The following is a 57,671-nucleotide window of genomic DNA, read 5'->3' on the forward strand; positions in this document are numbered from 1 at the left end:
CGTAGCATCGGTAAATTGGCGATTTAAATGGTTATGGTTGTATGGCTTCGTTCACCCACAATCTGGAGAAACATATTGGTGGATTCTACCTTTTGTGAATACCGAAATTTTTAATCAAGTTTTAGCCGATTTCGCGCAACATTTTGAAGTCGGGGAAAATAAACAAGTCGTATTGACTTTGGATCAAGCTGGATGGCATACCGCTAAAAAACTTGATGTACCGCAGGGCATTCATATTATAGAAATGCCCTCTCACTCTCCAGAACTTCAACCTGCAGAAAGACTTTGGCCGCTTACAAATGAGCCTCTTGCTAATCGAACATTTAAAAATCTTGATGAATTAGAGGAAATTTTATTTAATCGCTGCCAACAATTACTCCAACAGCAAGACTTAGTTCGAGGTTTGACAAATTTCCATTGGTGGCCCCAAGTTGCGCCTTAATTATGGTTATACTACCGGACATGATATCAGAAGGTATTTGATGCGAAGGGAGAGCGCCCTGTGATTGTTCTCCCTTAATACGATTACTTGCGATCGCACAAACGCGGGTTTGTCAGTTTGCCGTTGTCTGTTTCCGTCGGCTCATCGTGGAGTGCGATCGCAAAACGCAGATGATTTGGAATCATCTGCGTTCATCTGCGGTTTGATTAAACCCTATTAAACTGAAGCCGCAACCTTATCTAAAGGCCGCACTTGACCGAGGAATTCGTGAAGTGCATCGCCTTCCACCACCTCAGTTTCCAACAGCTTCTGCGTAATTGTTTCCAACAATTCGCGATTGGCTTTCAGAATATCCAAAGCTTGCTGATGTGCAGTTTCGACAATTTCCTTCACTTCTTGGTCGATCGCCTCAGCAGTTTGAGCACTAACCGCACGGCGGGCATTTCCCATACCATCGTTGAGGAACATTGCTTGCTGACCTCGATCGTAAGCAAGAGGCCCCAACACCTTACTCATCCCGTAAGTTGTCACCATCCGTTCAGCTAAATCAGTCGCCCTTTGCAAGTCATTTGAAGCGCCAGTAGTAATGCTACCAAACACAACTTCCTCAGCCGATCGCCCTCCAAGCAGTGTAGCAATCTGACCGCGCAATTCCGATTCATCCAACAAGAAACGGTCTTCTGTCGGTACTTGCAACGTGTAACCCAATGCTGCCATACCGCGCGGGACGATCGATATTTTGGCCACTTCGCCGCCGCCGGTCAGTGCAGCACCAACCATCGCGTGCCCGACTTCGTGGTAAGCCACAATCTTTTTCTCTTTTTCGTTGAGCACCCGGCTTTTCTTTTCCAAGCCAGCTACAACGCGCTCAAACGCCTCAAAAAAGTCTTCCTGCGCTACAGTTAGTCGTTTGTTGCGGGCCGCCAACAAAGCAGCTTCATTGACCAAATTTGCCAAATCTGCGCCCGAAAAACCGGGGGTACGAGTGGCGACGGCCTTCAAGTCAATATCCGGGCCCAACTTCACTTTTTGAGAGTGAATGTTCAAAATTGCTTCGCGGCCAGATAAGTCCGGGCGATCGACCAAAACTTGGCGATCGAAACGACCAGGACGCAACAAAGCAGCATCCAAACTTTCCGGGCGGTTAGTTGCAGCAAGCACAATTACCGTAGTATTGCCCGCAGCAAAACCATCCATTTCAGTTAACAATTGATTGAGAGTTTGTTCGCGTTCATCATTCCCACCGAAGCTAGCGTTACTGCTACGAGATTTGCCGATCGCGTCCAATTCATCAATGAAAATAATACAAGGAGCCTGTTTCTTAGCCTGCTCGAATAAATCTCTAACTCTGGCAGAACCAACACCTACAAACAGTTCCACAAACTCCGAACCGGAGATGCTAAAAAAGGGTACGCCAGCTTCACCAGCCACTGCTTTTGCTAACAGAGTTTTGCCAGTTCCCGGAGGCCCGACTAACAGCACGCCTTTGGGAATTCGTGCGCCTATTGCCGTAAATCTGTCGGGAGTTTTCAGGAATTCAACAACTTCGACTAATTCAGTTTTAGCCTCTTCTACTCCAGCCACATCAGCAAAAGTAATTTTCGCCGATTCGCCTTCTACATAGACCTTAGCTTTGCTTTTGCCGAGCGAGAGCGCACCCTGAGGCCCGCCACCCTGCCTGTTCATGAAAAATTGAAAAATCGCCACAAAAATCAGCGGCGGAACCACCCAGCTTAGAACACTGCCAATCCAGCCATTTTTGGCAGGGGGAGTTGCCGCAAATTCAACGCCTTTTTCTTGCAAAAGTTTAGGCAATTCCAGGTCAAAAATCGGCGTAGTTGACAGCACTTGACCTGGTTGATCGCCTTCGCCTTTGAGTTGGTAGCGAATTTCATTTTGACCTACCGAAGCTCGGACTACATCTTGTTCTTGTACTTGATGGACGAACAAGCTGTAAGGCACTTGCGGAATTTGCGGGCCGAACAAATTCGGTAAAAAGATGTTGGCCAGCAGAAACAAACTTGAGAGCAATAACAAGACATTGCTAATTTGTCGAAAACGAGGTGGTTGGGGCTGGTCTTTAATGGCCATTGATAGCTGTCATCCTTTGATTTAAAGCTGTTTTATTCATCTATTTTCTCATCAAATACCCACACACTGTTAAGCGGATTTCCTCACTTTTTCGGGTGGGTTAACCCGCTAGCACGGATTTGCTATTATTAACAATGTTTTTTACGAACCGCGAAGACGGTAAGGACACAAAGGAAGAGAAGAGAAGAGCGTTATAGTATGTAGGGTGCGCCGAAGATCACCGAATATTTATGCAGCTTCTGGGTTTAACTGAATCATTTCCCAAGTAGTATAAGTGCCGATCGCACCCCAAATCGCGTAAGGCAAAAGTAACAAAGCTGCGGTTTGAGAAATCGGCAAAACAGCCAACGTCAGCACAACTCCCAAAATCTCGCCAACCCCTCCCAAAATTGTCCCTACTTTCAGACTTTTGGCTCTGAGAGTAGCAGGAATATAAGCAACTGTGACAATTTCTAAAAGCAAGTATAAAGCCATCAACAGCCATGTTTTAAGGCTCCCTGGCTCCTGTTCCCACACGACAGCAGCGCTGCCGGCCCCGCAAGCAAAAATCGCCGTCCAAATTAACGGAATAGCAGGCTCAAAAAACATCCAATCCGGTCTTTGAAGTTTGACGGCCCAATTAATATCGCGCAGTTTAAAAAACAGAGTACCGAAGGCGACTAAGAAAGTCACGCCGCCGATAATCATCCAAGATTCAATCATGGTTTTCAACTTTCCAATTGCTCGATCGCTCATTAAGTTGATCGTCCCAACTTACAGCCGAACTTCCATCCGCCTTTAGCAATAACTTTTGTAAAGCCCGATGCAATTATTGCTAACCGCCCGACACATTTTTAGCAAACTCATCGCGTCCAGACACCAAATTAGCTGGAACGCCGTTAGGGTAATTTTGTGCGATTAAAGCTTGCAACTTTTGCACTCGGTTTTCAGGGTTGGGGTGAGAACTCAAAAACTCCGGCGGCGCTTCGCCCTTCCTAGCAGCACCGAGAATTTGCATCACCTCAACAATACCTCTAGGATCGTAACCAGCTTCGGTCATAAACCGAAAACCGAGCTGATCGCTCTCAAGTTCATCCGATCTACCGTACCGCAAACCGACAACTTGATTGACAGCTTGAGCAATTAATGCTGCCTGCTGACCACCCCCGCGATCGTCGCTAGTAGCCACCCCAACCGCCGTTACCAAAGACCTGCCGAACTGCTGTTTTGCCAAGTGTTCTGCACCGTGGCGCGCCACAACGTGACCGGCTTCGTGCCCCAGTATAGCGGCCAACTGAGCCTCCGAATTTAGCCGCCGCAGCAGCCCCGCAGTAATGAAAACTTGTCCCCCCGGTAAAGCAAAAGCATTGACAGTTTGGGGGTCTCGCAGCAGGTGGAATTGAAACGGATAACCCGCTTGTTTCGCCGCCGAACCGTTGACTATTCGTTCGCCGACTCGATCGACATACTGCTGAATACTCTCGCTGGGATAAAGCCCCCCGTGCTGAGCAGCCATTTTATCTCGCGCCTGCAATCCCAAAACTATCTCTTGGCGGGGAGAAAGCTGCACCCGCTGTCTCTCTCCTGTTACCGGATTTTGTACGTCGTTTGTAAAATAGGTAATTGCCCCAAAAAATGCCATTAATAGCCCGATCGCGGCTCGAAATAAAAATTTATTCACAGGCTTTATACCTAAAAAGTTTCGCGATTAGAATACTATGGTGACAGCTCTCTCGACATCTGTCTGAAGTATCAAGAAGGGAAAGTTGTTTGAGTTTTTTTGGATGATTGGCGAACAAGGCTTTTTTTAAACGAACCGCGAAGGCGCGTTAGCGAAGCGGCGCGTTCGCGCTAGGACACGAAGGAAGAGAAAAAGAGAAGAAGAAGGTTATAGTTATTAAATTGGTTAAACTGAGATGTTGCACCATTATCAGCAACAGGCTTTTCGGCCTGTTCCACAAAGAATAGATTTTCTTGTGGAACAGGCCGAAAAGCCTGTTCCGAAAAGGCTAATTGAGAATGGTGGAACCTATGAGTTAAATCAGTTGAATCCTTTACAAAATCAGTTGCCGAACTTCCTTCGCAATATGTTTCAAGCTACCCGCCGCCGCCTCGCTATTTGGTACACTGCCGTTACTGCTGTATTGTTACTTGTATTCGCCACAGGTTTCTATTTTTACGTCCGCACTACTTTGATTGATCGCATTGATGACACCCTCCATCACGTTGTCGAAGTAATAGAGCGAACTCTCGTTATCGAACCGCTAACTTTCCCTAGTACCACAGATAAAAATAAATTGCAAGTTAATATTCAAGCGAGTTTTCGAGATAGCACTGATGCAGTAGAAGACGACCACATTGATTTAGAATGGTTCAGTCCTACGGGCGAATTGCTGTGGTCTACTTTATCGGAACCGCTGAATATTCCCATTCACGCTAACCGTACTGGCGAAACAGTTTGGATAATTAATAATAAGTTACAGTCCGATCAACACTATTCCCTCAGACAAGTAACGCAGCGAGTACAAAGTGGCCGCCAAGTTCTGGGATATTTGCGAGTCAGCCATCCTTGGTTTGAAGTGACAAAACCCATCCGCCAATTAATTCTTGATTTGATTTTGGGCGCGAGTTTAACTCTAATTTGCGTTGCAGCTATTGGCTGGCTGCTGTCGGGATTGGCTATGAAACCTGTGCGGGAGTCTTACGGGCGTCTCAAACAGTTTACTGCTGATGCTTCTCACGAACTCAGAAATCCGATCGCCACTATTCAAACTAACGTCCAAGTAGCTTTGGCGGAACCGGATATCGAACCGCAGCAACATCAACAGCTACAAGTTATCGAACGCCTCACCCGCCGCTTGGGGCGCTTGGTTGACGATTTGTTATTTTTAGCCAGACAAGATAGCGGTATCGTGCAGCAGCAGTGGATTGAAGTTCCCCTCGATGCTTTGCTGATGGAGGTAATTGAAGAACAACAGGCGATCGCCACTACCCAAAATCTCTCTCTTTCTTTGGAAATTGTCGATCTGCCCAACGCTGACGACAACTTTACACTGTTGGGAGACTGGGATCAACTAGCCCGACTTTTTACCAATATCGTCAGCAACGCCGTGCAGTACACGCCCTCTGGAGGTCAAATTCAAGTAGAGTTGGATGTGGCAGCTAAAAACAAAAGAAATTCGCCGATGTTAAATCCAGCGCTGCAAATAAAAGTAACAGACACCGGCATCGGAATTTCCACAGAAGCCCTGCCACATTTATTCGATCGATTCTACCGCGCAGATCCCGCCCGCACCCACCGCAGCGCCGCCGGTTCCGGTTTAGGATTAGCCATCGCCAAAGCAATTGTCGAAAATCACCGCGGCCAAATCCGCATTGACAGCCAGGTCGATCGAGGTACCGCCGTTACCGTCACCCTCCCCGCCCACAAATCAGAACAATTCCGCCTTTAAAACTTCCCCTCTTCCTCTCTTCCTCTGCGCCCTCTGCGCCCTCTGCGGTTTAAAAAAAATCTACCCCTCAAACCCTTATTCTTCCTACCTCGCGCCCAAACCCAGCTATTAAAATTCATTTACGCCATAGATTAACATAAACGTTGTTGGAAAACCTCGATCGAACTTGTGAGGAGTTATTTATGTTTCGCCACAATCTACCGTTTAAAAAAATCAGCTTGCTAGTAGCCACCTGCGGAGGTTTACTCGTTAGTCTCGCAACACTTTCCCAAGCCGGCGGCCCCCCGCCCCAACAAGGAAAACCCGTTTCCCAACCCGCAGAGACTCCCTCAGAGACTCCCGCAGCCACTGAAGAACCCGTCAGTGAACCAACTCCGGCTGCGAGTCCGAACCCCAGCGGGATGCCATCTACACCCACAGACGCGCCTCCCCGCTTCCCACTGCCCAGTGCGCGAGTTACGCCTGCCGAAGGCGGGATAGTAATTAAACTGGTGAATACCACCAATGCTGTCATCAATTATCAAATCGTAGGCGTTACCCAGCCGCGCACTCTCGGCGAACAATCGGAAATTTTGCTTCAAACCCTCCCAGTACCAATAACCCTCACTTACCAGCGCCCAGACGGCGGATTGGTGCTGGTTCGCCCCCAAGCAACCGCGATGCCGGGAATGTTGCAAGTCAGTTTCGGCGCGACAACTGAGGTTGCCGCTGATACAAAATCTCTGGAAATTCAGGAAGATGGGAGGGTATTTTTGAATTAGGTTAATTGGTTAATTGGTTGACGGTTGACTGTTGACTGTTGACTGTTACCATTCGTGTCAACTTAAGACTAAAATCCCTAATAAATATCGTTTATCGTTGAGTTTCGATGCCCCCTAATCCCCTTATTAAGGGGGGATAAGAGTATTCTTACTTCCCCTCTAACTCCATTAATAAAGCGGGAAGAGCATTCAAAATCCCCTTTCTTAAGGGGGATTTAGGAGCGTCGAAACTTCGATACAAACGAGATATTATACACAGGGTTTTAGTATTATGTTGACACCGATGGGCTGTTACTAATTCCCAATTTCCAATTCCAAATTCCCAGTTAACCGTCAATCGCCGAGTAACAAAGGAGGTAACTTAGTAAAAGGTAAATCCTCGTTGACGGCATCAATTTCTTCTTGTTCTCTTTCGTTGATTTGACCGATATAAGACTTAAGAATTTGCGCCAGACGGTTGTTATAAAATCGGTGCAAACTATAATTGGGCGTAGCTGGAAAGCCGCGCCGTTTTTTGTGCCGCCCGCCCGCACCGGGATCGAAGCTTTGGATGCCCCGATCGATCGCCCATTCGATCGGCGTATAGTAACAAGCATCGAAGTGCAAGCAGTCTATTTCCTGCAAACTGCCCCAATAACGCCCGTACAGCCGATCGCCCTTATACAAACAAAAAGACATACCCACCGGCTGTCTCTCATCTTCCTTGTCGTAGGCGGCTACAAATAAAACTCGATCGCGATAATTGTGGTGCAACTGTTCAAAAAATCGCTTAGTCAAATACTTGCTTCCCCACCAACCAAATTTGTCGCAAGTATTCTCATAAAAAGTATACATTTGAGCAAACATGGCTTGGGGAATTTCATCACCTGTCAGCGTTTTTATCAACAAACCAGCTTGATCGACTGCTTTGCGTTCGCGTTTGATATTGCGGCGCTGGTTGGCATTAAATGCGCCTAAATAATTGTCAAAATTTTGATAGCCTTGATTTTGCCAAATATAGCTGTGGTGCAGCCAACTGCTGAAACCGTGGCGTTCCATTCTTTCGCGCCATTCTGGATCGACATAAAGGAAATTGCAACCGGAGATATTGTGGCGATCGCAAAAATGGTCGATCGCGCTTACCATTACTCCAGTTAACTCGTCTTCATCTTCTCCCTCGGCAATCAAAAACCGATAGCCTTCAGCCGGAGTAAACGGCGTCATTCCCATCAATTTGGGATAATATTGAACACCCAAACGTTGAGCTAAATCCGCCCACTGATTATCGAATACAAATTCGCCGTAACTGTGACTTTTGACATAAAGTGGCGCGCAAGCAATCAACTGTTTGTCTCGCCAGACTGTTAAGTGATGCGGTAGCCAACCGGTTTTACCTGTCGCACTGCCCGATACTTCGAGATTGTTAAGCCAATCCCATTCCAGAAATGGAGTTTTTAGTGGCATCGCCAAGGTATCCCACGACACTTGCGGGATTTCGCCTATTTTGCTAATCCAGGCTACAGAATATTCAGGTTTTGGCTGTTTCAGCATAGGGAGATTTGTGCGTAGAGCGATCGAACTTCATTTAAGTTAATACAATCTCCCCTGCTTGTGTAATTACTCGCCACAGGCAAGATGCCTGTGCCACACAAGTGTTGTGGGGTGGGTTTCTAGCCCGCCACAGGCAAGATGCCTGTGCCACACAAGTGTTGTGGGGTGGGCTTCTAGCCCGCCCCGAATCTATAATGCAAAAACACCTCTTGTCCCACCTGTTTAACCGCCAAAAGCTCCAATTTCGGGGCTAAATCCGCCAAAAAACCCTCTCCCTCAACAGGTGTCGGTGCATCCGCCCCGCCCAGAATTAACGGGCACACCGTCAGCCAAAGTTCGTCTACCAAGCCTGCAGCTAGCACAGAGGCTACCAGTTTTCCCCCGCCCAGAATCGCCAAGCGTTTGATACCGAAGCTTGCTAGCTGTTGAAACCCATCAATCCAATCAATCTCTCCACCTGCGGTTTTTGCATAGATGATTCGATCGAACATCGAAGGAAGAAGGAAGAAGGAAGAAGGAAGAGGGAAGAGGGAAGAAGGAAGAGGAGACGGCAATGCCGTTTCCCTACTGTCTTGCCCTGTCAGCAGCCAGCGAGGCACCGGTTGCTGGAAAAACCGCAAGTTTGGTTCAAATTGAGACGATCGCGAACATACAATTTGCACCGGTTGTGGGGGCTTCCCTTGCAGTTCCCTCTGTTTGACCAATTCCGGCGAAATCACTCTCATCGTCGTCCCATAAGCCTGTAAAGTGCCGTTGCCGAACAAAACCGCGTCACTTGCTGCTACTTGCTGTTCGAGGTGGGCTTTGTCGTTGGCAGAACCGAATCTCGCGGGCGATCGCACTGCATCTGCAATTTTACCGTCGGCACTAATCGCGAGTATTACTGTGGCGTGAGGTTCAGTCATGACTTATCAGAATTTCCCAGAACATTTAACTGTAGCAATTCACAACTATTTGTAAAGTTTGTTTTCAACTCGCTCCCACGGGTTTTATTTGACGGATAATGTGGGTTTATTTATTTTGCAACCCCAGCGATCGCCCTAGCAAAGTATTTACTTTTCTTTACAAACAGCAGATCAAAAAACGGCGCGACAGGTAAAAATTTCGTTGCAGACTTCAAATGCGTCGCGCGATCGACTAGAGTAAAAAAAATGGCTTTATCCGTTTATTCATCGCAAAGGAAACAAAGCTCATGGTTCAACGCGGTTCTACAGTTCGGATTCTCCGCAAAGAATCCTTCTGGTATCAAGAAGTGGGCACCGTTGCTACGGTAGACCAAAGCGGCATTAAATACCCAGTTATCGTTCGCTTTGACAAAGTAAATTATGCCGGCGTCAACACCAACAACTTCGCCCAAAGCGAATTAGTGGAAGTAGCAGCACCCAAAGCAAAAGCGAAAACAGGGACTCCAGTAGCTTCCGGCGGCAAACAAACCACGCTGGACGAGAAAACGCGGAAAACCGGCAGCGGTGGCGCCCCCCAGCAGCCGAAAACTTCAACCGACAGCAAACCCGGTTCCGAAGTGGCCGGCAGCGTCGAAGGTTCGCCAAATCAAGGAACAGAACAACGCTAATTGTGCCAGAACTGCCAGAAGTTGAAACTATTTGCCGGGGTTTGAATCAAGCAACCCTCGATCGAGAAATGTTGGGCGGCGACGTGTTGTTAAACAGCACGATCGCCCGCTCAATCTCTGCGACCGATTTTTTGACGAAACTCAAAGGAAAGTCGATCGCCCGCTGGTACAGACGCGGCAAATACCTCCTGGCAGAACTATCTCAATTCCCAGAAGGAGAAAGGGAAAAAGGGAAAGGGGGAGAATTTAGGGCTCAAACTCCAAGTTCTTCCACTCTTCCTTCTTCCTTCCTCGTTCCTTCAAAAGCCGGCTGGTTGGGCGTGCACCTGCGGATGACGGGACAACTGCTGTGGGTGAACCGATCCGAACCCCTGCAAAAACACGCGCGAGTACGGCTATTTTTTGAAGGAAACCAAGAATTGCGGTTTGTAGACCAGCGCACCTTCGGGCAAATGTGGTACGTGCCGGCAGAAACCGAGGTTTCGAGCACTGTCGTCGGTCTGAAACTCTTAGGCCCCGAACCATTTTCAGACGAGTTTACAACAGAATATTTGGCCCGCAAGCTGCACCGGCGGGCGCGACCCATTAAAACAGCTTTGCTAGACCAGTCACTGATAGCTGGTTTGGGCAATATTTACGCAGACGAAACTTTGTTTTTGTCGGGAGTGATGCCCACAACTCTGTGCGCGGATTTGACCGCAGAGCAAATTGGGCGCATCCATACAGCTATTATTCAAGTTTTACAGAAGGCGATCGCATCCGGTGGCACCACTTTTAGCAATTTTCTCAACGTCCAAGGTGTCAACGGCAACTACGGCGGCGTAGCTTGGGTGTACAATCGCGCCGGTCAACCCTGCCGCACTTGCTCCACAACCATCGAACGTATAAAATTAGCAGGGCGATCGACTCATTTTTGCCCCATTTGTCAGACATAGGAAGCAGTCAATAGATTTTAGGCTTTAGATTTTAGATTTTAGATGTACCCCACGAATCGCACTCCTTTATTCCTTAGTCCGCGTAGGCGGACTTTGTTTGTTTAGTAGCGATTTCCATCGCCGAGTGACTTTGCAGCCAAATCTAGATTAAAATTTGTATAGTTTTTTAAACTAAACAAAGCAAGTTATGGCAATCAAGAAAGGCAGTATAGTTCGCGCTGTACGCGAAAAATTGGAAAACAGTCTAGAAGCCAAAGCCAGCGACCAGCGCTTTTCCTCCTATATATTTGAAACAAAGGGCGAAGTGATGGATGTTCGCGGCGACTATGCCTTCGTCAAATTTGGCAAAGTTCCCACCCCGAATATTTGGCTGCGGGTAGACCAACTCGAAGATTTTCAGTAACTCACCACAACTAAACCTCACTGTTCTTAATGTAGCGAAGGGTGCACACCGCGCACCTTTCCCCAATTAAGCTAAAATCTAAAACCTAAAATCTAAAATCCAATGAATTCTCCATTAAACCGCGTATCAATTATTGGTGCAGGCAAAGTCGGCAGTACATTAGCCCAGCGAATTGCTGAGAAAAATCTGGCAGATGTAGTATTGCTAGATATTGTGGAGGGTTGGCCGCAGGGTGTTGCTTTGGATTTGATGGAAGCCAGGGGAGTGGAACGCCACGATCGCCAAATTATCGGTACAAATGATTATACAGATACGGCAAACTCAAATATCATAGTAATTGCGGCCGGAGTGCCGCGCAAACCCGGTATCAATCGGGAAGATTTAATTAAAATCAATGCTCGAATTGTCACCGAAGCCACAAAACAGGCGATCGAGCATTCTCCCGAAGCAATCTTAATCACAGTCACAAATCCCCTAGATATCATGACTTATTTAGCTTGGGAAGCTGCGGATTTGCCAAAACACCGAGTCATGGGGATGGGAGGAGTTCTCGACTCCGCCCGCTTTCAAACTTTTATTGCTATGGAATTGGGCGTTTCAAATGCTGAAGTCAATGCAACTGTCATCGGTTCTCATGGCGATTTGATGGTTCCTTTGCCCCGCTATTCTACTGTCAACGGTATTCCCATCAATCAACTTATGGATGCTGGGGCGATCGATCGAATCGTACAGCGGACTCGCCACGGCGGCGCAGAAATTGTAGAATTGATGAAGACTGGTAGTGCTTATTTTGCACCCGCATCTGCTGTCTGCTTGATGGTAGAATCTATTTTATTTAATCAGTCGCGACTCTTGCCTTGCTGCGTTTATTTGCACGGCGAATACGGCGTGCAAGATATCTTTTTAGGAGTGCCCTGCCGCCTGGGATATCAGGGAGTCGAACAAATAGTGGAACTCGAACTCAGCGATACTGAAAGAACAGCCTTTATCGAGTCGGGCAAATTAGTTGCCCAAAATATTGAGGAAGCGAAGGCAATACTGAAAACTGCTTCTTAAGCTGTCGAGTATTTAAATTACATATTGTCTGTTCCCCGTTTCCCGTTTCCTGTTCCCTTTCACCAAATTCTCACACCCTATTTAAATGCACAACAGCTTAAGCTTGTAGCAATTCGTCGATCGCAGCAGCCGATCGCTCGTCGCTTCAATATAATAATTTATACTGAGTATGACAGTGTGATCGCTCTTTCGTAAGTTGGCTTCGAGGATTTAAACCTCGCTTTGATAAATATTTTAATCATGCTTGTTATTCTGTATTTAACAAGCAGAAAATGGGTAGCAAAAAACTGATAGATAAACACAACATTGTACTATCAAAAATGTGGTAATAGAGCAAAAAATTGCAAAAGCAATTAATTTTTTTTCGCGACAATGGCATCGAAATTTCTCTAAAAATTTCAGCAATAATCTTCCATTTTTTCTTTACTAAACCAACCAGCAGTTGGTTTTGGGTGATCTCTCACTCGCCATAGTATAGCCTTTCTCAGTAACATGAGGTGCACGCTTGATAAGCGGACATAGGGCATAGGCCTCCGTCGGCATAGGCATCCGTCGGCATAGGGTATACCTCACCAAGATTGAGAACTGCTATATGCCAGAACCACACGGTTGCACTTTAGAGGTAGAAAGCGAAATGCGAGTTTATACGAAATTTATTCTTTTGGCGGTAATAATAAAAAGGTGACAATCGCAACCGAAGGCGAGCCAAAAAAATGTCAAAATTAGTCAGAGACACTGGGAGCATCTCATATTTGTAAAAACACTTCTTCTGGCTTCTTCCTTCTTCCTCTTTCCCCGCAGCAAGAGAGCCTCAAAACTCCAATTTCTACCTTGCCTGCTTTCATTGAGATGCTCCCGATACGCTCCTCCCGATCGCGCAATGGAACCGGGTTTCTTGTTTCCACTTTCGGAGTTTCCCTGAGTTAATTACGTTAATAAACCGGGTTTATGTGTAAGTTTTGTTAGCATTATTATCAATAATTGACAATTAATCAAGTAGCAAATTATGCCACTTTTTCAGTAAATATACGGGAGCTAAGATGGTCGATTGACCTCCAAATCTCGAAAAAATACGGAAATGCAGTGTGAGTAGCTGCTAAGTGCTAGCAGAAGGAGGAGAATAGGTTCTTTGCCTTTTTGAGTTACCAGGCTCAACTTGCAGAGCGCTATTGAGATGCCATCAACCTCGATACCAAAACGCAAAATAACTAAATAAAAAGCATTATGTTTCATGAATACCTGTATCACGAAGTCTGCAACCTGCGCGAGAAACTAGCTCACCTAGAAAGAGAAACGCAGTCTCAAACCTGGTTCAAAAAGCTGCAAGCGCTGATGGGAGTTATTAGCAAAATTCGTGAATCCCTAGACTTAGAAACAATATTCAAAATCACAGCCACCGAAGTTCGGCAACTCCTAAATGCCGATCGAGTCGCCGTCTACCGCTTTCTTCCCGAATCCGAATGGAATGAAGGCGAAGTAGTGTCCGAAGACGTACTGCCCCAATACAGCCCATCTTTGGGAGCAAGAGTCCGCGACTACTGTTTCGGCGAACAATTTGCCGCCAACTATGCCAAAGGATACGTTCAAGCAGTCACGGACATTTACAAAGCCCGGTTGAGTCCTTGTCACCTCAAAATCCTCAAGCGATTTCAAATCCGAGCCAACTTAGTCGTACCCCTACTGCAAGGGCAACACCTGTGGGGATTGCTGTGCATTCACTCCTGCGGTCAACCCCGCCAGTGGCAAGAAGACGAAATCGAATTTGCCAGACAAGTAGGCGACCATTTAGCAGTTGCCATCCACCAAGCCGAACTGCACTTGCAAACCCAGAGGCAAATAGCACAAATCGAAGCGGCACAGCAGAAACTCCGCGACAGCGAGCAAAAATATCACCAAATTCTCGATTCGATCGCCGATATGGTATTAGTCAAAGGCCCCAAATCCAAAATTGTTTGGGCAAATCAAGCATTCCGCGACTATTACGGCATGACTCAAGAGGAGCTTCAAGACATCGTAGACGCACCTTTCGCCGATACCGACAATACTCTCCAGTACATCAAAGATGACGCCTTCGTCTTTGAAACCGGACAGACTCTGCAAATTTCCGAAGAACCGGTGACGCGCTACGACGGAGAAGTGCGGCTGTTCAGCACTGTCAAAACACCCATCCGCAACGCAGACGGCCAAATCGTCATGACTGTCGGCGTCTCCCGCGATATGACGGAACGCAAAAAAGCAGAAGAAGCCGTCCAAGCCAGCGAAAGCAAATACCGCAGCCTGGTAGAAACCTCCCAAGACATGATTTGGTCGGTCGATGCCATCGGGCGCTACACCTTCGTCAACCCAGCAGTTAAGTACATCTACGGTTACGAACCAGAAGAAATGATCGGTCGGCCGTTCTCCGACTTTGTGACACCAGAACAAAGCCAGAAAGATTTAGAAGTTTTCGCCCGGTTGTTTGCCGGAGAATCACTTTTCCAGTACGAAACCACCCAAATCGCCAAAGACGGCAGCATGAAACATTTAATGTTTAACGCCCTTGCCCTCTACGACGAAACCGGAAACTTCCTCGGCACCACCGGTACAGCCACCGACATTACCGATCGCAAGCGCGCAGAAGCAGCCTTACAACACGCCAACGCAGAACTAGAGCGCAGAGTAGAAGCACGCACGGCCGAACTGCGCCAGACTTTTGCCGCCCTCACGGCCAGCGAAACCAAGTTTCGGACGATCGCGGCCACCATGCCCGGAGCTCTGTTCCAATTTTGCAACCGTGACGGAGTTTGGCGCATTGACTACATGAGCGATCGCATCGAATATATCAGTGGCGTCACAGCAGCAGAAATGATGCGAGACATGAATACATTCATTTCCCGCGTCCACCCTGAAGACTTGGAAAGCTACATCGCCTCCGTCAACGAAGCCGTAGAAAACCTCTCCCTGTGGCACTACGAAGGGCGGTTAGTCAAGCCCGACGGTGAGATTCGCTGGTGGCAGGGCGACTCCATGCCCACCCGCAGCGAGAACGGCGAAATCGTATTTTGCGGGGTATTATTCGACATTACCGATCGCAAAGTTGCCGAAACCGCCATCCGCAATAGCCAGCGGCAGCTACAAGAAGCCCAGAGACTCGCCCACGTCGGCAATTGGGAACTCGACGCAGCCACCGAAACCCTCACTTGGTCGGAAGAACTTTTTCGCATCTTCGGACTCGAACCGGCCCCCATCGCGCCCAACCTAGCCGAACAGGTCGCTCTGATTCATCCAGAAGATTTGGAATTGTGGCAAACTCAAGTGCAGCGGGGACTCGCAACAGGCATCCCTTTTGATTTTGACTTTCGCCTTTACCGTCCCGACGGCATCTTGCGACACGTGAACGCCGTTGGCCAAGCGGAAACCGATGTGAACGGCAAGGTGGTAAAACTGTTCGGTACGGTGATCGATATTACCGATCGCAAAGCCGCCGAAGCAGCACTGCGGCAAGCAGCAGTCGAGTTAGAAGACAGAGTGAGCGAGCGCACGGCCGAACTTTCCCAAGCAGTCACCCAATTAGAACAAGAAATTGGCGATCGCAAACAGGCAGAAGCAGCGCTGCAAGTTTCCGAGCAAAACCTGCGAACCATATTTAACAATGTCTACGATGCTATCTTCATTCACGATTTAGAAGGAAATATTCTCGATGTCAATAATCGAATGTTAGAAATGTACGGAGTGAGCCAGGAACAAGCAACAAAATTATCAACTAAAAATGACTATTCAAGTGGCGACAATCCCATTGAACAAATGGAAGAACTTTGGGAAAGAGTATTAGCCGGCGAAACAGGTCGCGTGGAATGGAAAGCAAGGCGTCCCAACGACCGTTCAACTTTTGATGCAGAAATTGCCCTGTCCCGAATTCATCTCAACGGCAATCTCAGGGTCATTGCCAACGTCCGAGATATTAGCGATCGCAAACAGGCAGAAGCAGAACTGCAACAGGCTCAACAGTTTATGGAATCTGTGCTCAACACCATACCCGTAGGAGTATTTGCCAAAGAAGCAGAAGACTTGCGATTTGTACTGTGGAACCCGGCGGCCCAAGAGTTGCTCGGTTTCAGTGAAGCAGAAGTTAGGGGCAAAAATGATTACGACTTTTTCCCCAGAGAACAAGCCGAGTTTTTTACCGCCAAAGACCGGGAAGCCCTCGCCAGCGGGCAAATTGTAGACATTCCCGAAGAACTGATTCAAACAAGAGAAGGCGATACTCGCATATTTCATACGAAGAAAACCGCAATACTCGATGCTGATGGCAAACCGCAATATCTATTAGCTGTCACCGAAGACATTACCGATCGCAAGCGGGGAGAAATTGCCTTGAGACGATCGGAAGCCCGACTCAGACAGCAGGCCGATCGAGAAAAATTGCTCAACAGTCTCACCGCTCAAATTCGCAATTCCCTCGATTTCGACAGCATCATTGCTGTCGCCGTCCAAGAAATTCGCGCTTTCCTGCAGATCGATCGCTGCAATTTTGCCTGGTATCGTGGCGACGGGGAGGATGCTTTCTGGGAAATTATTAAAGAATCTCGCCTCCCCGAACTTCCCGATTTAATAGGTTGCTATCAAGCTTCCGACTTAGGTTCTATGGGAGAAAAACTCTTGCATATGGAAATGCTGCTGGTGGATGATGTCGAAACAGTGCCAGATCATGTTTGGAGAAAGTCTCTTAACTCTCTGGGCTACCGATCTGTGTTGGCAATTCCGATACAGGCACTTTCGGGAGTAGTGAGCGTTGTTACCTGCGCCCACTCCGCTGCTGTGCGACCCTGGAGTGAGGGCGAAGTAGAATTATTGCAAGCAGTTACAGTTCAATTGGCGATCGCTCTCAACCAAGCCGATCTTTACGCCCAAACTCGCAATAAAGCTCGCGAATTAGAGAAAACTTTGCAGAAATTAACCAGCACTCAATCGCAGTTAATTCAAAATGAAAAAATGTCAAGTCTCGGTCAACTTGTGGCAGGAGTCGCCCACGAAATCAACAACCCAGTTAACTTTATTTACGGCAATCTCAGCCACGCCAACGACTATACCCAAGACTTGCTACACCTGATCGAACTTTACCAAAACTACTATCCCGATCCAGTCGCGGAAATTCAAGAGGAAGTAGACAATATTGAACTCGACTTTCTGATGAAAGACTTGCCAAAGTTGCTTTCTTCAATGAAAGTCGGTGCCGACAGAATTCAACAAATTGTTGCTTCTCTCCGCACATTTTCCCGCATGGACGAAGCCGAAATGAAAGCCGTCAACATCCACGAGGGCATAGATAGCACCCTGATGATTTTGCAGCACCGGCTCAAAGCTAAACACAATCATCCCGAAATTGAGGTGATTAAAGAATACGCTCAACTGCCCTTAGTAGAATGTTATGCCGGACAGTTAAATCAAGTATTTATGAACATCTTGAGCAATGCTTTGGATGCTTTGGAAGAACGGGATCTGCGCCGTTCTGCTGAGGAAATGCGGCAAAAGCCCAGCAACATCCGCATCCGCACTGAAATATCGCCAGCGGGCAAAGTAATCATTCGGATTGCTGACAACGGGCCGGGAATACCGGAGACTGTCGGCACTCGGCTTTTTGACCCGTTTTTTACCACTAAACCTGTCGGTAAAGGCACTGGGATGGGCTTGTCAATTAGCTATCAAATTGTTACAGACAGACACAACGGGTCGCTGAAATGCACTTCTTCGCCGGGACAGGGTACAGAATTGGCGATCGAGATTCCCCTCAAAGCTAATTGTTAATAGGGAATTGGTAAGTTGTAATTGGCAATTGGCAATTGCGAAAGCGTTACTGTGCGTCAGTTGTGTAATTTTAAACCAGATAAAATCCGGTAGCATAGTCGGGCGTAAAATCCACTCAATACTCAACAATCACGGACGCTACAAGCGGAATTGAACTCATACCAATTTACTATGAAGCTGCATTTAATATAACGCTAAGGATATAGTTCCAACCAAAAAGACATCAGCCTCATTTAGTGTATCTTCATAGTGAATTGGCATCACTCATCTGCGTTAATCTGTGTTAATCTGCCCTCATCTGCGGTTTAAAAAAGAGAATGTATTAACCGCCGATGACAAGGGATTAAGGCGGATTACCACAGAGGAAGAATTCCGATCCTAACAGATGTGATATCATCACCTAAAATCTAATTTGGATGCACCATTTATTCCCTGGTGCATCAGTTTTGAGATTAGGAGTTTGTAGCAAAAATGTCTTCACGGGGTGAGGCACCCTTTACCAATCTGTACCTCAATCAGTCCATAATTGCTATATTACCCAGATTTATCAAGATTTCTGTCACGGCAGAACTTTCCAAAGGTTTAGAAAACCAATATCCCTGAGCTAATTCGCAGTCGAGTTCTCGAAGCTGTGCTAACTGTTCGGCTGTCTCTACACCTTCGGCGATCGCATTTAATCCCAAATTGTGAGCCAAAGTTACGATCGCCCGCACAATCTGCAAAGGCTGACCCCCGTGGTCACCGTTTTCGACAGCCCCCAAGCGGCTCACAAAAGATCGATCGATCTTCAGTGTATCCAGCGGAAAACGGTGCAAGTAACTCAAAGACGAATAGCCAGTACCGAAATCGTCGATCGACAATCGAATATTTCTACCTTTTAATTCGGCTAGCACAATATTGGCTTTCTTGACATTTTCCACGATCGCACTTTCAGTAATCTCCAATTTTAAACAGCTCGGATCGCAGCCAGTTTCTGCTAAAATCTCATCGATTTCCTCGATTAAATTCGGCATACCTAACTGTTTAGGAGAGAGATTGACGCTCATTGTTAATTGCGAAGGAGCAATAATTGGTAATTTAAAATTTGGAATTGGTACCTGGGAAGTTGTACTGAACGTAGCCGAAGAGTTGGTAATTGGGAATTGGGAATTGGTAATAGATGAGTGGAAATCGCTAATCGGGAATTGGTAACAGGGAATTGGTAATTTTTTACTGATTCTTTCTTCCCTGTGACCGATACTGGGGGTACGGTCAGTAAAAGTTCCGTGTTCCTCATGCCCTGTATCTGTTACATCACTAAACTCCCCTACATTGCCCGTTGCCATCTTCCCTGTTGTTACCCTGAGCGAAATCGAAGCGCCTTCTTCCTTCTTGTTACCCTCAGCGACTTGCCCTGAGTGCAGCCGAAGCGAGTCGAAGGGCATTGTTCCAACTTCCATTGGACTTCTTCCCTGTTGCTCGGTTAACATTTCTTGCCAAATCCGCAATTGCTGACAAGCTTCCCGCAACACCCAGGCTCCCAGAGGCACGATCAAACCTGTTTCTTCAGCTACAGGGATAAAAGTAGACGGCGGAACTAGACCCCGAACAGGGTGGTGCCAGCGCACCAAGGCCTCAAAACCTTCGAGCGCACCGCTGGCGATCGAAACAATCGGTTGGTAGTGCACAATAAAGTGCGAACGTTGATCCTTGCTCTCTCCTAATTCCTCCTTGCCCAAAATAGCCAACCGCAGGTCAGTTTCTAACTGCAACAGCGACATAGTTTGGTCGTGCATTGCCAAATTAAACACTTCGTGACGGGCCTTACCCAAAGCTTTAGCGCGGTACATAGCGATGTCAGCATCGCGTAGGAATTCTTCCGGGTGAGTGTACTGATTCGATTCGCCACTGGCGGTGACTTCGCCTCGACTGAAAACAATGCCAATGCTAGCGGTGGTAAATACTTCGTGCCCTTCGAGATGAAACGGCTTCGTCAGTTCTTTTTGGATCTTTTTAGCTGCGAGGGTGGCGTCGCTGAGGCTCTGAATGTGATCTAGCAGGATGGTGAATTCGTCTCCCCCCAGTCGGGCGACGGTATCAGAAACCCGGACGCAGGTTTGCAGTCGCTGGGCGAGGGCGATTAGCAGTTTGTCTCCTAAAACGTGTCCTAAAGAATCATTAACTACTTTGAAGCGGTCTAAATCTAGGAAAAGTAAACCAAATTTGTAATCGGGGGACTGATTGGATCGGCGGATGGCTTGTCCTAGCCTGTCGATGAACAAAACCCGGTTGGGCAAACCCGTCAGCGCATCGTGAAAAGCGCCGTGCAGCAGTTGCCGTTCTACTCGCTTGCGCTCGGTGACATCTCGGATAATAATCTGGCCGGCCGTCGAGCCTTGATAAATAGCGGGGATGCCGGCCATTTCAACGTCTATTATTTGTCCGTCGAGCCGCATCAGTTTTTGTTCGGCAAGGTCGAGTGGCTGATTTTCTATCTCGACTAGCCGAATGCGCTCTGTGGCTATTTGCACATAGTTTGGATGGACGAAATGCAATATGGGAAAGCCAATCAGCGCTTCGGGAGAACTCGCACCGAGGAGTTTTGCGCCGGCAGCATTGATGTAGGCGATTTTCCCTTGACTGTGAACGGCGATCGCTTCGGGAGATAGTTCTACTAAACGGCGATAGCGTTCTTCACTTTCTTTGAGAGATACTATCAATTCGCATCGCTCTTTTTCAGCTTGCTGGCGTTCGACTTCCATTTGGTGAACCGCCAGAATTTTACCAATACTTTGAGCCATCAATTCTATAATTTCTATTTCCTCGTACTTGAACTTTCTTTTTTTTATTTCTGGCGAACTAAAACTTAACGTACCGTAAGTTTGATTGTTAACAAATATCGGCGTTCCGATGTAAGATTCCGACTGGCAGTTCCGATAAGCCGGATGTTCGCGCATCTCAATATCTGCTCCTATATGAGAATACGCAACTGTTTTGTTAAGTTTAATGACTGCGGCGCAGTAAGTATCGCCGAGGTTCAATTCTAAGCCTCGCACGAAGTATTCTAAATCGCTTTTCGCTGCTCGAACAATAAAAGTCTCGTTGTCAACTTCAGCCATGATGCCCATAGAAAGTCCAAACATCAAACAGCCCGCTGTTAGATAATCGTCAACCCGTTCTTCAAAGTTTTGATAATGATAAGTTGTAATCCGGTGCAAGTGTTTGAGATTAGCGCTAAAAGCTGCTAAAGCTTGAGAATTTAAAAATAATTCTTCTTCCGAACGCTGGCGGTCGGTAATGTCTGTTTGCACTCCAATAAAGTGGGTTAAGTGTCGCCGCGAGTTGTAAACCGGAGCGATCGACAGTTCGTGCCAAAAAGGCGTGCCGTCTTTCCGAAAGTTGCGTAATATAACTTGAGATTCTCTGCCTTCTTCAATCGCAATTCGCAATTCTTTGGCAGCGGGGCTGTCAGTGTCTGTACCCTGCAAAAATCGGCAATTTTTTCCCATTAACTCGTCTCTGCGATAACCCGTAATCCGCTCAAAACTGGGATTGACATAAATAATCGGATTATCTGCAACGGTTGCGTCGGTGATTGCAATGCCGTTGCTGCAACTTTCGATCGCCCGTTCCATCATTTGTAAGCGCTCTTGCGATATAATGCGCTCGATCGCCGCAGCTAACACGTTGGCGATCGCTTCTACAAAATAAACGTCATCTTGACTGAAAACCCGCCCTTGACTGGTATGAACTCCCAAAATACCCCAGGCAGGGGAGGATGAACTGTTCGCTGGTTCTGCTTGTCCCCAGTTCCTCCCCAGTCCCCGATTGCCGGGAATAATTACAGTGACGCCGCTGACTGCCCGATGGTTATGCAGTAGCGGCAACTCGCTAAAGCGCGTTTCCACCCGCAAATCTTCGACGATCGTTGGTTCGCCCACTAGCAATGTGTAACCTGCTTGCGATCGGGGAGAAGCGGCAACAGTAGCGCTGCCGACGAGGCCCGGCTGCCAGCCAACCCCCGCTCGCAGCATAAAAGCATGACCAGAGGGCAACAGTTCTAACACCTGGCAATAATCAACGTCCAGGGTTTGAGCAATTAAAACCGCAGCTTTGTCCATCAGTGCGGACAAATCTGTTTCGGCCAGGGCCTGCTGCCCCAAGTAAGCGACGGCCGCTTGCTGGCGGGCTCGCGAGTGGATTGACGTGAGCAATTCTTGCTCCTTGGCGGCCACTCGCTTCCGATCCGTAATGTCGGTGAACACCGACAGAACAGCTTTCCCCGACACCAATGTCAGATACCGCATCGATACACTCGCCCAAAACAGGGTGCCGTCAGCTTTTTTAAGCCGGACTTCTGTCTCGCGGACGTGTCCGTTGCGGGCGAGCCGCAACAGCAATTCCTGGCGCTCTGCAGGTTTGTGGTAGAGCATTTCAGCTTTGTGGCGGTCGATCGACTTGAATCCTGTGAACCCGAAAGCCTGACGACATAAATCGTTACTATAAAGAATTGTGCCGTCCGCCAGACTGCTCACGACCAGGGGTATTGGCATCGAGTTGGCGATCGTCAGCAGTAATTCTTTGGTTCCTTGCAGCTCTTTGTACAAGTCTGGCTTGGAGGCCCAGGCGTGACAGTTTTCAGAGTTTTCAGGGATAAAACTTTCCATTGTTTAATCGATCCATTAGCAGGACAACTTTTTTAAACTTGTGGTCAATCAATACTGCAGACGGTTTTTAATTAGCAGTCGTAGAATAAAAGTTTCAAGGCGATTCGCCCATCGAGCTACCAACGGAAAATCAAGGGTTTCAAACTACGAACTAAAAACAGTCCAGATTATTGGTAAATGACGATTTCAGATGCAGAGGACGATCTACAGTAGCCCACAACACATTAATCTTAACCAGAACTATGCAACTGAAGGCCCCTAAACTGCTCGGCTGAAGTTTGATACCCTGCTCTCCCCTTAAAGACCACATCTGTCTTTGGTATGACAATCTACTGTTTTTAAAGTTGCGTTAAGTTTTGATAAGAGCGAGGTACTTTACCCAATGTGCAGCGGAAGCTCCTAATCTAAAAAGTAAAGTCACCTACTTGCCAACCACCGAATACTATCCGAGGAGAGAGGAGAAATGCTTGAATCATACCGCCGTACCATTGCCGAACGGGCCGCTTTGGGAATTCCACCGCTGCCGCTAGACGCCCAGCAAACGTCGGAACTGTGTGAACTGCTGAAAAATCCGCCGGCTGGAGAAGAAGAAACCTTAATAGAATTATTGCGCGATCGCGTCCCGCCCGGAGTAGACAGCGCCGCCTACGTCAAAGCTGGTTTTTTAACTGGCATTGCTAAAGGCGAAATCCACAGCCCCCTAATTGCTCCCAAATGGGCAGTTTACCTGCTGGGGACAATGATGGGCGGTTACAACGTCCAATCTTTAATCGATTTGCTCAACCCCACTGCCGAAATCGCCATTCCCGCCACCGCCGCCCGGGCACTGAGCAAAACGTTGTTAGTATTCGACGCTTTCCACGACGTTATAGCTTTGTCTGATACCAATCCCTACGCCAAGCAGGTAGTCGATTCTTGGGCGGATGCCGAGTGGTTTACAGGCCGTCCTGTATTGCCAGAAGCGATTACCGTTACAGTCTTCAAAGTTCCTGGAGAAACCAATACTGACGACTTGTCGCCTGCACCTCATGCTACCACGCGGCCGGACATTCCCCTACACGCTTTGGCGATGCTGGAAAGTAAGATGCCTGGGGCTTTACAAACCATTGCAGAATTGAAGCAAAAAGGTCATCCCGTAGCCTATGTTGGTGATGTTGTCGGTACGGGTTCGTCACGGAAATCGGCGATTAATTCCGTGCTCTGGCACATTGGCAATGATATTCCGTTTGTGCCGAACAAACGCAGTGGCGGTTATATTTTAGGAGGTGCGATCGCCCCGATATTCTTCAATACCGCTGAAGATTCCGGTGCATTGCCGATCGAATGCGATGTCTCCAAAATGGAAACAGGAATGGTAATTACCATCCATCCCTACAAAGGCGAAATCACCAACGAAGCCGGAGAAATTATCTCCACATTCACCCTCAAACCTGACACAATTCTAGACGAAGTTCGCGCAGGTGGCCGAATTCCGCTATTAATTGGACGCACTTTAACCGACAAAACCCGCGCAGCTTTAGGACTAGCACCTAGCACTATTTTTACCCGTCCTACAATCCCAGTAGATACGGGCAAAGGCTTCACTTTAGCACAAAAAATGGTAGGCAAAGCTTGCGGTTTGTCAGGCGTTCGTCCCGGTACATCTTGCGAACCAGTAATGACAACAGTCGGCTCGCAAGATACCACCGGACCAATGACTCGGGACGAATTGAAAGAACTTGCTTGTTTGGGATTTAGCGCTGATTTGGTTATTCAAAGTTTCTGCCACACCGCCGCTTATCCAAAACCAGTTGATGTCAAAACTCACCATGAATTGCCCGATTTCATGGCAGAGCGCGCCGGCATAGCTTTGCGGCCGGGAGACGGCATTATTCACTCTTGGCTGAACCGAATGTTATTGCCAGATACAGTGGGAACTGGCGGCGATTCTCACACTCGTTTTCCCCTGGGAATTTCCTTTCCTGCAGGTTCGGGATTGGTGGCATTTGCTGCTGCCTTGGGCGTCATGCCTTTGGATATGCCGGAATCGGTATTAGTGCGGTTTAAAGGCGAATTGCAGCCGGGAGTAACGCTGCGGGATGTTGTGAATGCAATTCCCTATGTGGCAATTCAAAAAGGTTTGCTGACAGTCTCGAAACAGAACAAGAAAAACATCTTTTCTGGACGGATTATGGAGATTGAAGGTTTGCCCGATTTGAAGGTAGAGCAGGCTTTTGAATTGACCGATGCGTCGGCCGAGCGTTCTTGCGCCGGATGCACGATTAAATTGAGCGTGGAGACTGTTTCCGAGTACATTCGCTCCAATGTCGCGCTGCTGAAAAATATGGTGGCGCGGGGCTATCAAGATGCGCGGACGATGATGCGCCGGGTGGCGAAGATGGAGGAATGGCTGGCTAATCCGGTGCTGATGGAGGCGGATGCTGATGCGGAATACGTTGAAATCATCGAAATCGATCTGAACGAGATTAAAGAGCCAATTGTGGCTGCTCCGAATGACCCGGATAATGTTAAGTTGTTGAGTGACGTTGCGGGCGATCGGGTTGACGAAGTATTTGTCGGTTCCTGCATGACAAATATCGGTCACTACCGCGCCACAGCGAAGGTATTGGAAGGTGCAGGGGAAGTGAAAACTCGCCTGTGGATTTGTCCGCCAACTCGCATGGACGAACAGCAACTCAAAGAAGAAGGTTATTACAGCATTTTTGGGGCCGCTGGAGCGCGTACAGAAATGCCCGGTTGCAGTCTTTGTATGGGCAATCAAGCGCGGGTTAAAGATGCGACAACGGTTTTTTCAACTTCTACTCGTAACTTTAACAACCGCATGGGCAAAGATGCTCAAGTTTATCTCGGTTCGGCAGAACTGGCTGCTGTTTGTTCGCTGTTAGGTCGCATTCCTACAGTCCAAGAATACAATGACATTGTGTCGAAGAGAATCGATCCTTTTGCTGGTGATTTGTATCGCTATTTGAATTTCGATCAAATTGCTGGTTTTGAGGATGAAGGGCGAGTGATTGCTTTGGAAGATATGCCTCGAATTGAGGATATTTTGGGGATTCCTGATGGTGTGTTGAGCAAGTAATATCATCGAAGCTGACTCAGATGGTTATTTTGAACCGCAGATAAACGCAGATGTACGCAGATGAATTAATTTTATCTGCGTACATTTCTGTTCATCCGCTGAGATCTGCGGTTCAAGAATTGTCCATAATCTGGATGAATCATCCCCGTCTTTTGTTTACAATATAAGTAGAGTCGAACTCTATCGCCAATCTCTAATTCCCATCCAGGATATCGACCTGCCAATTCCTATAAATCCGATTGAGGAGAAAAAAAGTATGTCTGAACGAGATTTAATCACTGAAAACCCAGAGACACCAACTTCAGCGCCAGCAATTCGCATTGGTAATGAAATGGTAGAGTTTCTCAGTGTAATTCAGCAAACTCCGAGAGAATATTGGCCTAATTTGCTTAAAATGATGAGGTTATTTCTGGAAACTGTGACAGTTAAGCCAGGATTGTCGAAACCCGCCGAGACACCTGAAAATGTAGATTTTACTAAAGTGTCGAAGGAGGGAAGTATCAACAGAAATCAAGCTATGACCAGAGCAATGCGAGCGGGGCTAAAGGAAGGAAATGAGGATAACGAAAAACCAGAAATTATCGATCCTTTACAGCAGCACGAAGCTCTGAGCAAGCTGTTACAGTCTTGGGTAGATGATGGAGATGAACAGGAGCAAACAGAAACCGCTGAAGTTCTCCGCAAGGCACTAGAAGAAAGCCCCGTGCATATATAAGAGCATTCCATGAGCAGAATAGTGTTGTTAGATTCGGGGCCATTAGGAATTGTTACAAATCCAAAAGCCGACTCTCCTTTATATCAAGAGGGCCAACTTTGGCTGCAATCTTTGCCACTGAAAGGTTACATTGTCATGCTTCCTGAAATTGCTGACTATGAGGTGAGGCGCGAATTAATTCGTGCAGGTAAAACGGCAGGTATTAGACGACTCGATCAACTTAAATCGCAAATCCCCTACCGTCCTTTGACTACCGAGGTAATGCTTTTAGCGGCTCAGTTGTGGGCACAAGCGAGAATGAGAGGAAGACCAACCGCAGAAGCCAATGCACTTGACGGTGATGTGATTTTGGCGGCGCAAGCAATATTGGAGGCAAGTGAAGGCCATGAGGTGGTAATTGCTACAACAAATGTGGGGCATTTGTCGCAATTTGTTGATGCTCGCGAGTGGCGGCTAATTGAGTAATCTTTAAATCCATCGCACTTAGCCAATCCCTGCTATACTTTGAACTACAGATATTTTTACAGACACCGTTGGCGAGATAAACAGGATGGTGGAAACAGTGGAGACAAGCGAAAAAATTGACGATCGCACACAAACCCGCTACTGGGGTCAAGTTACAGTCATAGACGCGGGCGATCGTTATAAGATCAATCGCATTGAAGTCAAGCCGGGGCATCACATCAGCACCCAAATGCACTATCACCGCAGCGAGCACTGGGTTGTCGTCTCCGGTACCGCTAAAGTTATCTGCGACGACAAAGAGACGATTCTCATGCAGAAACAGTCAACCTACGTTCCCATGAATACTGCTCACCGCGTAGAAAATCCAGGCGTTATTCCCCTGGTGATGATTGAAATCCAAAATGGTGAATACCTCGGCGATGATGACATTATCCGTTTCGCCCAAGATGCTCACGAGGCAGATTGATCCTAGATCCAAATATGAACCAATCGCAGACGCCTGGGAAAAGGTTCGCACACCGAACAATGACCTACGCTACGCAGCGACCGGAAACAAGATAAATCCTACAATTAAAAACTTAGGGGCAATTTCACAATTGCCCCTACCTTATTATATTAACTTTGTTAAGCACCAGAATTTGATATAGCAATTGGCGATCGTCCTACGGCAAAGAAGCGTTTTTCAAATCTACATTTGCCATATTGGCATTCTTTAAATTAGCACCTGTCAAGTCCGAACCGTTCAAATTTGCACCGTTCAAATTTGCATTGGTCAAATTTGCATCCCGCAAGTTGACTCCCTGTACGTCTATTCCCGCCAAACTGCCACCTCTGAGGCTGACATTAGATAAATTCGCTAGAGACTGGCGAGCATTTCTCAGGTTCGCACCCGCCAAATTGGCGCTTTCTAAATTAGCGCCGATTAAATTAGCGCTGGTGAGGTTGGTATTTTTCAAAGTGGCAATCACTAAACCCGCCAGACTCAGATTAGCGCGGCTCAAATCAGCACCCTCCAAATTAGCCCCGTGCATTTTAGCCCCAATTAAACTCGCACCTTGCAATTTAGCTTGTGTCAGATTTGCTTCGTTCAGCTTGGCTTCGTCCAAATTTGCACCGTTCAAATTTGCACCTCTGAGATTCGCACCGCTCAAATCTGCCCCGCTCAGATCCATACCAGCAAGCTGCGCTCCTGTCAAGTCACATTGGCTACATTTTTTAGTTTCTAATAGTTGCTTGACGTGGGATACGTTTTCTGCCTTTACTCCCGATGCCAAACCCATCGCAATCAGCAGCCCTGTTGTTGTTAAAATTCCAAGTTTCATATACCCACCCTCAGCAATATCTCTCTTTTAATAATATCCCACATCATTAAAGAGGTTAGGGTGATCAGTCTCTTTGATAAACTGTGACAATCATCACCCTATTGTGCACAAACTATGCAATAATTATTGACGTTTCAACTCCTAGAAATTCTTGTAAAGAATTATTGCTTTTTCAGGAACCAAAAAGGAAAAGATTGCGTCGGTTCGAGACGGACGCCGGTAATGCTGTTCTGAGCAAAAGTATAGTCCTTATCTTGCCAAAGAGGGATGAAAGGTACATCTTGACCCAGTATGTCTTGAATTTCGCCAAATAGGGCTTTGCGGGTTTCAGGGTTTGTTTCTTTGCGCTCCTTGTCGATCAGTTGATTTACCCGATCGCTATAATAAAACGAACCCTGACTTTGACTTTGACCCTTGGAGCAGCCCCCCGCCTCGGAACCTGTCGCACAATCTAAAAACGGGTGGATGTAATTGTCAGCGTCAAAAAAGTCGGCGGACCAATCCACTAAAACCGCAGGATAAATTCCCTTCTCTATGTTTTGGAACAAAGTCGGAGATTCCACGCTGTTAATTTCTACCTTCATTATCCCGTCCATTTTGAGTTTAGCTTGCGCCTCCATCATGCTCACCACTAAAGCTCGTTTTGTGGAAGCCGAAGCATACCAAATTGGCAGAACGAAAGGATTGGTGGCCGAGTATCCCGCTTTCGTTAAAAGTTCCTTAGCCTTTGTAGTGTTGGCATCACCGTAGAGTTCTTTAAAAACTGGTTTTTGAACGTCGAAGTTTGTGGGAATCAGACTGTAAAGCGGTTGTGCTTGTCCCCGCAGTACGCGCTCGTTAATCACCGGGCGATCCATCACTGCTGCGATAGCCTGTCTGACTTCTAACTTGTCCAGCGGTTTAGACTTGGTATTCAGCGTTATGTAATTAACCGTACTGCTTTCCCCCGCGATTTCCTGCCATTTCCCTTTTTTTGCTCCCTCGTCCAAGCTTTGAACTTGGTCTGCATCCAGAGACAAATAAGCCACATCAACGGCACCAGTCTGAAAAGTATTGAACAAATTTGACGAACTAGAAAGCAGCAAAATGTCAATTCCTTGATTAACCGGCTTTTCCCCCCAATACTTTTCAAACACGTCAAACTTGAGAGAATCGCTGCCGTACTTGGCCAGCTTGTAACGTCCAGTTCCCACGAACGTATCGGGTTTAAATTTACCCTGTCCAATCTCGTATGCTTTCGGAGAAACAGCACACATACCGGAAAATGTCAACAGGGAAGGAAAAGCAGAAAAAGGCTTTTTGAGTTGAAAAGTTAATTCGTATTCGCCCGTGGCTTTTACCGATTCTACTGCATCGCTCAACAACATAGCCGGACTGCCACCATTTTTGATAAACCGCTGCAAGGAAAATTCCATTGCAGCGGCGTTAAACGGTGTGTCGTCGTGAAAAATAACTCCTTGACGCAAGGGGATTGTATATGTCAATCCGTCTTGGCTAACTTTTGGCATTGCTGTCGCTAAATGCGGGATTAACTTTGTAGTTCCAGACTCGTAGGTGTAGAGAGTGTCGCCCAAATTTCGCAGCAATTGTCCTGATAAGGTTTCGTAACCGTCCGCAGGATCGATCGTCCGCAATTTCAAGGTTGTGCCAATAGTAACGCGGTTATTAGCATTTTCGCCGCTCGCAGTCACCGATCGACGTGATCCCTGTCCGCAACTTGCAGTTAACAAGCAGCACAGACAGAACAGAGCTATAGCTTTAATCACTGAAGGTTTTATAAATATTTTAGGCTGCAGCTTGTTGATTCTCATCGTCTTTTTTTGACACTCCAAATTACTGATTATATTATCAGGACTTACGCACTCTTAGACTAGAAACCGGATTTATTGATAGATTCTCCTTTAATGCAAATATCGCTGCCTAACCAGAGCAACTTAAAAGCTTGGTGATGTTCGATCGGCTTGAACTCGATCGCATCAATCCTTAGAGCTTGCTGGGCGATGACTGTTATTGCTAAGAAGCGCGGCGATCGTCTTAATTAATTTATCCGGTTCGATCGGCTTTGCCAGATGTCGGTGAAATCCAGCTTGCAAAGCTTGCTGTTGATTAAACTCACCCGCATAGGCAGTCAGGGCGATCGCGGGAATCTGCCCACCCCGTTCTGGCGGCAGGGCTCGCACTTGCCGCAACAGCATATAGCCATCCATCCCCGGCATTCCAATGTCGCTCAAAAGGACATCTGGCTGGAAATTAGTCAACGCTGTGACGGCTTCTTGAGGGACAGCAACAGTCAGTACCTCTGCACCTGCATCTTCTAGCAAAAAGGAAATCAACTCTCGCATATCCGGCTCATCATCTACCACAAGTATCCGCATCCCGGATAACGGTTCATCCGCAGTCGATCGTTCCGAAAGTCTTGCAAGAGAGTTTTCTTGTCTTACCTTCCCTGATAGAGGCAGTCTTACGGTAAAGGTTGCCCCTAACCCTTCACCCTGGCTCTGGGCCCCAACGGTACCGCCGTGAAGTTCCACTAGATGCCGCACGATCGCCAGCCCCAATCCCAAGCCACCAAAGTTGCGGGTTGTAGCGCCATCTTTTTGCCGGAAGTAGTCAAACACGTAGGGTAAAAACTCCCGTGCGATGCCAATCCCTGTATCAGCCACAGTAATTTGAGCGTGATTGCCAACACGAGTCAAATTCACCTCAACGCGCCCCCCGGTTGAGGTGAATTTGACCGCATTGGAAACAAGATTCCAGACAATTTGCTGCAAACGGCCCGAATCCCCCAAAATCTGTCCAATCTGAGGATCTAACGCAGTCCGAATATCAATGGATTTAGCAACAGCAGCCAAATTAACAGTTTCGATCGCCGATTCCACAGTTAAAGCTAAATCGACTGGACGAATATTAAGACTGAGCTTGCCTTGGAGAATTTTCGAGACATCAAGTAAATCTTCAATCAATTCAGTTTGCAGCTTGGCATTGCGTTCGATCGTCGCTAACGCCTGTGCAGTTTTGGCCGCATCCAGCTTGCCAGTTTGCAGCAGCTTTGTCCACCCCAGGATGGGATTGAGGGGCGATCGCAATTCATGGGATAGTACCGCTAAAAACTCATCCTTGATCCGATTTGCCTGTCTTAGCTGTTCCGCTTGCTGCTGGAGTGAATCGTTCAGATTTGCCCGTTCCAGAGCGATCGCGATTTGGTCACAGGTCGATCGCAGCAGATCGATTTCAGCAGGCGTAAAGTCCGTCCGAGTCAAACTGCCAAATGAGAGCGTTCCTAATAACCGCCCTTGAGCGATTAACGGTTGACCCGCGTAAGCCGTGAGGCCCATTTCACAGACGGCTTTAGCATTCGGATGAGTGGAAAGTTGGGCTTGATTAAAGACAACTTGCTGCTGCGTTTGGGCAACCAGTCCACAGAGATATTCCCCTAATTCGATCCATGCCATCGCCTGCGCTGTTTCTTCAGAGATGCCATCGTAGTTTCTCAAATGCAGCATCGGGTGGTTGTCTTTTTCTTCCACCATGAAGTTGTAGTAACAGTGCAGATCGAGTTGCACTGCAAGTTTGCGGAATAGCGCGTGCATCAACGCCAGAGGCTGTTCTGTATTCAATAGATCGCGGGTAGTTTCATACAGCAATTGCAGTCGCTCACTTGCTTCCCGTTGTGCGGTCTTGTCCTGCATGATTTTGACAAATCCCTGCAAAGAATTCGCTTCATTAAGCAGGGGCATCATCAATCCACTCGCCCAAAAGTGATTCCCATCTTTGCGAACGTGCCAGCGTTCGTCTTCGGCCCGTCCTTGCAGTAGAGCCGTTTGCCTCTGGTACTCGGCTTGTCCTTGTTCGTTATCTGCAGGTGTGAAAATCATCCGACTGGAGCAACCAATTGCTTCTGTCTCGGTATAGCCCAACAGCCGTTCTGCCCCTGAGTTCCAACTGGCAATGATGCCGTTAAGGTCGAGGGTGAAGATGGCATAATCTTTGGCGCTTTCAAAGATCAGACGGAGGCGGGATTCACTCTCGCGCAACGCTTCCTCAGCTTGTTTGTGGTCTTCAATATCAACACAGGAGCCGATGTAGCCCAAGAACTCACCTTCCAATCCGTAACGAGGAACAGCTTCATCCATCACCCAACGGTATATGCCATCAAAGCGTTTCAAACGATATTCCATCTTGAACGGTTGACGGGCATCAAAGCTAGTCACATAGGTGTCTAAACAGCGCTCAAAGTCGTCGGGGTGGACTCCTTCTGCCCAGCCATTACCCCTTTCTTGCTCGATCGTCCGTCCGGTAAAGTTGAGCCACGGGAGGTTGAAGTAATAACAGAGTTTATCGGTGCCCGACATCCAAATCAGCACAGGGGCGGCATCTGCCATCAGCCGGAACCTTGCCTCACTCTCCCGTAGTGTGGCTTCGGCTTGTTTGCGATCGGTGATATCGTTGACCAGTGCTACAAACCCTTCAACTTTTCCCTGGCTATTGAAGCGGGGAACATAGGTCGCATTGACATAACGGGTTACACCATCTTTGTAGGGAATTTGGGTTTCAAAGGTCACTTCCTGTCCTGCCAAGACTTGCTCAACATAAGGACGAATCCCTTCATACCCAGTTTCGCCTAAAACCTCTTGAAGGTGCTTGCCATAGATTTGCGCTGCCGGATGTCCAAACCATTCTTCATATGCTCGATTGTTGAAGCGATAGCACTGACCTGAGTCTACAAAGGAAATCAAGGCAGGCACGGCATTGGTGACTAAACGAAGTTCTGCTTCTCGTTGTTGCAATACCTCCTCCGCCAGTTGTTGATCGGTGACATTTCGGAAATAAATGGTAATCCCCTTCGCGGCAGGGTAGGTGCGAACGTCATACCACCGATCGTGATCGGGATAAAACGCCGTGACTGACAAAGCCACGCGCTCGTTTGCCACGCGCCGATAAACCCGCTCAAACTCGCTGCCATTGAGTCCGGGGAATTCTTCCCACACATTCTTGCCAATCAGATCGCCTGCAGTGCGGTCTAGCAGAATTTCCGCTGACCGATTCACGTAAGTGAAATGCCAATTCTCATCAAGGGAAAAGAATCCATCATCAATGCTCTCTAGAATGTTCCGACTGTGCTCTTCGCTTTGACGCAACGCTTCTTCGGCTTGTTTACGATCGCTGATGTCGATTAATACGCCCCGCGTCGAAATTATGATGCCCTCAGCGTTGTAGGCGCAATCGCCCTTTGCCAAAATCCAACGAACGGTGCCATCTGCCCACAGCGTCCGATACTCAATTTCAGTATGCGCTTGATTCGTTTTTAGCTCAGTGAGGACGGTGTGAACGAATGGGCGATCGTCGTGATGCACGGCTTCTAAAAACACCTGCATCGACATTGCCGTATTGACGGGTAAACCAAACATCGCTTTGGCTATGTCCGTCAAACTCAGGGTGTCTGTTTCCATATCCCAATACCACAAACCCAAATTGCCGCCTTCGGAAGCCAGTCGGAGCTGTTCTTCGCTCTCACGCAACGCCTGGAATGATCGATCGCGCTCGAAGACGATGCTGGCAACTTGGGTGCCGAACTCCGCAAGTTTATGTTCCCAATCAGTCGGCATCCGCGCCTCGCTAAAGCACAGCATCAGCGACCCCATAGGTAGATTGTCGTGCCTGAACACGGGCTGAGAATGACAGGCTAGAATGCCATGAGCCACGCATAAATTTCGCCATGCTTGCGACCAGCGATCGTCCTTGGCAATGTCGGCGCAGGTCACTGGCTGACCGCTATACACTGCTTCGCCGCAGGTTCCAATGCACAAATCGTTAATCGGAGCATCTTGAAGTCCTTCAGCAAAAGATGGTGGAAAGTCTGGAGTAATGGATCTGTTAAAAGTTAACCGCTGAGCATCCGCTAGCAGGAAGCCCGCGCGGGTACCCGGATTCAGCCTGGATACTGAGTCACACACTGCTGCCAGACAGTCGTCGAGTGGCTGTCCGAAGGCGATCGACTCCAGCAGTCGTTTCTGCTCGATTAGGAGGAGTTCTGCCTGTTTGCGATCGGTAATGTCAGCAAGCAAAACGGTCACTCCACTGGGGGAAGGGTAAATTCGATGGTCATGCCAACCCTTCCAAGGTGAGTACAGATAATCAAACTGGAGTGGCGTTTGTTCGCGCATTGCCCGATGAAACTGCACATAAGCATCGGTGTCAACGGCAGCGGGAAATAACTCCCAAACGTTCTGACCCAGAATCGCTGACCGCGGCATTCCAACCATTTCACAGTAGCGATCGTTGGCATAGGTGTAGCGCCAATCGCGATCGAGGATGTAAAACCCATCGTTGATGCTAGAAAGTACCGTTTCTAGCTGTTCTTGTGCCTCAATCGCCGCAGTTTGTGCTACTTGGCCCCGAACCTGGGCTTTTTGTTCTAGGAACCTTGCCTCCTGTAAATTTTGCAAGGCTGCTTTCGCATTTTTTAGAGCATTGCGCCACGATAAACTGAGTGAAGCGCTCAATGCTGCGGCGATCGAAAACATACCGATCCGAACAATTGTCTCTACATTAGCGATCTGTAAGGAATAGAATGGCTCAATAAAAAAATAGTTGATTGCCAGCGTCGATAAAATTGTTGCCAGAAGCCCAGCCCCGAAACTGCCATACCAGGAACTCACCATCACCGCGATGAAAAACAGGGGCATCGTGGTTGGGTAGAGCCACGGTAAAAGCGATCGGGTTAGCCCCAGTGCCAGAACCACGGAGAGAATCGCCACACCATAGGGAAGTAGTCGAATATCTCTGAAAATGCTGTTGATTCCCTCTACACTCACCCTTTTTACTCCTTATCCGAAAAATATCTTGCTCGCTGTGCCTTACTGCATTCGCCGTTGCATCTGGCGAATCACCTAACTCATCCAGCAAGATGTAAATTTGCTTGGGTGGCAAGCGAGAAGTCGTAGCGTATCCCTTTTTCCAACGATTAATCGTGGAAAAGGTCATCCCTAATTCATCCGCCAACTTTTTCTGAGACAGGTTCAGCGCTGGCCGCCGTTCTCGCACCAAATTACCGATCGCTGGCTGTTCCGCCCTCAGCCGTTCTATTTTGAGAAGCCTCAGAAGTAACAGCTATAAAGCTGTTTATATTTTACACCTTTGACAGATTCCAGAGGTCAGTCATCACTCTCAAGATATATATCAATCCTTACAGGAGTCGTAAATTTTTCACCCACCCCAACTCTCCCCGAACCTGCAGGGAGAAAGTAAGAAATTCACAAGTGATGCGAGGATTGCTATATGGAGTCAATCTCAAATCTCAAATAGACTAGCTTGCTTTAAATTCCTTTGAGGAGCGATCGCCAATCCCGACAGCGTTTCAGGTAAATGCGAGCTACATGATCGCTGGGATTTGTTCGCAAGCACTCTTCAAATAATTTTCCCGCTTCTCGGAAGTCCTTGCGATCGCACAGTAACATAGCTTCATTATATACGGACAAATTTGCTAGCTTTGCCGACAAAATTTCCGGCGGATCTGCATCAAATACCTCATAGACTACGACATATTGAGATTTTCCTTTTACCTGTACTTTATCCACAATTCTAATAGCATAATCTGTGGGATTTCGCAACCGTTCCAAAGTCTGCTGAGAAATTAACAGAGGTACGCCGTAATCTTTGGTCAATCCTTCAATGCGAGATGCTAAATTAACAGCATCGCTAATCACAGTGCTGTCCATTCGGCTTGTACCCCCGACTGTCCCCAGCATCAAAGAACCCGAATTAATGCCAATTCCAATTTGAATCGGGATGTAGCCGACGCCTTGACGGTATTCGTTATAATTTTTCAGGATATTTAGCATTGCAATACCCGCTTTCACTGCATCATCTGCAAAGTCACTAAACAAAGCCATAATTGCATCGCCGATGTATTTGTCAATAAACCCGTTATTGCTAGTAATCGCAGGCTCCATCCGCGAAAGGTAAGCATTGATAAAATTAAAATTCTCTTGGGGATCCATAGTTTCCGAAAGCGTCGTGAAATCGCGAATATCCGAAAAGAGCACCGACATTTCCTGTTGCACTTGATCGCCTAAATGGACATCTATAATACTTTCATATCCCAACAAATTTAGAAATTGGTGAGGCACAAATCGCCCATAGGCATCAGTTAAGTCTGATTCTGCATCCAGGGATTTTTCCAAGTTTTGATTCAGGTCAAATAGTTTCTTAATAAATAAATGGCGATCCGCTTCAGCTTCTTTGCGTTCCGTGACATCTTGAAAAACTGCGATCGCAAAAGCAACTTTGCCACTCTCGTCAAAAATTGGCGTTCCCCAAATCTCCAGGGGAACTTTCTTGTGGGATTGATGAATCTCCAGATTTTCAGCCGTCGCGTTTTCGCCCCTCAAAGCTCGAACGATCGGCAAATTCTCGAAAGGGTAAATAGTCTCACTTCCCGCAATATAAATTTGATAACTTTGTGACAAATCCTCAACTGAATTTAAGGGCAAAACTCCTTGGCCGAGTAACTGCTCTCCGGCGTGATTTACGTAGTAAGGTCTGCCTTGAGAATCCAGCACGAGCACACCTATGGGAATCGCTTCGAGAAATTGAGCCAGCTTGATTTCGCCTTCGCGCACCGCCTCGAATGCGCGAGATCGCAACTCTGTTTCAACCGTATCGGAATGTTGAGCAGTAGTTTCCAGCAAGATTTCCAGATCCGCTTTTTCCTCCTTCAAGTCTTCCACTTGCTGGCGCAATCTTTCTATCTCTAAAAGTAGCTGTTCTCTAGATGGTTGTTCTTCCAGCATAACTCGAGAATTTGCGCCTTGACTAACAAAAAATTGCTCAACATCTCGCACCCTAAAAGTAATCGTATTTCTAGAGAAATTCCAACTGTAAACCAGGCATCAGGCGCTGGAAATTTCTCAAAGATTTACCGTGCCAACCTATGCTTTGAGAGCCTTGTACCGCCATTTGCACCTTGGCTGTTTTGCGTACATGGATAATAAACTTCGATAGCATATTGATGCCAGAACTGTTCAAAAATTCTAACTGCTCAAAATTCAGGGTAATTTTTGTCGGTTCCACGTCGGCAACCTGAGTCAGCAACTGCGCTATCGGCGCGTACTCTGCAGGCCCGCTTAGCCTTAGAGAGCCAATAAAACTCACGGTTGCCGTTGCTGGATCGTAACAGATCTGGTAATCTTCTGTATAAATTTCCATAGCCACAAAAAAAAGTCCCTTCGATATTATCGATCGCTAGCGTTGCTTATACTGTTAATTGCACCATAGTTGTCACCGCAATTACTTCCGGGTCTTTGTGCACGGTCTGGAATTTCCAGCCAAGTTTGGCGGTATAATCGGTGAGCATGGTCAACAAACCCAATCCAGAATTGGTACAGTTGTCGTCAGCAGCATTTTTTTCTAACCGCTGAATGTAAAGTTCGCTTGGCTCGGAGGTCAGCAACTGGTGAATATAAGCCTGAAACTTGTCCACCGCTTGGGGAGAGATGCTGTTAGCAACTGAGAAAATCACTCCGTCGCTCTCTAATTGCAGTTTAATAGCGATCGGGTACTCCAAGGTTTCATCATTAAACTTCATGGCATTTTCCAATAACTCGTTGGCAATGTAGCTAACAGCGCTTTTTATTTCAGCTTGTCTTTCTATTGTCGAGGGTTCATCTTGGTTGCCCGGAAAAAAAGTCGTCAGGTAGTCAGCCAGAAAATCCGCCGACAAACCGTTGTTCCGCCACCGCTGCTTGAGAGGAACCGAACTTGGAGAAAATCCAATTATTAAGTATTCTTGGCTAGCGGGCTGCTCGATGAAATCTCCGAAAATCTGAGTCATATCGATGTGAGAGCTAAAGTTTGAGATGAGGGGACTCGCTGAATATATTTTAAACTTTAGGAGGCATATCCAAATAGTTATTTTTGTTTCAGTACCAGCAATGTGATGTCGTCAAAAACTTTTTGTTCGCCAATGTGCCATCGCACGTCCTTAATTACAGCCTGCCTAATTTCGGCAGCCGAACGCTGCCAATTAATCTCTACTACCTCAATTAACCTCTTTAAACCATAAAGCACTTTATCCATATTTTTAGCTTCCGTAATCCCGTCCGTGTATAGTACAACCACATCTCCTGAACGCAAATGCACAATTTTCTCAGCAACAAATTCATCAATATCTACATCCAGCCCGATCGGGAAACCCAAATCGATTGTATCAAACCGCTCGACAGAACCGTTACACCGCACAACAATCATTTCTTCATGCTGGCCACTCAACTTCAGCATCCCCTCCTCATAGTCTAGCAAAGCAAGGGTGGCGTTTTTATCGGATTTCATGCGCTGCACATTATCGTAAATTACACTGTTAATAGCACTTAAAAATCTTACTGGGTCTGGTTCATTGTAAGCGAGCAAAGTTCGCACTGCCGTTTGAACCATAATCATTAAAACCCCGCTCTCCAATCCGTGTCCCGTTACATCTCCAATGCCAATTTTCACTCTACCTTTGTGTTGGAGTACATCGTAATAGTCGCCGCCTACTTCCTCAGCAGCTTCCATAAATCCCGCAATATCTAAGCCCACAACTGCATTGAGTTCTCGGTCTTTCGGCAGCAGCATCTGCTGAATCTTGCGAGTAACGTCTAGTTCGGCGCTCATTCGCATATTTTCAGCTTTTAGGCGATCGTTGAGGACAGTAATTTTTTGATTTGCACCAACTAAGGCATCGGCAATCTTGTTAAACGCACCCACAACTTGCCCCAGTTCATCTCTGTTATCCAAAATAATTTTGTGGTCTAGATTGCCGCTTGCCATCTTTTTTGCAGCTTCGTTAAGGACAAATACAGTTTGCATAACGCTTCTGTAAAAACTTACAAATAAATAAATAACTAGAGCTAAGGTTATTAACACAACAATAGAAATTATGCGTTTTTTGGCAACAAAACTATCACTGCGTTTTTGCAGGAGAAAGTTTAATTCATTGAGAGTTTTGTCCCACAGTTCAAAACTAGAATTCAGAACTCGATCGCTGCCATCGATATAGGCATAATATTCCACTAAGGCTGTGGGATAAATCAGTTTATCTATTTGCCCAGTTAGCAGCTCTACTACGGAGTTAAATTTGGTCACATCGTCGCTTAATTTCTGTCGCAGATTCCTGTGAGGATTATTGCTATATCCTACCTCCATATTGATTGCTAAATCCTGATTAAGTTCTCTCAATTTGCCTGCCAAAGTAATCAGTTTCGCTCTTTCTTCAGGTGTGGCATAGGAACGCAAGCTGTTTGTTTGAGAAATAAGCCTAATCTCTGACAAGATTTTTTGGATTTCTGGAATCTTCAGCAAGGTAGCATCCATCAAATAATAGGTATCAAGATCGGGGTCTAAAATTAGATTAGAAGTATCGCCGACGTGAGCGCTCAGTCTATTAATGTCGGCCGCTAAACGTTGATATACCAAATCGTAAGTTTCTAAACTCCACTGACTGCGGCGAAGTTTGAAGTTTTGCCAATCTTGATAAATAGTATTAAATTTTTCACTGGACATTAGTATGTTTCCAAGCTGGCGCTCTGTATTAGCCAGGGATTGAAAGTTCGCGTCCATCTTAGCTTCTAAATCGGCTCTCGTATCTGGTAGGCTTAAATTTGTATTTAAAGGCTGATAATTTAAGAGTTGAAGTTGAGGTAGGTATTCCCTCAACTGGCGCAGTGGGCGCAGGTATTGATTACCGTAGATTTCTTTTTGGGAAAAATCAACCCTGCTGTTAATTTCGGAAATCAGCAGGTACATGACCAAGGTTAACGGTATTGCAAATAGAAAACCGATTAAGGTAAATTTTTGAGGATAGCTCAGCCGATTCATTAAATCGATAGCCAAGGATTTTCTGTTCATAATTGATAAATTTAAATAAGATTATACTAAAAAAGTAGCGATCGCTACTAAAGTAGTTTCGGGGACGATCGCTCTAGAAAACCACAATGCTAAGACAATTAATCAGCTATCGCTGATTTAATTTCTAAGGCGTTTTCGTCCTCTTGCAACAAATTTTGTGGCATCCCTGTGATATCCTTGGCTCAGCTCGCCTCCCACAGTCTAAAACACGTTTAGCAGTTTTGGAACGAAGAATAGTAATTTGTACTGGGATTGGGGGGCAGGATTAGAGGCTTTTAAGAATATTTACTTAAGCATAAATTTTTCTTAATACCCTGAGACAAAAAGTAAAAATTAAGTAATAACTGGGTAGTGCAAGTTTCCTGAAGCACAACTGCCGGCAGCGAGTAGGAAATACTCGCGCCGCACCAGCAACCAGCAGTCAAGTGGGTTCTGCACAAAGGAACCAATAGCACCAGCAATAGTGTCTAAATAAGTATCTGCAGTTGAGTGTTCAGGAGCGATCGCGCATTGTGTAAAGTGAGGCAGAGGGCGTATGATGAAAAGAATCTCCAAAAATAAACTTCAAAAAAATAAACACCGAGACCAAAAGCAGCCCAATCCTGTAATCTTGGCTTTGGTGCTGACAGGAATTCTGGTATGGGAAATGTATCCGGCGCTAAGACACACCGCTGCGGCTAACGCGGGCGCCCTCAAAGATTCCCTTGCCCAGTTGGAAAGGCAACAGCAGCAAACCGCGCAGCAATTTTCCTCAGCCGCGGTGCCCCAAACAATCAGCTATTCGGTATTGGCACTTAATACACTCACTTCCGAACCGGGGAATTTGGCCGAGGGTACGCGCAAAAATCCCCCGAAGCAATTGCCCGCAACCGTAGCAGAAGCAGTTCGCCGAGAGTTGTCGGGATCCACTGGCATTGCTGCGGACAAGTTGAAAGTAACGGAATCAAGCGGACAAAGTTGGCCGAATACTTGTTTAGGACTCTCGAAAGCGGATGAAATTTGCGGTCAAATGATTGTCGAAGGTTGGCGGGTTGTGGTTTCTGATGGTAGGCAAACTTGGGTTTACCGCACTAATGCTAGGGGGAATATCTTGCGTTTGGAAAAAAAGTTAGCTAGGTAAATTTGAGTCTGTGAAATCAAAGATAAACTTCCTTTTGGAACAGGCAAGATGCCTGTTCCAAAAAGTGTGAATTTTCTTGTGGGAAGTTTCTGGTGGGGAGTAGGGGTTGGGCTTCTAGCCCGCCCCTTGCCTTAATTTGGGAGTTGGTTTCTTTCGTTGACATCCTCACCGACCTAAAGGCGCGGTGATTCCCAAACCTCACGATTTAGGTTTCTGTTTCATAGCAACTGCCTCTACCCACAAGGAGTTTTATGGTCTTATGTTAGCTCCACAGACTAACTCCGCTAGCCCAGCGGTTTTTATGTATCGAAATTCCACAGAAGAATTTCTTTGTCGTTTTGATTCAAGGGATGCATATTTCATTGCCCCATCCTCTTTTCCCGGTCTACCGATTTTTCTTCCCCGTTGCGAAACATCGCAAACTTTGGTGTTAGGGTTTATGTCTCCATCGTCGCGGGTGGGTCATTGACCACTGAAATTATACTACGACACCGTGTAAAGCCGTCCTAGAAGGACGGGGTTTCTACCCAATTTTTTCGATGATGCCACCGCCCAACAGCACATCCCCGTCATACCAAACAGCCGCTTGTCCGGGGGTAATGCTCAACTGCGGTTCGTCAAAAATCAACTTAACTCTTGTACCGCCGACTTTTTCTTCTGCTTGGGATGGTTCCACAGGAATAATTGTAGCGGGGACAGGGTGCGATCGATAGCGAATCTGTACCTGAGCCCGAATCGGAGCCGTCGGCGCAGCTACAGAAACCCAATTCACTTTCTGGACTGTACATTCAGATTCTACTGCCAACTGTCGATCGCCCACAATTACCCGATTGCCAGCAGCATCAAGTTCAATCACGTATAGCGGTTCCGGTGCAGCAATCCCTAGTCCCTTCCGCTGGCCGATTGTGTAGTGATGCACGCCGTCATGCTGTCCGAGCACCCGCCCTGACTTGTCCACAATGTCACCCTTTTGTGGCGCAATGTACTTATCCAGAAAAGCCCGCATCGAACCGTTACTTTCCACCAAGCACAAATCCTGACTTTCCGGCTTATCAGCAGTTGTCAAGCCAAATTCCGCCGCAATTCTGCGAGTTTCTGTCTTGGTAATTTCCCCCAAAGGAAACTCCGTACCCGCCAACAAATCCTGTGTTAAATCATACAAGAAATAAGACTGATCTTTCGCAGGGTCGATCGCCCGCAGCAACTGATAGCGACCCGTATCAGCATTGTAAGTAATCCGAGCGTAGTGGCCTGTAGCGATTTTTTCAATTCCGAGTTCTTCGCGAGCATACTTAAGCATTGGCCCGAACTTCACAGTTTTATTGCACTGCGAACAAGGCAAAGGCGTAACTCCTGCACTGTAACCCTCCACCAAATAATCGACAATACTTGCCTGAAAGACCTCGCGGCTGTCAACAATGTGGTGGGGAACGCCCAAATCTTCGCAAATTTTAGCTGCATCGACCATTCCCTCAGAGCAGCACTGACCTTTACCCTTCATCAACCACAGCGTTAAACCCACCACTTCATATCCCTGATGGTGTAAAATTGCGGCTGCTGCGGAACTATCGACCCCGCCGGAGAGGCCTACAACAATCTTGTTCATGATTCTGAGAGAAATTGCTATTTTACTGTGAGTTAGTTCGATCGAGCTAATTTATTATACCACAAGTATACTACAACCTGCCACTGCTGCTGTTAGCTGAAATTTTAGCACTAATATGACTATTCAAAAATTTGTTGTCACCGCCGACCAAATGCGGCAAATAGAAACCAGAATCTTTGCTGCTGGAATGCCAGTCGCAGCTTTAATGGAAAAAGTCGCGGGACTGATTGCCCTACGCATTCAGGAGCTTTTGAAAGTGGAAGGAAGTTCGGCAACTAGCAATGTACGGGATTTAACGGATAGAAGGAAAAGGGAAGAAGGGAAAAATCTTGTTAATTCTCAATTGCCAGTTATCGGCGTATTGGTTGGGCCCGGGCACAACGGCGGCGATGCTTTGGTTGTGGCGCGTGAATTGCATTTTCAAGGTTTCCAAGTAGTTATTTACTGCCCGTTTTCTAAACTAAAAGAACTAACAAAAAATCACGCTGATTATGCCCGTTCTTTAAATATTTCATTTCTTGATACAATTGAAAATCTGAAAAACTGCACTTTGCTCGTAGATGGTTTATTTGGCTTTGGATTAGAACGAGAAATTAATAACGCTACCGCAGCAGCTATTGACGAAATAAATAATTTAAACATACCCATTTTAAGTATAGACATTCCATCGGGAATTCATACAGATACCGGAGAAGTTTTGGGGACGGCAATCCGGGCAAAACATACATTATGTTTGGGTTTGTGGAAAATGGCATTTCTGCAAGATAGAGCGTTAGAATATATCGGGAGTTCCGAATTAATTGATTTTGATATTCCCGCAGCAGATATTGCAGCAATATTGGGTGAAACGCCAGCAATACAACGCATTACACAAGCCTCGGCAACTCAGCATTTGCCGTTACCCCGATCGCCAATTTCGCACAAATACACCAATGGTCACTTACTAATTATTGCAGGTTCCCGCCGCTACAGCGGAGCCGCAATTTTGGCAGCATTAGGAGCAAGAGCAAGCGGCATCGGAATGCTGTCAATTGCTGTTCCTGAGTCGATTAAACCGATGTTGAGCAGTCAGTTACCAGAGGCATTAGTTATAGGATGTCCCGAAACCCAAAGCGGTGCAATTAGCGAGTTGCCAGTAGCAATTGATTTGGGCACCTATGATGCGATCGCCGCAGGGCCAGGTCTGACATTGGAAGCGGCAATAGCTGTAGAATCTGTACTGGAGAGCGATCGACCTCTGGTTTTAGATGCTGACGGTTTAAATATCCTCGCTCAACTCGGCACAGTCCCGATTTTGTCGGAACGTTCAGCACTGACAATTATCACGCCTCACCCTGGCGAATTCAAGCGTTTATTTCCCGACTTAGCCGATCGAACGGGCGACGATCGAATTGCCGGAACTCAAGCAGCAGCTCAGCTTTGCGGTGCAACGATATTGCTCAAGGGAGCCAGAGTTTGCATAAGTTGGAAGGATGAGGACGATTCCCTACCGGATAGCTACGCTTCACGTACCATCACCTACCTCAATCCCGAAAGCACCCCAGCCCTCGCCAGAGGCGGCAGCGGCGACGTTCTTACAGGCTTGTTAGGGGGACTATTAGCAAGTGCGATCGCCCGCAAATCCCCCCCCCAATCAGTTGCAGCAACAGCAGCTTGGTGGCACGCTCAAGCCGGAATCCTGGCGGCCAAAGAACGGACGGAATTAGGAGTAGATGCCTTTACTTTGACACAGTATTTAATTCCAGCTTTGCGAGAGTTTGCCGAGTAAACAATCAACAGTAATGGGTAGGGTGCGTACCTCGCATCTTTGTATTGGGTAGGTGTCCACCGCGCACCTTACCCCTTGGTTTGTAGTGACGACAGAAGTCCTCATAAAAATATTACAACTTGCATTCCTGACGACAAACCCACGGGTAACTCAAACGAGTGACACTCACATGAGTGACACTCCAAAAAGTGACTGTGCATCCACAAATCCCACCAGTTATACCTGAAATATCAAAGACGAAAACTTAAATGTTGAGAGGAACCACATTATGTATACCGAAGAAAGAAGCTTGAACAATGAAACTATGGCTCTTGTCGCCGATACTACTGCTCAATCAAGTCTGGCATTTGCTGAAACCACTGGAGTAAACAAACCCACTTTACAAATGGGTTCAACAGGTCAAGCTGTCAAGGAACTACAACAGCTTCTATATCATTGGGCATATTATTTCGGGCCGATTGACGGTATTTTCGGCGTCCAAGTTCAAAACGCGGTCAAAGGCTATCAACACCGCGTCTTTTTAAAAGAAGATGGAATTGTGGGCCCTCTCACTTGGGAAGCACTATACTCTGGTGCACCTGTGAATATGCCGACCCTCATGAAGGGCAGTTCTGGCAATGCTGTTAAAATTGTTCAGAATGTCTTGAAAATGAATGGATACTATTTCGGCTTCATTGACGGATTATTCGGGCCGATGACAGATGTAGCAGTGCGACAATTGCAAATTAGCATGGCTTTACCCCAAGATGGTATTGTCGGCTACAGAACTTGGCACGCCCTCAGCAAGTTACCGCACTAATGACTGGTTGGATTCATATCAATTCCGGTTGTACTCAGAAATGATTGTTGACTGTTGACTGTTGACTGTTGACTGTTGACGGGCGGGTCGAAAAACTGAATGGTTGAGTGTTGACTGTTGACTCGATTTTATTATTCTGATGCAGCCGGAAACGATATTACTTTCAGTGAGCACCCCAAATCGGTAGATAAATTAGGGATTTAGGCTTTGCCTAAGTCCCTAATTATCGTTAAGGGTAAGGCAGCGCGCGGGAAGGGCGATCGCAAATTCTGTTACCGTTCCCGGCGATGAAAAATATGCTCAACTTCCCCGTGTTTTTTTGTTACTATATCGTAGGAAATTGGGACTCACAAGCCGGTTTATTTCCCTTCAGCTTTATTTATAAATAGTTTCACTCATAAAAATATGAGTGCGATACTTACCTAAAAAGACTTAGGTATAGGAGGCTTATTCCCGGTTTCTACGAAAAATTCCACGTTGAGTAACGAGAAATCTAGGAATCAACCGGGTTTTTAAGCCAAGCGCGCGCAAGTCACTAACTAGCCTTTGATGAACTTTTCTAATTTGTGAGCCATCTTCTCGACAATTCCCTCTGAAGTATCTGCAGCCGATGATTCAGCTTCAATACGCTTGACCACATCCTCTGAAAGATTCAGCAACTTCACTAATTTGTGATAAGCTGCGGCTTCTTCAGCGTTAATTTTGGGTTCATCGGGAGTGCGAGAACTAGAAGAAATCACTTCATAGCCGAGTTGCAGGACTAATTCCCTTTCATCTTGAGTTTCTAGTTGACCGATCAACTCATCAAGGGGAATATTTTGCATGATGTAATCCCGCAGTTCTTGTTGCATTTGTTGTCCGTCGGTATCTGGGGCAAACAAACGACAAAAGCGATCGAGGATTAAATTAACTTCTTCGGTAGCGAGTTCGCCGTCTGCCCATGCCATAGAAGCAACAATTCTCAGCAGATTCATCTGGCGGGGGGTAATTGATGGAGGAGGTGGGGTTTGCATAATCAAAATTGGTAATTGGGAATTGGGAATTGGGAATTGGGAATTGGGAATTGGGAGTTCAGCTTGATTCCTTCTAGTTTTTTCTTTCCGGTTCCCCTTCATTTATGTCACAATTTTGATAGAGGAACTCCCAGCCATCCAGTAAAGTTTTGTTTCTGAATAGTAGTGGGCTTTTCCACAGGCACGATCGAGTAACGGCCAGGCAGGGGCGGGGCGAGAGTCACACGACGAGTCCGCAGTTCGTCTTGGTGAAAAACTGTCACCTCTATTGTGTCCCCCGGCTGATAATCTTTAAGCCTCTCGCCTGCTTGTTCTGAATTTACCCGAAAACCTTCGATCGCCAGCAACTCGTCCCCAGCGTCAATTCCCGCCAATTGTGCCGGAGAGCCTATTTCGACAAATTTAACCATTTCCCGCCCGTTTTCGGCTCCCAACGTCCAACCGATGCGAGGCGTTTTGTCAGTTTCATCTACCCAAATTTGCAGCCCGAAAGGTTCGAGATATTTGTTGTAAGGTAACTCTTCTGTGCCGTCTATATAGCGCGCGAAAAAGTCGCTCAAATCGATGCCGGCGACGGACTCGATCGCACTTTGCAACTCTTCGGGAGTAAAGCCTATTTCTGCGGGCAGCGAAGCAGAATTTAACTTTCCGTTTGATGTCAAATGCGCCGACTTGCCGTCTGTTTCCGACTTCAGGTCAAAATCGCCATTTTCAGACGAATTAGCCTTGCCAAACTGCTGCCACATCAAACGCATCACATCGTCGAGCGATCGCTCATTGCCGTGTCTGGCTCGAATCAACAAATCGAGCAAAAATGAAACAACTTCCCCTTTCAAATAATAGGAAATCTGTGAATTGTCGCTGTTAGAATCCCGGCGATAAAGTTTAATCCAAGCATCCCAGCTCGACTCACTCAGAGGCTGCACGTTCCGCCCCGGAGTCGTCTGCAAGCGAGTAATTTCCTTAGCCATACCTTGGAAAAAACCTTTCACGCTGTAGAGACCCGCTCGAAAAGGAATCACCAAATCGTAATAACTGGTAGTGCCTTCAGAGAACCATAAAGAAGGAGTGTAATTTTCTTTTTCGTAATCAAATACTTCGAGAGCTTTCGGTCGAATGCGCTTGACATTCCACAGGTGAAAAAACTCGTGAGCCACCAACTGAATAAAGCGTTCATACTTTTCCTTAGCCCGAAAACCAAAACGCGGATAGTTGAGAGTGCAACTCTCCTTGTGTTCCAAACCGCCAAAACCAGAACTGGACAAATGCAGGAAAAACACATAGCGTTCGTAAGGTAAACCGCCGAACATTTTTGCCTCGACTTCGATCACTTTTTGGATGTCTCGAATCGCCCGTTCCGGTTCTAAATTGCCTTTTCCCCAAACAACTAGCTGGTGGGATTTTCCCATCACTTCAAACTCGTACACTTCGTGATAGCCAATCTCAAAAGGACTGTCTACTAGAGTGTCAAAATCCACAGCAGCGAAAGTAAGATTTTGGCCAGAAACAGGTGGCAAAGTAGTAACGGTGAGCCATTGGGGCTGCGGTGGCACAACCTTCACCGTGTAGCAGTTGCGCTCAAAACCGGGCAAGAAAAAGCACAAAGCCGCTGGATTGAAATAACCGTGAGTCGAGTCTAAATGATTGGTTCGCACTGTCAGTTCGTTGGCAAAAATACGGTAGCGAACCGTGACATCTGACACCGAATCGGTCTCGATTTGCCAGTGATTTTTGCTTTTTTTGTGCCAAGGTAAAGCTCGATCGCCCGCCTGGGAGCTAAAATCTTGCAGGTGGCGGGCGTACTCTCGAACCAAGTAAGAACCGGGAGTCCAGACAGGCATTTTTAAATCCAGAACCGGCTCCGACCAACCTTGCACGCGCAAAGTTACTTCAAAGAGATGGGATTCAGGATTGGGCATCGCCACCGAATATTGAATTGTCGGTGCTGTTAATTGCACCTGACGGTGGCCGGCAGCGGACGAGGTATCCTCATAAGTAACATCAGTCATTGACTTGCCAAATTAATCAAGTGCTTGAGGTTGATCAAATGGATAGTTTCGCGGTCTGGATCGATTTTGATCCAACCTTTACTATCGAGTTTTTCCATAATTTTGCTGGTTTCATCTAGGGTGATATCTGTCACATCAGCTAAGTCTTCATAAGGAATATTGAAGATATCTTTGCCCTCAGCAGTTTTCTGACCGTAGTTTTCTGCCAGCTCGACTAAAGTATTTGCTAGTTTAACCGCTGGCTGGCGGTTTCGGAGTTGATAGCGGAGATTGGTTTGGCGGAGTCGCCGTACCATCAGTTGCAGCATCCGGTGGTGCAATTGCGGATCTTTAAACAGGGTTTGGATAAATCGCTGAGCTGTGACGCTGAGCAGCCGCACGGGCGATAGAGCAAGCACGTCATTCGATCGGGGAGATTCGTCCAGAATGGCCATTTCGCCGAAGAAGGCACCTCGTCCTAAAATAGCCATTGATACAGCTCGATCGTCTGAAAGGCGCCGGACTTTGACCCAGCCGGACACGACAAAGTAAATCGCGTTGCCCCAAGAATCCTCCATCACCACAGCTCGGCCCGGGGGATACTCGTGCTTGACGGCATTTGATAGCAGCCCTCCCAAGGTTTCTGGGTTAGCACCCTTAAATAGAGGGAATAGCTCACTGAAAGCTTCTGTCTTCATGCAAACTCGCGGAGGTGGGAAATATGATTAGGCGACACCCAACAGCTAGGGAACGATCGATGTTTGGGAACACAAACAATCCGTTGCTCCTTTAATTGATGATAAGGGTGCAGAGGCGCGCTTCACTTAAAATTGGCAGATTCTTTAATCTTAAACGGGTTTACAAGCCTGCCACTGCTTGTTGAACTTTGCCCAACAGAGGTTCTATGTATTCCGGCCAGCCGATCGCGATTGACTGGGTGTGGGCCAGAGTCTCCGGCTCGATCGCATCTTTAGTCCACCTCAGCGGTTGACCTTGCAAGTCGCAACAAACCAATCCGGCTGCTTTTGCTAAAGCCAGAGGGCCGGCGGTATCCCACACTTTAACTCTGCCGTTGAGATACAGGTACAAACCAGCTCGACCGAAGATAACTTCCATCACTTTTAAGCCAAAGCTGCCCAGCGAGTAAAATTCTGCTCCGGGGATGCTTTGGGCGATCGCTTGGGCGTAGTTTTTCTGGTCTTTGTCTCCGAGAATAATTTTACAATTTTCCGCTGTCAGAGCCGGGGGTTTGCACAGCGCGATCGGCTGCGGCGCTTGGGTTCCGACAGTTTGGAACAATCCCCAATCTTTGCCCCCAAAATACATTTGGTCAAAAGCCGGGGCGTAGAGCCAGCCTGCCACCGGTTCGTCCTCAAGCAGCAGCCCCACCATCGAAGCGTAGTGTAGTTTTCCCCGAATAAATTCTTCTGTCCCGTCCAGGGGATCGATGCACCAGAGGCGCTGGTAATTAGCCCCGTAAGCTGCTCTGGAGGCGCTGTTTTCCTCGGTGATCCTGCCATCTTCAGGAAACAAAGCGCTAAATGCTGCCGATAGTTGTCGGTCTAGGTATTGATCGATACTCGTCACGTAGTCGTTGGGCCCTTTCTCAGAAACTTCAAAAGGTTGGGCTGCTAGCTTGTAAGCTTCTTGACCGCACTCGCGCAGGGTGTAGCGGATTTTTTGGTCTTGCTCTGGAGAAATATACATGAGGTTAAACATAAATTTTTTAGCTAACTTCAGCATAAAAGCTTAAGTCCTTGGAATCGATGGAATCGATCGGCCTGTGTCACTGTTTTTGATTCGTACAGGATTTGCGTGCGGGTGTCGATCGACCCGGTTTCCTAAATATCAGCACCGTTTGCGGTAAAAATTAGCGGTTTTTCTAAAAATGCTAAGGCTTTATCGCAAGCTTTCCCCGATACTATGCCAGAAAATATGTCCCGCAAGTTCTACGAATGGCCGGATTTAGTGCAGCTTTACCGCCATGCAGACGTAATTGCAGTTTGTTTGGTAGACAATAAATATGCTGTTGGAGTGCAGGTTTTGCTGGAACCAATGGCCTGCAAGCGGCCGGTCGTCATTACTCGGACTCAAGGTATCGTCGATTATTTAGCGGCCCCGGATATTGCCAAAGTCGTAGATGTGGGAGATGCAGCAGGTTTGCGCGAGGCGATCGTCCATTTGCTAAAAAATCCTCAAGAAGCTGAATCTCAAGCGCAGCGGGGGTACGAAAGGGTTATGAACCAGCACAGCAGCGAACCTTATGTCAATGTTTTAGTCCAGAAGTTGCGGGTGCGCCTCGGCGCACCATAAATCACGTCCGCAGGATGCACAATGCACACCTTACTGATATAGATAAAAAGCCCAACTATTTATTACCTAAGTCATATTTAAAAAGTAATAAATTATGATTTGCAGTTCCTAATTAAATCTCACAGCAGTTACGTACCTAGTAAATAAAGCGGGTTTGAAAAAGATAATCGAAAGCCTTAAGGAAGTATTTTCGTTCATCAAACCCGGTTTCTGTGCCTAAAACAGTTTCACCCAAAACTCCGAAATCAAAACTATTAAGACTCCCGTCCACTCGCCCACTTGTCCCGCCATTTCACCGTCCCTTCCGAAACTAAAACCCAGCGGCGACAAACCAGATTTTCTCGCAGCGGCGACAGTCCTTCCCGTAGCAGCGCATACTTATAAGAAATCAACTTCCCGGCACTTTCATTAAAAGGAATTTCCCCAAACCAAGTATTAGTATTGATATACTCCAACGGGAAACCCTTACTAATATCCCAATTCCCCAGTTCAGGACAATCTCCAATCACCACAATTCTTTCCCCAGGCTGAGTTCTAACGCTGTTAAGCTGCGCCCGCACAATAGTTTTCGCCTTAACTCGCTCGCCGACGCGGCTAAAAATCATTACTTCCTGCGAACCCAACTCAAGGTTGTACAGCATCCCGTCTTTAACTTCAAACTTGCGGCGCGATAAAACCTCCGTATGCTCTCCATCAGGCAGCTCAGTATCAACCTCTTCAATTGTTGTAACAGAACTGCCACGATTCATCGCTACAAACACCACGGAATCGCGATAGCGGCGCACGTAACAATAAACATCAGGAGTTAGATATTTTTGCCACTGACTCCCCATCGAAATAGCTGGATTCAGTCGCCGCAATCCAGACAGCAACCGCACATCTCGGTAAATCGGCGCATCAGTATTCCACTTTTCCATCATGGGGCGGTTGTAGGGGTCATTTCCCCCATCTGTATCATCGTGCAGATACTGTTCAGTGCCGTAATAAATGCAGGGAATACCGCGAGTCGTCATAATTAAACATATCGCCAAATGCAGCATTTCTGGATCGGGATTCAACGACTGAAACCTCGGCATATCGTGGTTGTCAATAAAAGTAATCAACTCCGTCGCCCCGTAGTAGCGGTGATCCAAATTCAGGACATCTTGGACTAACTTAAATCCCGCCTCCGCACCCTTCCCCAATACTTCTCGAATTGCCACGCACAGACCAAAATCTAAAATAGTCATCCCCGACTCGTTGACAAATTCCACAGAACGATCATTTCTAGGGTCGCTGTAAATCCATTCGCCAAAAATGAAAACATCAGGTCTGTGTGTTAAAATGTCAGCATTAAATTCCTGCCAAAACCAAATAGGCATATGCTTGACTGTATCAACCCGCAAAGCATCAACACCTCTGTCCAGCCATTGTTTAATTGCTGACTTAATATAATTGCGGTATGCAATATTGTTTTCGTTGAAAGTTGCTAAACCCGACAGTTCGCAGTTTTGAACTTGCCATTCATCTTCCCAGTTTTTGACTTCGCCGTAGTGGTGATACCAGTTATCTTCATCGTCGTTAAAGTCAGCTATTTTTACGCCGTCGTCGTAGAGTTCCCCTTTTTTACCGCTAAAATCAGGGTTGCTGTGATTGCAGACAATATCGAGCACGAGTTTCATGTTTCGCTGGTGCAACTCATATACTAATTTGTCAAATACCGTATCTTTACTTTCTTGTGTTTGGTTAATAGAAGGATTGTCGCCTGTGGCAATAAAGCGGGGATTTAGTCGCTTGAAATCTTTAGTCCAGTAGCCGTGAATTGCTGCTTGTTCGACAAATAATGCTTCAACTTGCTCGAACAGTGGAGTCAGCCAAACTGCGGTAACTCCCATATCTTTTAAGTAATCGAGTTTGTCGATAACTCCCTGCAAGTCGCCGCCCCAATATTTGCCCCAATCTTTCCCTTCTGGATCGTAAAGTTCTGGGTTGGGGCCTTCGTTATTTGCGGGGTCGCCGTCGTAAAAGCGATCGACTACAATGAAATAAATTGTTTCTTGTCGGAATTCAATGTCTCTGGTGTAGAGGAATTCTAAATCGATTTCGCTTTCTGGCTTAACTTCTTCTAGCAGAGACTCAATTTTTTCTTCGGGTTCGCTAACTTCGTATTGAGAGGAAGTTTGATTGGGAGTGACTGATGTCATGAGATGTATTTTTTTATATTGTAAGATTGGTCAGTTATTCGGAGCTAGAGTCGGAGATAGCTTTCCCCTCTGACTGACTTTTACAGCATCATACGGAATTTCCTGGTTTAATGAAATCTTCCTTTAGAGAGAGGGCAGACTCATCCTTGAGTATTATGTGGATGAGAGTTAATATTTGGCTTCATTCTCAATCAAAGGGGCAGAGACTCAAAAACCTGTGCTACCAGGCTGATCCTAGTAGCGAGAAAATGTGTACTAATTGTGCGATCGTACTTTTTCCCTTCCTTTCATTCCTCCCGCAAGTTTTGGATATCTTCAACGCTCAAACCAGTAGTTTGACTAATGGTTTGATTGTCAAGGACATTGATAAGTTGCCTAGCAATTTCTAAAGCCTTTTCTCTCATTCCTAGCGCGATTCCTTTTTCTCTGTCTTCTGCGATGCCTTGTTCTCTGGCTTGTGCAATTCGTTTTTCAATTCCCCTGAGCAAGACACCCTGCTGATCGACAATAAACATTTCGCGTTCTTCTAAATCTGCCAACTCCTCTGGATTCAAATTAGTTTCATTAGCAATCGCAAAGGCTTGCTGTATTTCCGATACTGTTTCCATTGTTAACGGCACTATTTCCAAGCTGGGAGCATTTTTCCTAAAATAAATCCACTTGTCAGTCAAAGTTTCTAACTCATCCAATTGTTTATTGAATTTTGGCAACTCAATAAATACAGCAGATTCCATATTTATGAAGTACACCCGCCTCTAGTTAGCTCCTCGTAGGAAGACCGCAGTGCCGTGTCCCTACACTTCACAAACCTGGAATACGCTGTATTAGTTCAATCTCTGGCTCGACATCATCAAATAAACGCTTTTGTTCCTTAAACACAAAATTAGAGATTACTTCTTGGTCATTATCAAACATTTCAAGATCAGTAATTGTCAAAGCAATTACAGGTTTTAACTTAAAGTAACCTTGACCGCGAATCAGTTGAAAAGAACGATCGCGCTACATCCACCCCAACCCTAGCTAACTACAGCCACCGCAGACTCTGGAACCTGAGAATGCTCCACCCGAAAAACATTCGCGCTCAAATTAGCAACAATTTGTTTCCCCTGCTGCGTCAGTTCCAAATAGCCGATCGCATCCTTCACATACCGATAAACCACATTCCAATAAAACTTGGGATAACCATCCCGCAACTCCCCCGGATTTTGATAGCCCAAAACCCGATTTTGCCCAATTTCCTCAAACTCGTAAAACAGCGCCGCAATCTTTTGCAAATATCGCGGATCACTCAACTGACCAATTAAATCAGCAGCCCGAACTAAACCAGGATAATTTACAGTATCTTGATAATCTTCATTTGCAGGAACTGGAAAACGAGTCAGCTCAATATTATGCTTAACCAGCTCAGCATCAATCAGTTTGTGACCGCCAAAACGCTCGTCAATAAACATTTTTCCGCGATCGACATGATAAGGCATCAAACTAGCATCCGTCGCCCCCGGAGGCAGCGTTAATTTCAGGTCGCCTATTCCCGTCGCATACAGTCCCAAATCTCTTCTATCTTGTCGGCAAACACCTTTAACATACCCGATATCGTGACATAGCAAAGCAATGTGGAAGTGCAGCCAATCTTCGCAGGAAACACCCCCTTCGCGGATGTGCTTCCCACCCAGAATTGCTTGTCCCACCAAGGTCACTAAAATAGTGTGTTCGACATTATGGTAAAGAGCATCGCTATTAGCAATATTTTCTAAAGCCATACTCGCCACCCAAGCAATAATTTCGCCATAGTCAGATTTAAACCCGCCATAAGTGTGGCGGTAGCCTTCAATCAGGCGATTGACAAAAGCCTTAATCAGCAGTTCAGTTGCGTTAAACATATTCACTTCCCTGAGCCCATGTAGATTATTAAATTATTTTTATAGTTATTGTTTTTGCTGCTACAGTTAGATGTTATTTTTGGCTTAAGCGCCACGATGAATACCCACTCCTATCGACAGGCATCCATTGATATTATCAACAATTATGGCTTAAATTATGGCTCTCGCAACTACCAGAGCGACAGACCCCATAAATAATTGATATCAATGGGCGATCGAGGTATGACACCCCTCAATTAGCTACGGCGTTACATCTTCCCCGTATAGGTTAGGAAAAAACGAGGGCGATCGAAAACGCAGCCGCACTAATTCCTCATACACAGGATTAAGCTTGCACATAGGCGGTATGTGGAAAAGCTGGTGTCCCTATAACGGAATATCTCTCTCAAAAGGACACCGTGCGGGTATAAGTTGGCACACCACTGAGTTACTTGTGGCTCTCCCACGGCAATGCTATCAAGCCACTGTCGCACTTGTTGCACGAGGCGATCGCAAAAAGTTAAGTCTTGGCACTGATTTTCCGGGAAAATACTTGTAGTCAAGTTCATGATTGATCTCAGTAATCATTACTAACAAAAACTTATGAATCACCCGACTTAATCCTCAACGAAACCCACTGTTGATCCGGTGACATGAATAAGTTTTATGAGTGACACTCACAGTCGCAAAATGTGATGCAAAGAGCTAGCATTTGTGATTTAAAACTCGCTAAAGCGTGAGACAGATCACGCCCTCTGTTCCCTCCAGAATGTATATTTAGATAGATGGCAAGAAAATAAGACAGAATAACTGGCAGTCCTCCCTCGCAGCTCCCCTCTCCCATCATCTGCGATCTACGACTCTGTATACTTACTAATATAAGGTTTCAGGCAATGATTAAACAAAAACATAAATATGCCGACCTTGCTCAACTCCCCCACACAGATACCGTGCTCCAAAAACTCCCTGTAGAAGTTAAAGAATGGGCCCAAAGCTTGCCTTGGAACCAACGCCGCTATGTCTTGTCCCTCTGCTACATATTGTGTGCATCTACTCCCGACTTGCAAGCAGAATTTTTAGATAATTATACAGCCGACGGTTTAGTCTCAAAAATGTTTGAAGATGTAGATACTCTACACCGAGTCAAAGAGTATTTAATCAGATTTCGGGTCAAAAAACAATTAAACGAATCAGATTTAAGAAGCTACATCAAACAATTTTATATCCACTCAGCTCAACAATCGCTCCGAGAAACTGACCAATATTTAGAATCAGCACTCCGCTTCGTCTTGAGTACAGAAGAACGTAATAATGTTTTTAACTACATTTTGGGCTTTGAATTTATTAAAATTGTGTTTCAAATGAGCTGGTTGCAACACGAAAGATTAGCGAGACTGCAAAAAAATCAGTCGCAGTTTATTGAAACCTACATCAAGCCGATTCAACACGCCCACAGAATTAATGGCATAATTCTCCCGAAAGATGAGAGAATCTTTTTTGCCAGACGCACCTATTACGTTCAACTACCTAACATTTCCTACAGAAGGCTCATTGAGTTAGTGATGGCAACTTTTACTACAGAAATGGTGAGTAATTGCGGATTTTCTATCAGTCGCCACTCTCAAGCTCTGCGTTTTGACTGCGATTACATTTATGATCCAGAACCAGAAGAAGAAAGATTTCCTACTGACTTGCAATTTATTCATTAACTTGACCCAGTAAGGTGTACCCTAAGTTGCTTTTTTCTCTTTACTTTTAGTTGCGCTTTGGGCACAGGAGAGTTTTTAAAGCATGGGACTTCTAGTCGGCAAGTTAAAACTGAATTTTTCAGCCTGATTTTCTATAAAATAGGAGGGCAGTATCCATTAACTTTCCGCTTGCATTTCTTCAATGTCAAACCAGCTAACTATCACTCCCGCTAGCGGAATCGCCAGAAATATACCTAAAAGTCCTGCTGATCTTGCCCCAACTAACAGTGCAAAAAATACCACTACCGGATTGAGGTTAAGGGAATTTTGCATCAGTCTGGGATGAATAAGGTTGTCTTGAATTTGCTGCAAAACAATGCAAGCTGCCAATACCTTTAAAGATAGCCACACATTTTGAGACAATACAATAAAACACACTAAGCTAATTCCCAGCGTCGCTCCGATCCCCGGAACTAAATCAAACAATCCGATAATAAATGCTAAAATTAAAGGAAATCTCACATCTAACAGTAGGAAAATTCCAAAGCTAGCGGTTGTCAAAAATAACATTAACAGAATTTGTGCCTGAAAAAATCCTAAAAAGTTTCGCTCAATTGTTAAACTTAAACGCCTGTGCAGGTGTCGGGGTATAAATTTGAGAACTAACAGCCACAGCCTCTCTCCATCAAGTAACATGAAAGAAGCCACTACCATAATTAATATTAAATTCAATAAATTGGTTAAAAATACTTGTAAGAAAGCAATACTCCAAACAACTCCAGATAAAGCTTGATTTCGCAGTTGTTCCTCAATAACTCGCAGGTTAACTTGCAGGTTTCTCGCCCGCAGGAATGCTTCGATGCGCTCAGACAGAGGCGCCAGAGCATTCACAAATTCAGTCAGGCTGTCAATTAATTGCTGTCCTTGAGATAAAAGAGTGACCCCTACGGTGACGGTGAGACCGCCAAAAACTAAAAGGGTGAGCAGGACAACGAAGGCGACAGCTAAACTTCGCGGTAAAAATCTCTGGAGAGTTCGCACTGGATAGTTGAGCAAAAAAGCCACGAGTGCAGCAATGGTGAAAACCGCGACTGCTGTTTCAAAGTAAGCTAAAAGTTGCAGTCCAGCCCAACCAGAAGCAAATAAAAGCAAAAACCGGACTAAGGCTAAATTGCTTAGCATATTCCAAAAATTGGGAGGGGTTTTTTCTTGCTCTTT

41 protein-coding genes and 2 pseudogenes (1 of these 43 running past the window's edge) are annotated in these 57,671 nt (G+C 46.5%); 18 read left to right on the forward strand and 25 right to left on the reverse strand.

Going from position 1 to position 57,671, the window contains the following annotated elements; all coding sequences use genetic code 11:
* On the forward strand, positions 1-442 hold a 442-nt coding region (locus tag QUA07_RS11390; RefSeq protein ID WP_333325044.1), incomplete at its 5' end, for a transposase.
* A 216-nt stretch (positions 443-658) separates the two neighbouring features.
* Here QUA07_RS11390 and ftsH4 read toward each other — a convergent pair.
* The 3 genes from ftsH4 to QUA07_RS11405 form a co-directional block, all read right to left on the reverse strand.
* The gene (gene ftsH4, locus QUA07_RS11395; RefSeq protein WP_333325046.1) at positions 659-2,533 is read right to left on the reverse strand and encodes an ATP-dependent zinc metalloprotease FtsH4; all 1,875 of its coding nucleotides are present in this window, start codon (positions 2,531-2,533) and stop codon (positions 659-661) included.
* Positions 2,534-2,761: 228 nt separating this feature from the next.
* On the reverse strand, positions 2,762-3,235 hold the full coding sequence (locus QUA07_RS11400; RefSeq protein ID WP_333325048.1) for a tryptophan-rich sensory protein: 474 nt from the start codon (positions 3,233-3,235) through the stop codon (positions 2,762-2,764).
* Between the two features lie 112 nt (positions 3,236-3,347).
* Positions 3,348-4,193, reverse strand: a complete 846-nt coding sequence (locus tag QUA07_RS11405) for a M48 family metallopeptidase (RefSeq protein ID WP_333325050.1) — start codon at positions 4,191-4,193, stop codon at positions 3,348-3,350.
* A 406-nt stretch (positions 4,194-4,599) separates the two neighbouring features.
* Between QUA07_RS11405 and QUA07_RS11410 the strand changes: the two genes are divergently transcribed.
* Both QUA07_RS11410 and QUA07_RS11415 read left to right on the forward strand, forming a co-directional pair.
* A complete protein-coding gene (locus QUA07_RS11410; RefSeq protein ID WP_333325229.1) occupies positions 4,600-5,964 on the forward strand; it encodes an ATP-binding protein in 1,365 nt (454 codons plus the stop codon).
* 182 nt (positions 5,965-6,146) lie between these two features.
* On the forward strand, positions 6,147-6,725 hold the full coding sequence (locus QUA07_RS11415; RefSeq protein ID WP_333325052.1) for a hypothetical protein: 579 nt from the start codon (positions 6,147-6,149) through the stop codon (positions 6,723-6,725).
* Positions 6,726-7,058: 333 nt separating this feature from the next.
* On the opposite strand, the gene QUA07_RS11420 is transcribed toward QUA07_RS11415, so the two are convergent.
* Positions 7,059-8,255, reverse strand: a complete 1,197-nt coding sequence (locus tag QUA07_RS11420; protein ID WP_333325054.1) for a GNAT family N-acetyltransferase — start codon at positions 8,253-8,255, stop codon at positions 7,059-7,061.
* A 173-nt stretch (positions 8,256-8,428) separates the two neighbouring features.
* Positions 8,429-9,160: a RibD family protein gene (locus QUA07_RS11425; RefSeq protein ID WP_333325056.1), complete on the reverse strand. Its 732-nt coding sequence runs from the start codon at positions 9,158-9,160 to the stop codon at positions 8,429-8,431.
* A 287-nt stretch (positions 9,161-9,447) separates the two neighbouring features.
* Between QUA07_RS11425 and QUA07_RS11430 the strand changes: the two genes are divergently transcribed.
* The 5 genes from QUA07_RS11430 (at position 9,448) to QUA07_RS11450 (ending at position 12,417) form a co-directional block, all read left to right on the forward strand.
* Positions 9,448-9,828 carry a photosystem I reaction center subunit IV gene (locus QUA07_RS11430; RefSeq protein ID WP_333325058.1) on the forward strand — a complete coding sequence of 127 codons (381 nt, stop codon included), beginning with the start codon at positions 9,448-9,450 and terminating at the stop codon, positions 9,826-9,828.
* Positions 9,829-9,830: 2 nt separating this feature from the next.
* Positions 9,831-10,763: a DNA-formamidopyrimidine glycosylase gene (locus QUA07_RS11435; RefSeq protein ID WP_333325060.1), complete on the forward strand. Its 933-nt coding sequence runs from the start codon at positions 9,831-9,833 to the stop codon at positions 10,761-10,763.
* A gap of 187 nt (positions 10,764-10,950) precedes the next feature.
* Complete coding sequence (locus QUA07_RS11440; RefSeq protein WP_333053996.1) at positions 10,951-11,166, forward strand: NAD(P)H-quinone oxidoreductase subunit O; 216 nt, start codon at positions 10,951-10,953, stop codon at positions 11,164-11,166.
* 102 nt (positions 11,167-11,268) lie between these two features.
* Positions 11,269-12,222: a malate dehydrogenase gene (gene mdh, locus QUA07_RS11445; protein WP_333325062.1), complete on the forward strand. Its 954-nt coding sequence runs from the start codon at positions 11,269-11,271 to the stop codon at positions 12,220-12,222.
* Positions 12,223-12,246: 24 nt separating this feature from the next.
* Entirely contained in the window at positions 12,247-12,417 is a 171-nt protein-coding gene (locus QUA07_RS11450; RefSeq protein WP_333325064.1) for a hypothetical protein, read from the forward strand.
* Between the two features lie 551 nt (positions 12,418-12,968).
* Here the strand turns inward: QUA07_RS11450 and QUA07_RS11455 are convergent.
* Positions 12,969-13,127, reverse strand: a complete 159-nt coding sequence (locus QUA07_RS11455; RefSeq protein WP_333086274.1) for a hypothetical protein — start codon at positions 13,125-13,127, stop codon at positions 12,969-12,971.
* 319 nt (positions 13,128-13,446) lie between these two features.
* On the opposite strand from QUA07_RS11455, the gene QUA07_RS11460 reads away from it, so the two are divergent.
* The gene (locus QUA07_RS11460; protein ID WP_333325066.1) at positions 13,447-18,006 is read left to right on the forward strand and encodes a PAS domain S-box protein; all 4,560 of its coding nucleotides are present in this window, start codon (positions 13,447-13,449) and stop codon (positions 18,004-18,006) included.
* Positions 18,007-18,521: 515 nt separating this feature from the next.
* Here QUA07_RS11460 and QUA07_RS11465 read toward each other — a convergent pair.
* Positions 18,522-22,652 (reverse strand): EAL domain-containing protein, encoded by a 4,131-nt coding sequence (locus QUA07_RS11465; RefSeq protein ID WP_333325070.1) that lies wholly within the window; start codon positions 22,650-22,652, stop codon positions 18,522-18,524.
* Between the two features lie 463 nt (positions 22,653-23,115).
* On the opposite strand from QUA07_RS11465, the gene acnB reads away from it, so the two are divergent.
* From acnB to QUA07_RS11485, 4 genes are all read left to right on the forward strand, one after another.
* Complete coding sequence (acnB, locus tag QUA07_RS11470; protein WP_333325073.1) at positions 23,116-25,731, forward strand: bifunctional aconitate hydratase 2/2-methylisocitrate dehydratase; 2,616 nt, start codon at positions 23,116-23,118, stop codon at positions 25,729-25,731.
* Positions 25,732-25,987: 256 nt separating this feature from the next.
* Positions 25,988-26,446, forward strand: coding sequence for a hypothetical protein (locus QUA07_RS11475; RefSeq protein ID WP_333325076.1), 459 nt, complete (start codon positions 25,988-25,990; stop codon positions 26,444-26,446).
* A 9-nt stretch (positions 26,447-26,455) separates the two neighbouring features.
* On the forward strand, positions 26,456-26,911 hold the full coding sequence (locus tag QUA07_RS11480) for a nucleic acid-binding protein (protein WP_333325079.1): 456 nt from the start codon (positions 26,456-26,458) through the stop codon (positions 26,909-26,911).
* Between the two features lie 85 nt (positions 26,912-26,996).
* Positions 26,997-27,377, forward strand: a complete 381-nt coding sequence (locus QUA07_RS11485; RefSeq protein ID WP_445242800.1) for a cupin domain-containing protein — start codon at positions 26,997-26,999, stop codon at positions 27,375-27,377.
* 196 nt (positions 27,378-27,573) lie between these two features.
* On the opposite strand, the gene QUA07_RS11490 is transcribed toward QUA07_RS11485, so the two are convergent.
* The 8 genes and pseudogenes from QUA07_RS11490 to QUA07_RS11525 form a co-directional block, all read right to left on the reverse strand.
* Entirely contained in the window at positions 27,574-28,233 is a 660-nt protein-coding gene (locus QUA07_RS11490; RefSeq protein ID WP_333325082.1) for a pentapeptide repeat-containing protein, read from the reverse strand.
* 161 nt (positions 28,234-28,394) lie between these two features.
* Positions 28,395-30,044, reverse strand: coding sequence for an ABC transporter substrate-binding protein (locus QUA07_RS11495; RefSeq protein WP_333325084.1), 1,650 nt, complete (start codon positions 30,042-30,044; stop codon positions 28,395-28,397).
* 165 nt (positions 30,045-30,209) lie between these two features.
* Positions 30,210-35,048 carry a PAS domain S-box protein gene (locus QUA07_RS11500; RefSeq protein ID WP_333325087.1) on the reverse strand — a complete coding sequence of 1,613 codons (4,839 nt, stop codon included), beginning with the start codon at positions 35,046-35,048 and terminating at the stop codon, positions 30,210-30,212.
* 133 nt (positions 35,049-35,181) lie between these two features.
* Positions 35,182-35,277, reverse strand: a pseudogene (locus QUA07_RS11505) (helix-turn-helix domain-containing protein); the annotation flags it as partial.
* Positions 35,278-35,549: 272 nt separating this feature from the next.
* Positions 35,550-37,025, reverse strand: a complete 1,476-nt coding sequence (locus tag QUA07_RS11510) for an adenylate/guanylate cyclase domain-containing protein (RefSeq protein ID WP_333325090.1) — start codon at positions 37,023-37,025, stop codon at positions 35,550-35,552.
* A gap of 70 nt (positions 37,026-37,095) precedes the next feature.
* A complete protein-coding gene (locus QUA07_RS11515; RefSeq protein ID WP_333083060.1) occupies positions 37,096-37,440 on the reverse strand; it encodes a slr1659 superfamily regulator in 345 nt (114 codons plus the stop codon).
* Between the two features lie 46 nt (positions 37,441-37,486).
* Positions 37,487-38,065 carry a DUF6272 family protein gene (locus QUA07_RS11520; protein ID WP_333325092.1) on the reverse strand — a complete coding sequence of 193 codons (579 nt, stop codon included), beginning with the start codon at positions 38,063-38,065 and terminating at the stop codon, positions 37,487-37,489.
* A 77-nt stretch (positions 38,066-38,142) separates the two neighbouring features.
* Positions 38,143-40,116: a PP2C family protein-serine/threonine phosphatase gene (locus QUA07_RS11525; protein WP_333325095.1), complete on the reverse strand. Its 1,974-nt coding sequence runs from the start codon at positions 40,114-40,116 to the stop codon at positions 38,143-38,145.
* Positions 40,117-40,651: 535 nt separating this feature from the next.
* Here QUA07_RS11525 and QUA07_RS11530 point away from each other — a divergent pair.
* Positions 40,652-41,236, forward strand: a complete 585-nt coding sequence (locus QUA07_RS11530; protein WP_333325098.1) for a hypothetical protein — start codon at positions 40,652-40,654, stop codon at positions 41,234-41,236.
* 523 nt (positions 41,237-41,759) lie between these two features.
* On the opposite strand, the gene mnmA is transcribed toward QUA07_RS11530, so the two are convergent.
* Positions 41,760-42,842, reverse strand: a complete 1,083-nt coding sequence (mnmA, locus tag QUA07_RS11535; RefSeq protein ID WP_333325101.1) for a tRNA 2-thiouridine(34) synthase MnmA — start codon at positions 42,840-42,842, stop codon at positions 41,760-41,762.
* A gap of 115 nt (positions 42,843-42,957) precedes the next feature.
* On the opposite strand from mnmA, the gene QUA07_RS11540 reads away from it, so the two are divergent.
* Positions 42,958-44,610, forward strand: a complete 1,653-nt coding sequence (locus tag QUA07_RS11540; RefSeq protein ID WP_333325103.1) for an NAD(P)H-hydrate dehydratase — start codon at positions 42,958-42,960, stop codon at positions 44,608-44,610.
* Between the two features lie 268 nt (positions 44,611-44,878).
* On the forward strand, positions 44,879-45,409 hold the full coding sequence (locus QUA07_RS11545) for a peptidoglycan-binding protein (protein ID WP_333083068.1): 531 nt from the start codon (positions 44,879-44,881) through the stop codon (positions 45,407-45,409).
* A 539-nt stretch (positions 45,410-45,948) separates the two neighbouring features.
* Here the strand turns inward: QUA07_RS11545 and QUA07_RS11550 are convergent.
* From QUA07_RS11550 to QUA07_RS11565, 4 genes are all read right to left on the reverse strand, one after another.
* Positions 45,949-46,422: a TerB family tellurite resistance protein gene (locus QUA07_RS11550; RefSeq protein ID WP_333325232.1), complete on the reverse strand. Its 474-nt coding sequence runs from the start codon at positions 46,420-46,422 to the stop codon at positions 45,949-45,951.
* Between the two features lie 107 nt (positions 46,423-46,529).
* Positions 46,530-48,431, reverse strand: coding sequence for a M61 family metallopeptidase (locus tag QUA07_RS11555; RefSeq protein WP_333325106.1), 1,902 nt, complete (start codon positions 48,429-48,431; stop codon positions 46,530-46,532).
* Positions 48,428-49,108 (reverse strand): Crp/Fnr family transcriptional regulator, encoded by a 681-nt coding sequence (locus tag QUA07_RS11560; RefSeq protein ID WP_333083071.1) that lies wholly within the window; start codon positions 49,106-49,108, stop codon positions 48,428-48,430. Before QUA07_RS11560 ends, QUA07_RS11555 begins: the two co-directional genes overlap by 4 nt.
* 160 nt (positions 49,109-49,268) lie before the next feature.
* A complete protein-coding gene (locus QUA07_RS11565) occupies positions 49,269-50,129 on the reverse strand; it encodes an inositol monophosphatase family protein (protein WP_333083072.1) in 861 nt (286 codons plus the stop codon).
* Between the two features lie 216 nt (positions 50,130-50,345).
* On the opposite strand from QUA07_RS11565, the gene QUA07_RS11570 reads away from it, so the two are divergent.
* Positions 50,346-50,723, forward strand: a complete 378-nt coding sequence (locus tag QUA07_RS11570; RefSeq protein WP_333325109.1) for a glycosyltransferase — start codon at positions 50,346-50,348, stop codon at positions 50,721-50,723.
* Between the two features lie 254 nt (positions 50,724-50,977).
* Here the strand turns inward: QUA07_RS11570 and QUA07_RS11575 are convergent, their stop codons facing one another.
* The 4 genes and pseudogenes from QUA07_RS11575 to QUA07_RS11590 form a co-directional block, all read right to left on the reverse strand.
* Entirely contained in the window at positions 50,978-52,906 is a 1,929-nt protein-coding gene (locus QUA07_RS11575) for an alpha-amylase family glycosyl hydrolase (RefSeq protein ID WP_333083074.1), read from the reverse strand.
* A 287-nt stretch (positions 52,907-53,193) separates the two neighbouring features.
* Positions 53,194-53,655 carry an Rpn family recombination-promoting nuclease/putative transposase gene (locus tag QUA07_RS11580; protein WP_333325111.1) on the reverse strand — a complete coding sequence of 154 codons (462 nt, stop codon included), beginning with the start codon at positions 53,653-53,655 and terminating at the stop codon, positions 53,194-53,196.
* Between the two features lie 267 nt (positions 53,656-53,922).
* On the reverse strand, positions 53,923-54,786 hold the full coding sequence (locus QUA07_RS11585; protein WP_333083075.1) for an Npun_R2479 family HD domain-containing metalloprotein: 864 nt from the start codon (positions 54,784-54,786) through the stop codon (positions 53,923-53,925).
* 240 nt (positions 54,787-55,026) lie between these two features.
* Positions 55,027-55,152 (reverse strand): annotated as a pseudogene (locus QUA07_RS11590) (Mo-dependent nitrogenase C-terminal domain-containing protein); the annotation flags it as partial.
* A 506-nt stretch (positions 55,153-55,658) separates the two neighbouring features.
* Between QUA07_RS11590 and QUA07_RS11595 the strand changes: the two are divergent.
* The gene (locus QUA07_RS11595; RefSeq protein WP_333210173.1) at positions 55,659-56,474 is read left to right on the forward strand and encodes a cobyrinic acid a,c-diamide synthase; all 816 of its coding nucleotides are present in this window, start codon (positions 55,659-55,661) and stop codon (positions 56,472-56,474) included.
* A 156-nt stretch (positions 56,475-56,630) separates the two neighbouring features.
* Here QUA07_RS11595 and QUA07_RS11600 read toward each other — a convergent pair whose 3' ends face one another.
* Positions 56,631-57,671, reverse strand: partial view of an AI-2E family transporter gene (locus tag QUA07_RS11600; protein ID WP_333083079.1) — the 3' portion only. The gene runs 3 nt beyond the window's last position; the window shows 1,041 of its 1,044 coding nt (coding positions 4-1,044); its start codon lies off the right edge, out of view; it ends in the stop codon at positions 56,631-56,633.

The sequence above is a fragment of the Microcoleus sp. T3_A4 genome (assembly GCF_036700465.1).
Classification (GTDB): Bacteria; Cyanobacteriota; Cyanobacteriia; order Cyanobacteriales; family Microcoleaceae; genus Microcoleus.

Coding starts and splice junctions, on each gene's coding strand:
- ftsH4 (WP_333325046.1), bottom strand. CDS start 2,533: ATGGCCATTAAAGACCAGCCCCAACCACCTCGTTTTCGACAAATTAGC.
- QUA07_RS11400 (WP_333325048.1), bottom strand. CDS start 3,235: ATGATTGAATCTTGGATGATTATCGGCGGCGTGACTTTCTTAGTCGCC.
- QUA07_RS11410 (WP_333325229.1), top strand. CDS start 4,600: ATGTTTCAAGCTACCCGCCGCCGCCTCGCTATTTGGTACACTGCCGTT.
- QUA07_RS11415 (WP_333325052.1), top strand. CDS start 6,147: ATGTTTCGCCACAATCTACCGTTTAAAAAAATCAGCTTGCTAGTAGCC.
- QUA07_RS11420 (WP_333325054.1), bottom strand. CDS start 8,255: ATGCTGAAACAGCCAAAACCTGAATATTCTGTAGCCTGGATTAGCAAA.
- QUA07_RS11425 (WP_333325056.1), bottom strand. CDS start 9,160: ATGACTGAACCTCACGCCACAGTAATACTCGCGATTAGTGCCGACGGT.
- QUA07_RS11430 (WP_333325058.1), top strand. CDS start 9,448: ATGGTTCAACGCGGTTCTACAGTTCGGATTCTCCGCAAAGAATCCTTC.
- QUA07_RS11440 (WP_333053996.1), top strand. CDS start 10,951: ATGGCAATCAAGAAAGGCAGTATAGTTCGCGCTGTACGCGAAAAATTG.
- mdh (WP_333325062.1), top strand. CDS start 11,269: ATGAATTCTCCATTAAACCGCGTATCAATTATTGGTGCAGGCAAAGTC.
- QUA07_RS11460 (WP_333325066.1), top strand. CDS start 13,447: ATGTTTCATGAATACCTGTATCACGAAGTCTGCAACCTGCGCGAGAAA.
- QUA07_RS11465 (WP_333325070.1), bottom strand. CDS start 22,652: ATGGAAAGTTTTATCCCTGAAAACTCTGAAAACTGTCACGCCTGGGCC.
- acnB (WP_333325073.1), top strand. CDS start 23,116: ATGCTTGAATCATACCGCCGTACCATTGCCGAACGGGCCGCTTTGGGA.
- QUA07_RS11475 (WP_333325076.1), top strand. CDS start 25,988: ATGTCTGAACGAGATTTAATCACTGAAAACCCAGAGACACCAACTTCA.
- QUA07_RS11480 (WP_333325079.1), top strand. CDS start 26,456: ATGAGCAGAATAGTGTTGTTAGATTCGGGGCCATTAGGAATTGTTACA.
- QUA07_RS11485 (WP_445242800.1), top strand. CDS start 26,997: ATGGTGGAAACAGTGGAGACAAGCGAAAAAATTGACGATCGCACACAA.
- QUA07_RS11490 (WP_333325082.1), bottom strand. CDS start 28,233: ATGAAACTTGGAATTTTAACAACAACAGGGCTGCTGATTGCGATGGGT.
- QUA07_RS11495 (WP_333325084.1), bottom strand. CDS start 30,044: ATGAGAATCAACAAGCTGCAGCCTAAAATATTTATAAAACCTTCAGTG.
- QUA07_RS11510 (WP_333325090.1), bottom strand. CDS start 37,025: ATGCTGGAAGAACAACCATCTAGAGAACAGCTACTTTTAGAGATAGAA.
- QUA07_RS11515 (WP_333083060.1), bottom strand. CDS start 37,440: ATGGAAATTTATACAGAAGATTACCAGATCTGTTACGATCCAGCAACG.
- QUA07_RS11520 (WP_333325092.1), bottom strand. CDS start 38,065: ATGACTCAGATTTTCGGAGATTTCATCGAGCAGCCCGCTAGCCAAGAA.
- QUA07_RS11525 (WP_333325095.1), bottom strand. CDS start 40,116: ATGAACAGAAAATCCTTGGCTATCGATTTAATGAATCGGCTGAGCTAT.
- QUA07_RS11530 (WP_333325098.1), top strand. CDS start 40,652: ATGATGAAAAGAATCTCCAAAAATAAACTTCAAAAAAATAAACACCGA.
- mnmA (WP_333325101.1), bottom strand. CDS start 42,842: ATGAACAAGATTGTTGTAGGCCTCTCCGGCGGGGTCGATAGTTCCGCA.
- QUA07_RS11540 (WP_333325103.1), top strand. CDS start 42,958: ATGACTATTCAAAAATTTGTTGTCACCGCCGACCAAATGCGGCAAATA.
- QUA07_RS11545 (WP_333083068.1), top strand. CDS start 44,879: ATGTATACCGAAGAAAGAAGCTTGAACAATGAAACTATGGCTCTTGTC.
- QUA07_RS11550 (WP_333325232.1), bottom strand. CDS start 46,422: ATGCAAACCCCACCTCCTCCATCAATTACCCCCCGCCAGATGAATCTG.
- QUA07_RS11555 (WP_333325106.1), bottom strand. CDS start 48,431: ATGACTGATGTTACTTATGAGGATACCTCGTCCGCTGCCGGCCACCGT.
- QUA07_RS11560 (WP_333083071.1), bottom strand. CDS start 49,108: ATGAAGACAGAAGCTTTCAGTGAGCTATTCCCTCTATTTAAGGGTGCT.
- QUA07_RS11565 (WP_333083072.1), bottom strand. CDS start 50,129: ATGTTTAACCTCATGTATATTTCTCCAGAGCAAGACCAAAAAATCCGC.
- QUA07_RS11570 (WP_333325109.1), top strand. CDS start 50,346: ATGTCCCGCAAGTTCTACGAATGGCCGGATTTAGTGCAGCTTTACCGC.
- QUA07_RS11575 (WP_333083074.1), bottom strand. CDS start 52,906: ATGACATCAGTCACTCCCAATCAAACTTCCTCTCAATACGAAGTTAGC.
- QUA07_RS11585 (WP_333083075.1), bottom strand. CDS start 54,786: ATGTTTAACGCAACTGAACTGCTGATTAAGGCTTTTGTCAATCGCCTG.
- QUA07_RS11595 (WP_333210173.1), top strand. CDS start 55,659: ATGATTAAACAAAAACATAAATATGCCGACCTTGCTCAACTCCCCCAC.